The 57671-nt window shown below is 42.4% G+C and carries 60 protein-coding genes, 4 tRNA genes and 1 riboswitch (2 of these 65 cut by a window edge); of the genes, 17 read left to right on the top strand and 47 right to left on the bottom strand.

Annotated elements, in window-relative coordinates:
- Nucleotides 1-1617 carry the 5' portion of a flavin monoamine oxidase family protein gene (locus ACW689_RS10330; protein WP_476290984.1) on the bottom strand. Its footprint begins 291 nt before the window's first position, so the window shows 1617 of its 1908 coding nt (coding positions 1-1617); its start codon is at nt 1615-1617; the stop codon falls past the left edge of the window.
- Nucleotides 1618-1763: 146 nt separating this feature from the next.
- Nucleotides 1764-2804 (bottom strand): S66 family peptidase, encoded by a 1041-nt coding sequence (locus ACW689_RS10325; RefSeq protein WP_476290982.1) that lies wholly within the window; start codon nt 2802-2804, stop codon nt 1764-1766.
- A 357-nt stretch (nt 2805-3161) separates the two neighbouring features.
- Between ACW689_RS10325 and ACW689_RS10320 the strand changes: the two genes are divergently transcribed.
- Complete coding sequence (locus ACW689_RS10320) at nt 3162-3932, top strand: leucine-rich repeat domain-containing protein (protein ID WP_476290980.1); 771 nt, start codon at nt 3162-3164, stop codon at nt 3930-3932.
- Nucleotides 3933-4329: 397 nt separating this feature from the next.
- Here the strand turns inward: ACW689_RS10320 and ACW689_RS10315 are convergent, their stop codons facing one another.
- From ACW689_RS10315 to ACW689_RS10300, 4 genes are all read right to left on the bottom strand, one after another.
- Complete coding sequence (locus tag ACW689_RS10315) at nt 4330-5121, bottom strand: toll/interleukin-1 receptor domain-containing protein (RefSeq protein ID WP_476290978.1); 792 nt, start codon at nt 5119-5121, stop codon at nt 4330-4332.
- 361 nt (nt 5122-5482) lie between these two features.
- Entirely contained in the window at nt 5483-7129 is a 1647-nt protein-coding gene (gene groL, locus ACW689_RS10310) for a chaperonin GroEL (protein ID WP_476290976.1), read from the bottom strand.
- Nucleotides 7130-7178: 49 nt separating this feature from the next.
- Nucleotides 7179-7466 carry a co-chaperone GroES gene (locus ACW689_RS10305; RefSeq protein ID WP_476290974.1) on the bottom strand — a complete coding sequence of 96 codons (288 nt, stop codon included), beginning with the start codon at nt 7464-7466 and terminating at the stop codon, nt 7179-7181.
- 114 nt (nt 7467-7580) lie between these two features.
- Entirely contained in the window at nt 7581-8084 is a 504-nt protein-coding gene (locus ACW689_RS10300) for an FxsA family protein (protein ID WP_476290972.1), read from the bottom strand.
- A gap of 172 nt (nt 8085-8256) precedes the next feature.
- Here ACW689_RS10300 and cutA point away from each other — a divergent pair, with 172 nt between their 5' ends.
- The 6 genes from cutA (at nt 8257) to ACW689_RS10270 (ending at nt 13177) form a co-directional block, all read left to right on the top strand.
- Nucleotides 8257-8577, top strand: coding sequence for a divalent-cation tolerance protein CutA (gene cutA, locus ACW689_RS10295; protein WP_476290970.1), 321 nt, complete (start codon nt 8257-8259; stop codon nt 8575-8577).
- Nucleotides 8577-10361: a protein-disulfide reductase DsbD gene (locus ACW689_RS10290; RefSeq protein ID WP_476290968.1), complete on the top strand. Its 1785-nt coding sequence runs from the start codon at nt 8577-8579 to the stop codon at nt 10359-10361. The genes cutA and ACW689_RS10290 overlap by 1 nt, the downstream gene beginning before the upstream one ends.
- Before the next feature lie 203 nt (nt 10362-10564).
- The gene (gene aroQ, locus ACW689_RS10285; RefSeq protein WP_476290966.1) at nt 10565-11017 is read left to right on the top strand and encodes a type II 3-dehydroquinate dehydratase; all 453 of its coding nucleotides are present in this window, start codon (nt 10565-10567) and stop codon (nt 11015-11017) included.
- A gap of 29 nt (nt 11018-11046) precedes the next feature.
- Nucleotides 11047-11502, top strand: a complete 456-nt coding sequence (gene accB / locus ACW689_RS10280) for an acetyl-CoA carboxylase biotin carboxyl carrier protein (protein WP_476290964.1) — start codon at nt 11047-11049, stop codon at nt 11500-11502.
- A 23-nt stretch (nt 11503-11525) separates the two neighbouring features.
- Entirely contained in the window at nt 11526-12866 is a 1341-nt protein-coding gene (accC, locus tag ACW689_RS10275) for an acetyl-CoA carboxylase biotin carboxylase subunit (RefSeq protein WP_476290962.1), read from the top strand.
- A gap of 234 nt (nt 12867-13100) precedes the next feature.
- Nucleotides 13101-13177 (top strand) — tRNA-Ile (locus tag ACW689_RS10270).
- Nucleotides 13178-13631: 454 nt separating this feature from the next.
- Here the strand turns inward: ACW689_RS10270 and ACW689_RS10265 are convergent.
- Nucleotides 13632-14693 carry a DUF6765 family protein gene (locus ACW689_RS10265; RefSeq protein WP_476290960.1) on the bottom strand — a complete coding sequence of 354 codons (1062 nt, stop codon included), beginning with the start codon at nt 14691-14693 and terminating at the stop codon, nt 13632-13634.
- Between the two features lie 248 nt (nt 14694-14941).
- On the opposite strand from ACW689_RS10265, the gene ACW689_RS10260 reads away from it, so the two are divergent.
- The 3 genes from ACW689_RS10260 (at nt 14942) to ACW689_RS10250 (ending at nt 18467) form a co-directional block, all read left to right on the top strand.
- Nucleotides 14942-17380, top strand: coding sequence for an EAL domain-containing protein (locus ACW689_RS10260; protein WP_476290958.1), 2439 nt, complete (start codon nt 14942-14944; stop codon nt 17378-17380).
- 113 nt (nt 17381-17493) lie between these two features.
- Entirely contained in the window at nt 17494-17928 is a 435-nt protein-coding gene (gene zur / locus ACW689_RS10255) for a zinc uptake transcriptional repressor Zur (protein WP_476290956.1), read from the top strand.
- Nucleotides 17929-17999: 71 nt separating this feature from the next.
- On the top strand, nt 18000-18467 hold the full coding sequence (locus tag ACW689_RS10250; RefSeq protein ID WP_476290954.1) for a chemotaxis protein CheX: 468 nt from the start codon (nt 18000-18002) through the stop codon (nt 18465-18467).
- Between the two features lie 33 nt (nt 18468-18500).
- Here ACW689_RS10250 and ACW689_RS10245 read toward each other — a convergent pair whose 3' ends face one another.
- From ACW689_RS10245 to ACW689_RS10220, 6 genes are all read right to left on the bottom strand, one after another.
- Nucleotides 18501-18926: a secondary thiamine-phosphate synthase enzyme YjbQ gene (locus tag ACW689_RS10245; RefSeq protein WP_476290952.1), complete on the bottom strand. Its 426-nt coding sequence runs from the start codon at nt 18924-18926 to the stop codon at nt 18501-18503.
- Between the two features lie 32 nt (nt 18927-18958).
- Nucleotides 18959-20047, bottom strand: a complete 1089-nt coding sequence (gene alr, locus ACW689_RS10240; RefSeq protein ID WP_476290950.1) for an alanine racemase — start codon at nt 20045-20047, stop codon at nt 18959-18961.
- An 11-nt stretch (nt 20048-20058) separates the two neighbouring features.
- Nucleotides 20059-21438: a replicative DNA helicase gene (dnaB, locus tag ACW689_RS10235; protein WP_476290948.1), complete on the bottom strand. Its 1380-nt coding sequence runs from the start codon at nt 21436-21438 to the stop codon at nt 20059-20061.
- Nucleotides 21439-21568: 130 nt separating this feature from the next.
- Nucleotides 21569-22510 (bottom strand): DUF4097 family beta strand repeat-containing protein, encoded by a 942-nt coding sequence (locus ACW689_RS10230; protein WP_476290946.1) that lies wholly within the window; start codon nt 22508-22510, stop codon nt 21569-21571.
- Nucleotides 22511-22519: 9 nt separating this feature from the next.
- A complete protein-coding gene (locus ACW689_RS10225) occupies nt 22520-22990 on the bottom strand; it encodes a hypothetical protein (RefSeq protein ID WP_476291044.1) in 471 nt (156 codons plus the stop codon).
- A complete protein-coding gene (locus ACW689_RS10220; protein ID WP_476290944.1) occupies nt 22983-23543 on the bottom strand; it encodes an RNA polymerase sigma factor in 561 nt (186 codons plus the stop codon). Before ACW689_RS10220 ends, ACW689_RS10225 begins: the two co-directional genes overlap by 8 nt.
- A gap of 348 nt (nt 23544-23891) precedes the next feature.
- Between ACW689_RS10220 and ACW689_RS10215 the strand changes: the two genes are divergently transcribed.
- Together ACW689_RS10215 and ACW689_RS10210 are read left to right on the top strand one after the other, a co-directional pair.
- Nucleotides 23892-25241 carry an HTTM domain-containing protein gene (locus tag ACW689_RS10215; RefSeq protein WP_476290942.1) on the top strand — a complete coding sequence of 450 codons (1350 nt, stop codon included), beginning with the start codon at nt 23892-23894 and terminating at the stop codon, nt 25239-25241.
- Nucleotides 25242-25248: 7 nt separating this feature from the next.
- On the top strand, nt 25249-25674 hold the full coding sequence (locus ACW689_RS10210; protein ID WP_476290940.1) for a DCC1-like thiol-disulfide oxidoreductase family protein: 426 nt from the start codon (nt 25249-25251) through the stop codon (nt 25672-25674).
- Between the two features lie 164 nt (nt 25675-25838).
- On the opposite strand, the gene ACW689_RS10205 is transcribed toward ACW689_RS10210, so the two are convergent.
- From ACW689_RS10205 to orn, 13 genes are all read right to left on the bottom strand, one after another.
- Entirely contained in the window at nt 25839-27866 is a 2028-nt protein-coding gene (locus ACW689_RS10205; RefSeq protein WP_476290938.1) for a DUF7305 domain-containing protein, read from the bottom strand.
- Entirely contained in the window at nt 27867-28385 is a 519-nt protein-coding gene (locus ACW689_RS10200; RefSeq protein WP_476290936.1) for a PilW family protein, read from the bottom strand. It abuts the gene before it with no gap.
- An 8-nt stretch (nt 28386-28393) separates the two neighbouring features.
- Nucleotides 28394-28870: a prepilin-type N-terminal cleavage/methylation domain-containing protein gene (locus tag ACW689_RS10195; RefSeq protein WP_476290935.1), complete on the bottom strand. Its 477-nt coding sequence runs from the start codon at nt 28868-28870 to the stop codon at nt 28394-28396.
- Nucleotides 28864-29325 carry a pilus assembly FimT family protein gene (locus ACW689_RS10190; protein ID WP_476290933.1) on the bottom strand — a complete coding sequence of 154 codons (462 nt, stop codon included), beginning with the start codon at nt 29323-29325 and terminating at the stop codon, nt 28864-28866. The genes ACW689_RS10195 and ACW689_RS10190 overlap by 7 nt, the downstream gene beginning before the upstream one ends.
- On the bottom strand, nt 29312-29707 hold the full coding sequence (locus ACW689_RS10185; protein WP_476290931.1) for a type IV pilin protein: 396 nt from the start codon (nt 29705-29707) through the stop codon (nt 29312-29314). The genes ACW689_RS10190 and ACW689_RS10185 overlap by 14 nt, the downstream gene beginning before the upstream one ends.
- 323 nt (nt 29708-30030) lie before the next feature.
- Nucleotides 30031-30483 (bottom strand): 50S ribosomal protein L9, encoded by a 453-nt coding sequence (gene rplI / locus ACW689_RS10180; protein WP_476290929.1) that lies wholly within the window; start codon nt 30481-30483, stop codon nt 30031-30033.
- Nucleotides 30484-30518: 35 nt separating this feature from the next.
- Entirely contained in the window at nt 30519-30746 is a 228-nt protein-coding gene (gene rpsR / locus ACW689_RS10175; RefSeq protein ID WP_002962753.1) for a 30S ribosomal protein S18, read from the bottom strand.
- 11 nt (nt 30747-30757) lie between these two features.
- Nucleotides 30758-31084, bottom strand: coding sequence for a primosomal replication protein N (priB, locus tag ACW689_RS10170; protein ID WP_476290927.1), 327 nt, complete (start codon nt 31082-31084; stop codon nt 30758-30760).
- A 33-nt stretch (nt 31085-31117) separates the two neighbouring features.
- The gene (gene rpsF / locus ACW689_RS10165) at nt 31118-31459 is read right to left on the bottom strand and encodes a 30S ribosomal protein S6 (RefSeq protein WP_070986357.1); all 342 of its coding nucleotides are present in this window, start codon (nt 31457-31459) and stop codon (nt 31118-31120) included.
- A 263-nt stretch (nt 31460-31722) separates the two neighbouring features.
- A tRNA-Gly gene (locus ACW689_RS10160) sits at nt 31723-31798 on the bottom strand.
- 69 nt (nt 31799-31867) lie between these two features.
- Nucleotides 31868-31943: transfer RNA gene (locus ACW689_RS10155), tRNA-Gly, on the bottom strand.
- A 69-nt stretch (nt 31944-32012) separates the two neighbouring features.
- Nucleotides 32013-32088: transfer RNA gene (locus ACW689_RS10150), tRNA-Gly, on the bottom strand.
- Nucleotides 32089-32187: 99 nt separating this feature from the next.
- The gene (gene orn / locus ACW689_RS10145) at nt 32188-32733 is read right to left on the bottom strand and encodes an oligoribonuclease (protein WP_476290925.1); all 546 of its coding nucleotides are present in this window, start codon (nt 32731-32733) and stop codon (nt 32188-32190) included.
- A 204-nt stretch (nt 32734-32937) separates the two neighbouring features.
- Here orn and rsgA point away from each other — a divergent pair, with 204 nt between their 5' ends.
- Both rsgA and asd read left to right on the top strand, forming a co-directional pair.
- On the top strand, nt 32938-33996 hold the full coding sequence (gene rsgA / locus ACW689_RS10140; protein ID WP_476290923.1) for a small ribosomal subunit biogenesis GTPase RsgA: 1059 nt from the start codon (nt 32938-32940) through the stop codon (nt 33994-33996).
- A gap of 42 nt (nt 33997-34038) precedes the next feature.
- Nucleotides 34039-34905, top strand: a complete 867-nt coding sequence (gene asd, locus ACW689_RS10135; RefSeq protein ID WP_476290921.1) for an archaetidylserine decarboxylase — start codon at nt 34039-34041, stop codon at nt 34903-34905.
- A gap of 44 nt (nt 34906-34949) precedes the next feature.
- Here the strand turns inward: asd and ACW689_RS10130 are convergent, their stop codons facing one another.
- From ACW689_RS10130 to ACW689_RS10095, 8 genes are all read right to left on the bottom strand, one after another.
- Nucleotides 34950-35699: a HesA/MoeB/ThiF family protein gene (locus ACW689_RS10130; RefSeq protein ID WP_476290919.1), complete on the bottom strand. Its 750-nt coding sequence runs from the start codon at nt 35697-35699 to the stop codon at nt 34950-34952.
- A gap of 3 nt (nt 35700-35702) precedes the next feature.
- The gene (gene thiE / locus ACW689_RS10125) at nt 35703-37223 is read right to left on the bottom strand and encodes a thiamine phosphate synthase (RefSeq protein ID WP_476290917.1); all 1521 of its coding nucleotides are present in this window, start codon (nt 37221-37223) and stop codon (nt 35703-35705) included.
- A gap of 20 nt (nt 37224-37243) precedes the next feature.
- Entirely contained in the window at nt 37244-38035 is a 792-nt protein-coding gene (locus tag ACW689_RS10120) for a thiazole synthase (RefSeq protein ID WP_476290915.1), read from the bottom strand.
- Between the two features lie 3 nt (nt 38036-38038).
- Nucleotides 38039-38233 carry a sulfur carrier protein ThiS gene (gene thiS, locus ACW689_RS10115; RefSeq protein ID WP_476290913.1) on the bottom strand — a complete coding sequence of 65 codons (195 nt, stop codon included), beginning with the start codon at nt 38231-38233 and terminating at the stop codon, nt 38039-38041.
- Nucleotides 38230-39255, bottom strand: a complete 1026-nt coding sequence (locus tag ACW689_RS10110; protein ID WP_476290911.1) for an FAD-dependent oxidoreductase — start codon at nt 39253-39255, stop codon at nt 38230-38232. Before ACW689_RS10110 ends, thiS begins: the two co-directional genes overlap by 4 nt.
- A 101-nt stretch (nt 39256-39356) precedes the next feature.
- Entirely contained in the window at nt 39357-41309 is a 1953-nt protein-coding gene (thiC, locus tag ACW689_RS10105) for a phosphomethylpyrimidine synthase ThiC (protein WP_476290909.1), read from the bottom strand.
- 123 nt (nt 41310-41432) lie between these two features.
- Nucleotides 41433-41533, bottom strand: a riboswitch (TPP riboswitch).
- 29 nt (nt 41534-41562) lie between these two features.
- On the bottom strand, nt 41563-41961 hold the full coding sequence (locus ACW689_RS10100) for an META domain-containing protein (protein ID WP_476290907.1): 399 nt from the start codon (nt 41959-41961) through the stop codon (nt 41563-41565).
- A 105-nt stretch (nt 41962-42066) separates the two neighbouring features.
- Nucleotides 42067-42456 carry an acyl-CoA thioesterase gene (locus ACW689_RS10095; protein WP_476290905.1) on the bottom strand — a complete coding sequence of 130 codons (390 nt, stop codon included), beginning with the start codon at nt 42454-42456 and terminating at the stop codon, nt 42067-42069.
- 124 nt (nt 42457-42580) lie between these two features.
- Between ACW689_RS10095 and ACW689_RS10090 the strand changes: the two genes are divergently transcribed.
- Nucleotides 42581-44641, top strand: coding sequence for a TonB-dependent receptor (locus tag ACW689_RS10090; protein ID WP_476290903.1), 2061 nt, complete (start codon nt 42581-42583; stop codon nt 44639-44641).
- Between the two features lie 62 nt (nt 44642-44703).
- Here the strand turns inward: ACW689_RS10090 and speD are convergent, their stop codons facing one another.
- From speD to rpe, 11 genes are all read right to left on the bottom strand, one after another.
- Nucleotides 44704-45513, bottom strand: a complete 810-nt coding sequence (speD, locus tag ACW689_RS10085) for an adenosylmethionine decarboxylase (protein WP_476290901.1) — start codon at nt 45511-45513, stop codon at nt 44704-44706.
- 91 nt (nt 45514-45604) lie between these two features.
- Nucleotides 45605-46012, bottom strand: coding sequence for an OsmC family protein (locus tag ACW689_RS10080; RefSeq protein ID WP_476290899.1), 408 nt, complete (start codon nt 46010-46012; stop codon nt 45605-45607).
- Nucleotides 46013-46088: 76 nt separating this feature from the next.
- On the bottom strand, nt 46089-46424 hold the full coding sequence (locus ACW689_RS10075; RefSeq protein WP_105166728.1) for a DUF3802 family protein: 336 nt from the start codon (nt 46422-46424) through the stop codon (nt 46089-46091).
- A 177-nt stretch (nt 46425-46601) separates the two neighbouring features.
- On the bottom strand, nt 46602-48074 hold the full coding sequence (gene astD / locus ACW689_RS10070; protein ID WP_476290897.1) for a succinylglutamate-semialdehyde dehydrogenase: 1473 nt from the start codon (nt 48072-48074) through the stop codon (nt 46602-46604).
- A gap of 17 nt (nt 48075-48091) precedes the next feature.
- Entirely contained in the window at nt 48092-49108 is a 1017-nt protein-coding gene (gene astA, locus ACW689_RS10065; protein WP_476290895.1) for an arginine N-succinyltransferase, read from the bottom strand.
- A gap of 73 nt (nt 49109-49181) precedes the next feature.
- Nucleotides 49182-50393, bottom strand: coding sequence for an aspartate aminotransferase family protein (locus ACW689_RS10060; RefSeq protein WP_476290893.1), 1212 nt, complete (start codon nt 50391-50393; stop codon nt 49182-49184).
- 309 nt (nt 50394-50702) lie between these two features.
- Nucleotides 50703-51878: an HDOD domain-containing protein gene (locus tag ACW689_RS10055; RefSeq protein WP_476290891.1), complete on the bottom strand. Its 1176-nt coding sequence runs from the start codon at nt 51876-51878 to the stop codon at nt 50703-50705.
- A 41-nt stretch (nt 51879-51919) separates the two neighbouring features.
- Nucleotides 51920-52501, bottom strand: coding sequence for an anthranilate synthase component II (locus ACW689_RS10050; protein ID WP_476290889.1), 582 nt, complete (start codon nt 52499-52501; stop codon nt 51920-51922).
- A gap of 54 nt (nt 52502-52555) precedes the next feature.
- Nucleotides 52556-53560: a tryptophan--tRNA ligase gene (gene trpS, locus ACW689_RS10045; RefSeq protein WP_476290887.1), complete on the bottom strand. Its 1005-nt coding sequence runs from the start codon at nt 53558-53560 to the stop codon at nt 52556-52558.
- A 23-nt stretch (nt 53561-53583) separates the two neighbouring features.
- Nucleotides 53584-54249 carry an HAD family hydrolase gene (locus ACW689_RS10040; protein WP_476290885.1) on the bottom strand — a complete coding sequence of 222 codons (666 nt, stop codon included), beginning with the start codon at nt 54247-54249 and terminating at the stop codon, nt 53584-53586.
- Nucleotides 54249-54929 carry a ribulose-phosphate 3-epimerase gene (gene rpe / locus ACW689_RS10035; protein WP_476290883.1) on the bottom strand — a complete coding sequence of 227 codons (681 nt, stop codon included), beginning with the start codon at nt 54927-54929 and terminating at the stop codon, nt 54249-54251. The genes ACW689_RS10040 and rpe overlap by 1 nt, the downstream gene beginning before the upstream one ends.
- A gap of 199 nt (nt 54930-55128) precedes the next feature.
- Here rpe and ACW689_RS10030 point away from each other — a divergent pair, with 199 nt between their 5' ends.
- Together ACW689_RS10030 and ACW689_RS10025 are read left to right on the top strand one after the other, a co-directional pair.
- Complete coding sequence (locus ACW689_RS10030; protein WP_476290881.1) at nt 55129-55419, top strand: hypothetical protein; 291 nt, start codon at nt 55129-55131, stop codon at nt 55417-55419.
- 6 nt (nt 55420-55425) lie between these two features.
- Nucleotides 55426-55605 carry a DUF2970 domain-containing protein gene (locus ACW689_RS10025; protein WP_476290879.1) on the top strand — a complete coding sequence of 60 codons (180 nt, stop codon included), beginning with the start codon at nt 55426-55428 and terminating at the stop codon, nt 55603-55605.
- Here the strand turns inward: ACW689_RS10025 and ACW689_RS10020 are convergent.
- Both ACW689_RS10020 and ACW689_RS10015 read right to left on the bottom strand, forming a co-directional pair.
- On the bottom strand, nt 55574-56440 hold the full coding sequence (locus ACW689_RS10020; protein ID WP_476290877.1) for a Dam family site-specific DNA-(adenine-N6)-methyltransferase: 867 nt from the start codon (nt 56438-56440) through the stop codon (nt 55574-55576). The genes ACW689_RS10025 and ACW689_RS10020 overlap by 32 nt on opposite strands.
- Before the next feature lie 52 nt (nt 56441-56492).
- A protein-coding gene (locus tag ACW689_RS10015; protein WP_476290875.1) for an AAA family ATPase crosses the window boundary here: on the bottom strand, nt 56493-57671 show its 3' portion. The gene runs 333 nt beyond the window's last position; the window shows 1179 of its 1512 coding nt (coding positions 334-1512); the start codon falls outside the window, past its right edge — the gene reads right to left on this strand; the stop codon is at nt 56493-56495.

Here is a 57671-nt window from a genome sequence, read left to right as displayed (position 1 = left end):
CATGTTTTGCCAGGCAATGGCCACGCCTTGCTCTAACCCTTCACCAAAGGCATTACCAAACTTCTTAGCACCAGCACGTGCTTTGTCGAGGCGCTCATCCACAGACAACTTACCCCACTCATAGGCCACTTTAGAGAAGTTATAAGCACCGGTGAGTACCCCTTTTTGGTCATGATAAGCACAAGATGGATACCAAATCTGCACAATGTCATCATCAGTCCAAGAAATCCCGCCAAAAATGGGGACCACCCCTACCTCAGAATCAGGCACCGTGAGTAATGGATCAGCGCATTGTGCGGTATTGCGCACTTTAACTTGACTGCCTTGCCATAAATAGCGGTCCGCTTGCCAACCCACCTTAGTTGTACAGGCTAAAAATTTATCTTGGTGCTCACCACCATCATCAAAAAACTGTGCACTATATACCGCTTGTAGCGACGCTTTGAACTTAGCGTCAAGTCCTGTACTACTGTTTGGATCTTGTAGTGACTCATCCAAAATTTCTTTTAAGAATGGGATGGCCATATTGATAAAACAGTAATCGGCATAATGTATATCAACCTCCGTGGTGCCCAGTTTGCTTACCGAAATCGCAAATTGTGCGCGGGATTCATCCCAGCGTATGTTTTTCACCGGGCTGTTCAAGTGCACTGTACCGCCGAGCGCCGCAACTTGCCGTGCAAAAGCATGTTGTACTTGGTCCATGCCTCCCACAGGCTGGAATAACGTTGCTTGCCATAGGAAATCAACAGGCTGGTAAAAACGCGTTTTATCCCAAAATTGCGATTCTAACAGACTATTAAAACTGAGCGGCTCCGCGGTCACCCCCGCTTGTACACCCGGTAATTCGGTATATCCTGCACGGGTTTTGCCATTTTCCATCCCCGCTTGCCCAGCACTGGTGACATACTTTCCATTGTCATCCAATTCACCAAAGCTGATCATCAGCTCTTTGAGCTGCGCCGCGCGTGTTGTTACATCACACTCTGCCACTTGGCATTCAGTGCTACGCACCAGCTGCTCAGCATTGTCAAACACCAGCTGTGCCAACCAACCCCGCGTGTTGTGATCCAAACGACGATAAACCAACGGCATACCATTAAAGCTGTCTTTCATTTGTACTAGGTTGGATTCGCTATTCATTACGTATACTTCAACATCAACGCCAAACTCTTTTAAATAAGACAGCAAACGCTTATGGCTTGATGGAATACGACCAGGGCCTGCATTCAGGTATGGCTGACTGTCACCTAAAGGCTGTTGAAAACGGACCACTTGTGTTTGACCCGGCTTGGAGTTGAACAGTTGACTATCTTGGTCTTCTGTCAAGGTATCACCCGTTCGAAGGCTTAAACAACGCCCGCCAGTGCGGTTTTGCGCTTCAAGTAAAGTGACCTCCATACCTGTTTTTTGCTGCAATAATTCATATGCTGCAGTTAATCCAGATACACCCGCGCCAACAATAATGGCTTTTTTTCCTGTAAATTTACCAGTGGTTAGTTTCACAGGGCCCGGTGTGACTTGAAGTTGCTGGTTAGTCGCGTTATCCAGTGCCGCGTGTGCTTTTGCTTTGGGGTGAGCATTTAAAAACTTTGCCCGAGATTGGTGGTTATCCATGATATTCCTCCTAGAAATGTAGGCCGGACAGTTCCGACATACAATCGCGCGCATTGCGATCCATCTAAAACTAGCTGAGTAATTCCAAAATGCGAATTACACCATCTTACTTTAGCTGGCAGCTTTTCTAGGAAGGTTGAGGATTGTTATCTTAATATCTGCCGTATTTTCCCTGCGCCCTCATAAAACTCTACTTGCGCATATGCACCGTTAAATAACGTCAGATTGGGTGGTAAATGACCAATATCAACATCATAAATTACGGGAATTGGCAGCTCAGCTATAACATCTAATAGCGCTTGTTCGCCGCTAAGCCCTTGTGCACTGGCCTCACTCACTGCATTGCGCCCAATCAGCAAGCCATTTACTTGTGACAGCACACCTTTTAGCTTCAAGCTCAGCAAAGCACGCTTTAACGCCGTAGGGAGTAACTCTGCATTTTCTAAATACAAAATAATACCGTCATCAATGTAGCGTTGCTTCAGCGCTTCCCAATCAAAGTACGGTGTGCCTATCAAATACTGCAAAGTATCTAAACACCCTCCTATCAAGCGCCCAGCCATTTGTATATTGCTTTGTTTTGCTACGGCTTTCCATTGCGTCGCTTCTGTCAGGTTTAGGGTTGTATTTGGGTTTTGTGCGAACGACTCTCCGTGTAATTGATAATGTTCAGACGAATGTTGCACAAAGTCATAACCAAACTGAGCGCGCTGTAGATGCTGCGATGTTTGCTGTGTCAGTGGCTCTGATTCACGTGAGTGTAATTGCATTAAATTAGCACAGTGGGCCGTTGACCAACCCAGTCGGTTCGTTAAGCACGTCGCGAGCGTACTGACATCAGAAAAGCCAAATAACCACTTGGGTTTTGCTGTTTTCAGACGCTCAAAATCTAATAAAGGCAAAAGTTCCATAGTAAAATCACCACCCCATGGTGGTGCAATGGCATCAATGCTGTCGTCACATAAAAATGCCATCAACTCTGTTGCTCGCTCTTCTTTGCTGGCACTTACATGTAAGGTATTTTCACGCAGGCATTGGCCTTCAATTACTTCAAAACCCTGATTGTGTAGGCTTGTCAGCACACCCTCCAATCTAGAATGGCATGACGCATCAACACCAGCTGAAAATGCAGTAACGGCGATTTTACTACCTGGTTGTAACTTCGTGGGGTAAACAATTTGCTTCACAGAGAGTATGGTTCCTTAATAATTTGGGCAATGTCATTCTTTTTGAGGCGTAGCTTTGTCATTCTTCTTGTTTAAAATTCAATAAGCCTCATACATAACCTTATAACAATACATCCTCGCCCCCTACAGAAAATAACACTTTTATACAAAATACGATTACCCTTTCCAGAAAAAGATTAAAGCAATTGATATTAAAGAACTTTATGGAGTAGGTGAGTCTTACACGATGTAGAGTTAAAAACTGTAAGTAATACATTGGTTAAGATTTAATTCATTTTTACAGCAGTACTGTTTGTACGCACTCAGATGTAAACACTCGACTAGAGCGCGAAACAAAAACTTTAAAAGGAATTTCTTATGAAATTAAATATATATAAATCAATCTTTGTCACGATCGGTGCCGTTGCCTCATTTTTCTCGCAAGCACAAACCAACTTACAAGACATACAATTCAAAGACGATGAATTTAAGGCCTGTGTTTTAGATCAGGCGTACTGGAAAAAATACCAAACAACTGATGATGTGACTTCGCTACGCTGCGCACATAATTCAATAAGCAACGCCGATGAAATCACGCTATTTCCTAATTTGCAAAACTTAACGCTACAACAAGGTAGCCTAACCAACATCGACCTGAGTCAATCACGAAAACTGGAAACGCTCAGTCTATCCAATATGCCTATAGATAGCTTAGACCTTCAGCATAACCCTAAGCTCAATATGTTACGCGTTATAGGCACAAATGTGAGCGAGCTAGATACCTCTCATAACCCTGAGTTAGAATATTTACAGGTTCATCACAATAACCTTTCATACTTAGACATCAGCCACTTAAGTCAACTCAAGAGCTTGTCTGCGAGTTATAATCAGCTTACTCATTTGTCGCTAGGCACGCACCCAAAGTTGACCACCGTCTATCTCAATCATAATGCGTTAAGCTACTTAACTATGTACAAGTTGCCTCATGTTGAATACTTAAATATCAGTAACAATAACTTTGCCACACTAGAAGTTTTGCACAACAAGCAACTTCATATTCTCCATGTTGAGCAAAACCCGTTAACACCAAACGCAAAGCAACACTTAAGCACGATGAGCCAACTAAGAAACTTCTATCTATTTGATTAAAAAAGACTCATGCCCAGTGTTAGTAAAGCACAATAGCATTGGGCTAACGCCATTTTTTGTTCAAGCTTTGCTTATTTGTTCTTAATATTATTTTATACCCTAAAATGATGACGCTTTAGCAAATTACAGACACAAAAAAAACCCTAACATCAAACTGTTAGGGTTTTTCTATAAAGCGTTTAGTGCTTAGGAGGTGATGTTTATCACATCATGCCGCCCATATAGCACTTAAGTTTTTGTTTTATTTAAATTATTCATATGGGGAAAAGTGACGATATCCCACTTTATACCCCCAGGGTGAAATAAAGGATAAATTTTTATTTTTCATTTAGTTACCTATATCAATAAAGCGCCAGCCGAGCTTTTTGCATGCTTTCACAATTAAATTATTATGTTTTCATTTTACCGCTGAAAGAATATCATCCAAACCCGAGTTATAATCGTGCGAGAAATTCGCGTACTTCTTCATTTTTAGAAGAGGTGGAATATTGCAATCTTCTAATAACAATGGAAGAACTTGAATGCGCCCACTTTCTATTTCATCCCAATATTTAGTATGCCATTCTCGCTCAACCCACTCAGACTTAACCGAGTTTTCAGACAATACGACAACTATGAAATCAGCGTCATCAAGACCTGATTCAATCCTTTGTGGTATTGAGTCCCCAACTTTTATTTCCCACTCATCTAACCATGGTGAATGACCAAAGTGAGTTAAATCCGCACAAAATTTTCTTACAAACTCTTTATCCTTTGATGAGTGTGAAACAAAAATATTCCTACCCTCATCATTCACTCTATAGCGAGCATCCATCATTCTCTCGTAAAGTTCATTTTCAACCCAAAGAAGTTCTGTAAATTCATATACATCAGGTAAGTCTTTGTTTTGAAGGCCCCAACCATGCAATTTATCCCTTAGCTCCAATCTTCTCCTTCTCAAATCTTCAGTTGTAGCAGGAGCTAAGTACCTATGAGGAATCTCTATGTACCCCCTACATTCCGAAAGTGAACCGAAGTATACAATCGCATATTCATCACAAGAAATATCATCTGAACCTTCATCCCATTCACAATTATTTTCAGACTCAAAACCGTCATCATCATAATTACCAATTCGCCCTTTGTGGGGGCCAGCAATAATCAACACTGTACCAAACAATAATTCACTCATCATTTCCTTTGAAAACATAACGGCTTACTCTTTACCAAAATAGTGTTTAAACACGCCAAAACAGCCATATTTTTTACCTTACATAATGCCGATATACAAACAAATTGTAAATAAAGGGTTACTCACCACAGAGGTAAAGGGTCAAAAGGATGCTCGAACGCCTCGACGGAGCTTAGAACAAATCCACTATCCTGAAGGTACATTACAAAGCAGTCGCTCTCTTTTGCGCTCTAAAAACAACACATGGGCGTAAAATCGATACCCCACTTTATACCCCTAAAATGATGCGCTTTAGCAAATTTCAGACACAAAAAAACCCTAACATCAAACTGTTAGGGTTTTTTCTAAAAAGCGTTTAGTGCTTAGGAGGTGATGTTTATCACATCATGCCGCCCATACCACCCATGCCGCCCATGCCGCCCATATCAGGTGCAGCTGGCTCATCTTTAGGTAGTTCAGCAACCATTGCTTCTGTTGTGATCATCAAACCAGCAACCGATGCTGCATACTGCAGTGCAGAACGCGTTACTTTAGTTGGGTCAAGAATACCCATTTCGATCATGTCGTTGTACTCACCGTTTGCCGCGTTGTAACCATAGTTACCTTCGCCTGCTTTAACGTTGTTAACAACTACAGATGCTTCGTCACCCGCGTTTGATACGATTTGGCGAAGTGGTGCTTCCATGGCGCGAAGTGCAACTTTAATACCGTGGTTTTGGTCTTCGTTATCACCTAGTAGCTCAACAAGTTTGTTCGCTACACGTACAAGTGCAACACCACCGCCCGGTACTACGCCTTCTTCAACCGCTGCGCGAGTTGCGTGTAGTGCATCTTCTACGCGGTCTTTTTTCTCTTTCATTTCAACTTCAGTAGCTGCGCCTACTTTGATTACTGCAACACCGCCAGCAAGTTTTGCCATACGCTCTTGTAGTTTTTCTTTATCGTAGTCTGACGTTGCTTCTTCGATTTGTGCTTTGATCTGTGCAACACGGCCATCAATACCTGCTTGCTCGCCAGCACCATCAATGATGGTTGTATCGTCTTTAGTGATCACAACGCGCTTAGCTGTACCTAGGTCTTCTAATGTTGCTTTTTCAAGCTCTAGGCCAATCTCTTCAGAGATCACAGTACCGCCAGTTAGGATAGCGATGTCTTGTAGCATTGCTTTACGACGGTCGCCAAAACCAGGGGCTTTAACCGCAGCCACTTTAACAATACCGCGCATGTTGTTTACAACAAGCGTTGCCAGTGCTTCACCTTCAAGGTCTTCAGCAATGATAAGTAATGGCTTGCTAGTTTTAGCAACGGCTTCTAACGTAGGTAGCAATTCACGGATGTTTGAGACTTTTTTATCTACAAGTAGGATATGTGGGTTATCTAGTTCAACCGCACCTTTTTCAGCGTTGTTGATGAAATAAGGTGATAGGTAACCACGGTCAAACTGCATACCTTCAACAACATCAAGTTCGTTCTCTAGTGATTGACCTTCCTCAACAGTAATAACGCCTGACTCACGGCCTACTTTTTCCATTGCGTTTGCAATGATGTCACCAATTTCGCTGTCAGAGTTAGCTGAGATAGTACCAACCTGTGCAATTGCTTTAGTGTCAGCACAAGGTACTGATAGCTCTTTTAGTTCAGCTACCGCTGCTGCAACGGCTTTATCAATACCACGCTTAAGGTCCATTGGGTTCATACCCGCTGCAACCGCTTTTAAGCCTTCGTTTACGATAGATTGTGCAAGTACTGTCGCCGTTGTAGTACCGTCACCCGCAGCGTCATTTGCTTTAGACGCTACTTCTTTAACCATTTGTGCGCCCATGTTTTCAAACTTGTCTTCAAGCTCGATTTCTTTAGCGACAGAAACACCATCTTTAGTGATCACAGGTGCGCCAAACGACTTGTCTAAAACAACGTTGCGGCCTTTAGGGCCCAATGTTACGCGTACTGCGTTTGCTAAAATGTTTACGCCCGCTAGCATTTTTGTACGAGCATCGTTTGCAAATAAAACTTCTTTTGCTGCCATGATAAAAATTCCTATTAAATTTGGTTAGTTTGAAAAATGAAAAGTAGGATTAGCCTACAATGCCCAAAATGTTATCTTCACGCATGATCAGGTACTCTTGACCTTCGATCTTTTCAGTTTTTTCAACGTAAGAGCCAAATAGCACGGTGTCGCCTGCTTTTACTTCAAGCGCTATTACTTCACCATTGTCTAGCACGCGGCCATTACCTACAGCGATAACTTCACCACGAGTTGACTTTTCTGCGGCAGAGCCAGTTAATACAATACCGCCAGCAGATTTTGTTTCTTCTTCAAGACGCTTGATGATTACGCGATCATGTAAAGGACGAATGTTCATTAGTTATGTTCTCCTAACAGTTTCTGAACAACTACAGAAAAATACTTATAAATTCAGTTGCCTTCATTTATGGGGATGGCACTTTAAAAACCCAAGTAAAAAAGTGAAAATTTTTTAATCTTTTCGCTCAAATTCACCTTCAATGGTGCTAGATGATGTAGGTCGGCTATTTTCACGCGAAGTACCCTGCTGTTCAAATTGTTCAAACGTGTGATGTGAGCTTTTAAACGTGGTGTGTTGCTGGTGCATATTCGATTGCATTTTTACCGCCACTTGACTGATAAGCAGCTTTGCTAGACGCCCTCGAATGGCGGGTGTGAGCAACATAAAACCAATTGCATCAGTCATGATCCCTGGCGTCATCAACATCACGCCTGCAATAATCACACAAAGCCCTGAAAACAATTCACTTGCAGGCATTTGCCCTTGTGCCATTTGCCCTTGTACATTGGTATACGCACTCAACCCCTGTTGTTTCACTAATTTTGCACCGAGCACTGCGGTTAACACGACCAATGCGATGGTTGCAAACCCACCAATAATATCGCTGACTTGAATAAGCAGTGCGATCTCAATAATGGGCACCACAATGAATAGTACAAATAAAATTCGAAACATAATTTCTCCTAATTTAATGAAACTTAAGTATGGGTTACTCGGTCTCATTTCAAGCCTTGTATTACTTAGCCCAATTTGACCCTTAGTTTTTCTTTAATCTATAGACACTTGGGCTCTAAGAAGGTTTGAGCTACTATGGCAAAAGTTTATTTATTCGATAATGGACATAAGCATGACACCCCAATATAAGTTGGTCATGAGCACCTGTGAGACAAAAGAAGAGGCGCAAACGCTAGCACACCACTTAATCAAGTTAAAACTTGCAGCATGTATCAATATTTTACCGGGCGTAGAGTCAGTTTATATGTGGCAAGGTGAGGTTGTGCAACAAACTGAATTTAAATTACTGATTAAAACAAAGTCAGACAAAATTAACGGAGTGATCCAAGAGATAAAGGAAGTACATAGTTACGATGTACCTGAAATTCAGGTCGTTGATATCTCTGGCGGCAACTTGGCTTACTTTAACTGGATGGACGAGGTACTTAATTAATGCGCACGCTGCTGTTTATTTTTTCATTACTCTGGTTATTACCAGCTCATGCAAACAACGACATTCTTGACAGCCTACTTGAACCAAAACAAAGTACATTCTTGCCTGTAAATGAAGCGTTTAAGTTCGACTTTGACCAACAGGGCAATATTTTATTTACTGGTTGGGATATTAAGCCAGGCTACTACTTATATAAGAAGAAACTCGAGATCATCGCCAAAAATGCCGACATCAAAGTGCCTGAATACGCTAAAGGCAAAATGATTGAAGATGAGTTTTTTGGTCAAACAGAGGTGTACTTTAAGTCATTTTCTGTGGTGTCTAAACTCAGCAATATCGGCGAAGATGCCGTTGTGAAGATACGCTATCAAGGTTGTGCCGAAGCAGGCTTATGTTATCCACCAGAAGTGATAACGCTCCCTTTAAGCCCTTTAGCCATGGTCGATGACGCAAAAAGCACTCCTATAACCGCAAGCCAAGAGTCATCTGCCAAAGTAGACGAACCAAGCGCTTCACTTTCGTTTACAGAGCAACTTGCTCAACAAAGTTTACTGACCAACTTAGCCATTTTCTTTATGGTCGGGGTGGGGCTAGCATTTACGCCCTGTGTATTCCCAATGTTTCCCATTCTATCTAGCTTGATCGCAGGTCAGCAAGGTTTGTCTACCAAAAAAGCGTTTAGTTTGTCGTTTGTATATGTGCAAGGAATGGCTGTTACTTACGCGCTATTGGGCTTAGTTGTGGCCGCTTTAGGTGGACAAGTACAAGGTTATATTCAGCACCCAGCCGTGCTTATCAGCTTTAGTTTATTATTCGTATTACTCGCTATGTCGATGTTTGGCTGGTACGAAATTAAATTACCCAGTGGACTGATGAACCGCTTAACCGCCATGAGCAATCAGCAAAAAGGCGGTAATTATGCTGGTGTATTTGCGATGGGCGTACTGTCAGGTCTAATTGCATCACCTTGTACTACCGCACCACTATCGGCCGCATTACTCTACGTCGCACAAACTGGTGATTACTTTATTGGTGGCATTACTTTATACGCTTTGAGCTTGGGTATGGGATTACCACTTCTACTACTTGGTACATCTGGTGGTAAGTTACTACCAAAAGCAGGGCCTTGGATGGAACAAGTTAAAACGCTCTTTGGTTTTATCATGCTCGTGGTGCCGCTTATTTTACTTGAGCGAATTGTCGATTTTGATACTATTTTATGGCTAAGCTGTGCCCTAATGCTTGCTACTGCCCTGTATATGCATCATTGGCAAAGCCAACAAGCTGCTAGTAAATTTAAAACACTCCTTTGGGCTGCATCGAGTATTTTACTGGTCAGTTCATTAATGTTAGGTAAGCAGCTCATTTGGCCAAGTAAAACAATCAACATCTCTTCACAAGCGCAAGGGGAGAAAAAGTTCCAACTCGTTGATGACCTTGATGAGTTAGAGGCCGCCATCGAAAAAGCGAATGATAATGGCCAAATTCCGATCGTCGACTTATATGCCGATTGGTGCGTTGCGTGTAAAGAGTTTGAAAAATACACATTTTTTGAGCCATCTGTACAGAAACAGTTTCAGAATTTCTCGTTGTTAAAGTTAGATTTGACGCAAAATGACGAGAAAAGTATAGAAATCATGAAAAAATTCAACGTTTTTGGCTTACCTACTATGTTGTTCTTTGGTAAACAAGGAGAAGAACTTGCTGAACTCAGGATTACTGGGTTTATGGGCCCTAAAGCCTTCACTGAGCACTTAGAGAAAGTGCAAAAAGCAGTACAATAACGTCATTTTTAACCATTCCGGCCCAATGTGGCCGGAACTTTTCTTCTGATTAGACCAGTATTTTGCTGCTATTTTCCCCGAAATATCTATAATACTCAGCTAAAGTGAGAAAAAGTTGCTATTTCAGCTTTAACAGCTTAAGTTAGAGTCATCTACTACCAAACATACTGTTTGTTTTCTTATTTAAGGGAATTTCACGGATTATGAGCGCAAAGTTAAAGATTTTAGTCTTAAATGGTCCAAACCTTAATATGCTTGGTTGCCGTGAACCAGAAACGTATGGAACACAAACATTGGCAGACTTAATCGACTTGTTAAATGAGCAAGCGAAACAGTTAGGTGTCTCTCTCTCACATTTACAAAGCAATAGCGAAGCAGAGCTTATTGGCGCAATCCATGATGCTTGGCAACACATTGATGCCATCATCATCAACCCTGCGGCATTTACACATACCAGTGTGGCTCTAAGAGATGCTTTGCTAAGCGTGAATATACCTTTTTATGAAGTGCATATAAGTAATGTGTATGCACGAGAGCCATTTCGCCAAAAGTCGTATTTTTCAGACGTGGCGCAAGGCGTGATATGCGGATTAGGGGCAATGGGCTATCAAGCAGCACTCAACGCTGCGGTCAGTCGATTGCACAATAGAAAATAAAACAAATTTAAACTAACAGGCGGGTCATTATGGATATTCGCAAGATTAAAAAACTTATCGAATTAGTAGAAGAATCTGGTATTGCTGAACTAGAAATCACCGAAGGTGAAGAATCAGTACGTATCAATCGTTATAGCAATGCACCAGTAGTTGCACAGCCTCAGCAGTTTGCAGCGGCTCCAGCACCTGCGGCAGCGCCGGCTCCTGCGGCACCAGCGGCTGAAACAGCAGCAGCTCCGGCAGCACCAACAGGTCATCAAGTACTTTCTCCAATGGTTGGTACATTCTACGCAGCAGCGTCTCCTGAGGCACCAGCTTATGTTGAAGTGGGTAAATCTGTGCAGGTAGGCGATGTACTGTGTATCGTTGAAGCAATGAAAATGATGAACCAAATTGAAGCGGATAAAGCAGGTGTTATCAAAGCTATCTTAGTTGAGAATGGTGAGCCAGTAGAGTTCGACCAACCGCTATTCATTATTGAATAATTACGCAATAGAAGGCAAATGCTATGTTAGACAAAGTAGTCATTGCGAACCGAGGTGAAATTGCACTTCGCGTATTGCGTGCCTGTAAGGAGCTTGGCATTAAGACTGTTGCGGTTCATTCGACCGCAGACCGTGATCTTAAGCACGTATTACTTGCAGACGAAACAATTTGTATCGGTAAGCCACCAGCTTCAGAAAGTTACTTAGATATTCCACGTATTATCGCAGCAGCAGAGGTAACCGATGCAGTTGCTATTCACCCAGGATACGGTTTTTTATCTGAAAACGCAGACTTTGCTGATCAAGTTGAGCAAAGTGGCTTTATCTTCATTGGCCCTAAGGGCGATACTATTCGCTTAATGGGTGATAAAGTTTCAGCAATCGAAGCGATGCGTAAAGCTGGCGTGCCTTGTGTACCAGGTTCAGATGGTCCACTGACAGACGATAACGAGCGTAATGTTCAAATCGCAAAGCGTATCGGTTACCCAGTGATCATTAAAGCTGCCGGTGGCGGTGGTGGTCGTGGTATGCGCGTTGTGCGCAGTGAAGCTGAGCTTGTTGATTCAATCGCCCTTACGCAACAAGAAGCAAAACAGTTCTTTGGTAATGGCATGGTTTACATGGAAAAATTCCTAGAAAACCCACGCCATATTGAAGTGCAAGTACTTGCTGACGGCCAAGGTAATGCAATCCATTTAGGTGAACGTGACTGTTCAATGCAACGTCGCCACCAAAAAGTGGTAGAAGAAGCGCCGGCTCCAGGTATTACCGCCGAAATGCGTAAATTCATCGGTGATCGTTGTACGCGCGCATGTATCGAAATTGGTTACCGTGGTGCTGGTACGTTTGAGTTCTTATATGAAAACGGTGAATTCTACTTTATTGAAATGAATACCCGTATTCAGGTAGAGCACCCTGTGACAGAAATGGTTACTGGTGTTGATCTAATCAAAGAACAATTAAAAATTGCAGCAGGCCAACCATTGTCTATTACACAAGATGATGTTGTGATCCGTGGCCACGCAATTGAGTGTCGTATCAATGCTGAAGACCCAGATACTTTCATTCCATCACCGGGTAAAATCACACGATTCCACCCTGCTGGCGGTTTAGGTATTCGCTGGGATAGTCACATTTATGCGGACTACTCTGTACCACCGCATTATGACTCCATGATAGGTAAACTAATCACCTATGGTGAAAACCGTGATGTGGCGATTGCCCGCGCACGCAATGCGCTCAATGAATTGGTGATAGATGGCATCAAAACAAACACGCCACTACACAAAAAGATTTTAGCGGATGAAAATTTCCAAAATGGAGGCACGAACATCCACTATTTAGAGAAAAAGTTAGGTTTATAACCATTCTCTTAAGAAAGCCGACAGTTGTCGGCTTTCTTTATTCCTATAACAAAAACATCATAATGTGTTATGGATATGGAATGTAATTGACGCAAAATTAACCATTTGATTTACAGATAGTTAAATTTATAGATTTTGCTAGTGACAAGGCTTTTAAAAGTTTTTATACTGCTTCCCGCTTACTGACACAAAGTAAGTAAACACTTAACACTCACATCCGTGAGAGTTATAAATGGCCCCTTAGCTCAGTTGGTTAGAGCACACGACTCATAATCGTTAGGTCCCCAGTTCAAGTCTGGGAGGGGCCACCATTTTTCCCCTTTGAAACAACCAAGATTCAGTAACTTATAAAGCATCGGTTATTTGAAATCGTATTTCGATTATTAGTGTCAAAGCAGTGCCAAAAAAGTGCCAAAAAAGTGCCAAAAAAGTGCCAAAGCAGCCATAAAAAAACCGCGATAAACGCGGCTTTTACAAATGCTCTTCTATCAAGCTGTACTGGCAACTTTATATTCTTTAGCCTCTCTTACCAGGAAAAGTATAGAAAATAGCTGTAACGCTAAAACAAAGCGCTTCATTGTTGAAAAGTTGTGCCAGCATTTTTTAAGTATTTCCTACCCTATAGCAATTATGTAACTCGTGTTATAGATACTTTTTCAACCAATTAACCAGCTCTTTATTGGCTTCTTATTTGTGTTTTGTCAGCCCGTAGTTGTCGTTGGGATATAGCACCAGTTTACGTGGGGCATTATGTTTTCTTTCATTTTACGCCACACAAATGCCATAGCGCGGTAAAACAACATCAATGATGCTCAAACGATGCTGCTTAGCTGCATCATGAAAAAGCTTCCAATCAGATGATAAAAACGAGTGAGAAAATTCGTATTCATCTTCATCGCAATCATGAAGTTCCGTGCCCAGTGCTGCGTGTTTCCAAGAACCTTTACCTTTGGCAATATATGTTAGCTGATAACCACCTACATCAAACTCATCTCTTGCGATGGCTTCTAACCATAGTGCGAGACGCTCTTCTGCGCAGTCCATATCAAAGTTTCTGAAACAAGTACTGAATTTTTCTTTGAGGCCATTGCTCAGGCCTAGTTGAGGCTTATCGAGATAGCGTTGATACACTTTGCATAGCTCGTTCGCTGCTTCCAAAAAATCGATGGGGTTGTTGCGTTCAATGTGCACCCCAAGCCCATTAATATAACTCCAATGTTGATGCGGTAAGTCTGGGTTAGACAAAGCTTGACCATGCCCTAAGCTTGGCAACTCATCTTGCACTATATTTTTAAAGTAATTGGCCACTTTTTCAGTCCAATGAACGTCAATTTGACCATTGTGATCTTTAATATCTCTAACATTGTTGATTTCATGCTGCACCCCCGCAAACCCTTGATGGCCCCAAGTATCAATAAAAACGTGTGATGTGATACCGAGGCGATGCAGTGCATAAGGCCTATGTTTGTCTGCAATACATTCACTGACCATATCTTTGGCTACAAATGAGTTGGGTTTACACACTAATTTATGAATAAATCGGCCCGATGCGTGACTGCCTGCGGGTAAACCAGCGTTACCAGGTAGAAAATGAAACGGCACCCAAACTTGTCGATTTTTGAGACTTTGTAAGTTCCTATAATCCAACATTTTGTGGGCCGTCGTGATGCGCTCGTAGGCTGCACCATTATCGAACCTGATTTGCCCTTCGTTGGTTGCATCATCAACATATTGAGAAGCATGCGCAATGACTTGTGCTTGTTCGTTACTGAATCCTGCGGCTTTAGCAACAACCCAAGTCATTGCAAAGTGAAGATCTATTTGCATTAACAGTCCTTATTTAAACTTATGCTGCACTATCTTTTAAATAAATAGATAGTGTTGAATAACGGTATTATCCATGTGAATAGTTGACTTTAAAAGGACATTACTGAGAATTTATCCGCGCTTTTTAAACGCCCTACGTACAATTTACCATTCTGGACTAGACTTAGCAGAGCATAACTTCTCTTTTTACGGCGTTTGATTGTATAAGTGACAGTTGTATATCAACTCAGAGCAATGAGCCTTGCACTATGAAAGTTTTATACTCGATTAATATTAAGCTTTGGCTTAGCGTACTCGCTGCGATGGTGCTCGTGCTTTTTTCTGTCGGCATCACTTTGCATACTTATTACGCTCAGCTAGACACACTGCTAGCAAGCAGCAAGGCCATATTAAAGCGTGAGCTCCCCGCGTTAAAAGTAGAGATAGAGCAAGAAATACTATCCAACCGACTAGACAACATACAAGTAGCCATTAACACCAAAATGAACACTGACAGTTATCAAAATGTATCAGTCATCGCACCAAACGGTCATGTGATTGCAGACGCCTTTCCTGAACAAATTTCGCTTCACTATACACAGGTAGATAAGCATATTAGCGCAAGTACAATCCAACATATTTTGGCATCAAAACAAACATTCATTGATTATAACGATGTAACGCATAGCTATTATGCTTATGCTCCCTTACAAAATGATCAGAATAATTTAGGCGTACTATTTGCTAAATATAACGTCCACCCAGAAGTACAAAGCCTGATCGATACTACTTTGACCAGAAGCGCGATTGTTGCGCTATTGATCTTGCTACCACTCACTTGTATTGCACTATTTGCCTATATTTTTCTTCACAAGCCAATACAACAATTGATTTTTGTAGGGCAAAAGTTACAGAATTTGGAATTTGATCATAGGGTAAAGATTAAAGGCAGTGGCGAGCTTAAAATGCTCGCCGACAGCGTTAACAGCATGGCCGATAACCTCCAAGAAAAAGTTGCCGCACAAAAAGCGGCTGAGCAATATGCACTGACTAAGCACAATTTACTTGAAAGCATATTTGAAGCTTTACCCGATCTTTTTTTTGTTGTTGATGGCGAAGATAACATCATTGAGTTTCACAGTGGCAATCATGCGGACTTGTACGTGCGAGAAAGCCAGCTTATTGGTAATAATTTGCCTGGGCTATTGCCACGAGATATCGCAAAGCGATTTAAGTATGCCATTGCTGAAGCACGAAGAAATCAGTGCCTCTCTCATATAGAGTATCCACTACCAATCAATGGTCAGACCAAATTCTTTGAAGCTAGACTCTCAGTGATGCCTTTGTCTGAAAACATTGTCATTGTTGTCAGAGATATCACCCATAGAAAGCAACAAGAAGACATGATTTTTCACCATGCTTTTTTTGACGCACTAACCAATTTACCCAATCGATTCTTAGTTATGGAGCGCCTGACTCAGCACATAAAAGAAGCGACTCGCAACAACTCAAACATAGCGGTGATGTTTATCGATCTAGATGATTTTAAAAAAGTGAATGATTCTCTCGGGCATGATGCCGGTGATAAATTGCTGATTGCGTGCGCCAAAAGACTGCAAACACTTTTACGATTAGAGGACACGGTTGGTCGTTTAGGTGGCGATGAGTTTGTTGTGCTATTGGGCAATATCCATAATTTAGAAGATGTAGAACCGATTGCAGCCAACTTGGTAAAAAAGTTTCAAACTCCACTAAAAATAGATAATCGAGAATTTTGTATCTCTTTGAGTCTAGGCATTGCACTTTATCCGCTTGATGGCACCACACCTAGTGAATTATTACGTAAAGCTGATTCTGCAATGTATCACTCAAAACAACAAGGTCGTAATACCTACTCATTCTTTACAGAGCAGATGGGACAAGATCTATCTCGACGACTTGAATTAGAAGAGCACCTTAGAAAAGCATTACACCAAGATGAATTTGAAGTTTACTATCAACCTCAGTTTTGCTTGAAAACAAATGAGCTTATTGGCGCTGAAGCATTGCTGAGGTGGCACAATAGTGAGTTGGGGTTTGTGCCACCTGACGAATTTATTCCTCTCGCAGAAAGTACTGGTGAAATCATTGAGATAGGTAAATTTGTACTTCAAACAGCCACACAGCAAGCTAAAAAGTGGCATACACTATTAAACAAACCTTTCAAAATAGCAGTAAACCTGTCACCTAGGCAGTTCAAGGACCATAATCTCATTAAGGATATTGAAATATACCTCGAGCAATCAAATATTCCCGCATCATTATTGGAATTAGAAATTACAGAAGGCGTTTTACTCTCTGGTGACGAAGACGTAAAAGATGCCTTAAATAATTTGCATCAGCTCGGTTTAGTCATATCGATGGATGATTTTGGTACGGGCTACTCATCACTCAACTACTTACGACAGTACCCTTTTGATATTTTAAAAATCGATCAGAGTTTTGTGAATGATTTAATGATTAACGGCGAGGCCAGCGAATTGGTTAATTCAATCATTTCAATGTCTCACACACTCGGCATTAAGGTTGTTGCAGAAGGCATAGAAACATTATCACAGCTAAAGGTATTAGAGCGCTTTCGTTGCGATATAGGACAAGGCTATTTACTGGGTAAACCCATGCCATACCATGAGTTTGAAAGCTGGGTGGGCATGGCCAGCACAGGATAAATTTGGCGTAAAAAAGCAACCCACATAACGCATTTTTGGAATAACTTTTCTCTAATATAAGACTATTAAAAAGAATGTGTTAGTATTGCCTTGCAAGGGGAAGGGCAAGAACAATGAATATAGATCGATTGATTAACAAAGCAAAACTAGTGTGTGAAAACAGGGGCGCACGATTTACGCCTATCCGAGAGAAAGTATTTCGCTTGATGGCCACCAAAAAAGGTGGCGTGGGCGCGTATGATTTACTTGAAGAGTTAAAAGTCACCGAATCGGCTGCTAAACCGGCTACCATTTATCGAGCTTTGGATTTTTTATCCGAGCTTGGCTTTATTCATAAAATTGAAAGTACGAATTCTTTCATGCTGTGTCACCATTTTGACCATATTCATCCTGTTCAACTGCTGATCTGTGATAAATGTGGTAATGTCGACGAGTTGCACTCTGATGCTATTTCTCACGAATTAAATAACTTAGCCGCAGAAAAAGGCTTTACCGTCAGTGCGCAAACAGTAGAAGCGCATGGTCGATGTGAAAAATGCAAAGAGTAAGTGCATCTCATGCGAAAGCACACTACACTAAAATTCTGTCTCTAAATTAATATGGAGTTAAGGGAAGTCATATGAAAGTAGAGTTTATAAACCCCTTTTTGTCATCACTGATAAATGTATTGGCAACTATGGCACAAACGGAATTAACGCCAGGTAAACCTAAAATAAAGAAAGATGAAGTTGCTCAAGGGGATGTATCAGGCTTGATAGGTATGGTTGGGCCGCAAACAAAAGGCTCATTCTCTATTACTTTTGATGAAAGCCTAGCGCTTACCATAATGGAACGAATGCTGGGTGAAAGACCCGATTCAATTAATGAAGAGGTCACTGATATGGTTGGTGAAATTACCAACATGGTTACGGGTGGCGCAAAAAATTTATTGGGTGAAAAAGGTTATGAGTTTGAAATGGCTACACCCATTGTTGTGTCAGGAAAAAACCACACCATTACACATAAATGCGATGGTGCAAAAATCATCATGCCATTTACTTCAGATGATGGTAACGCCAACATAGAAGTCAGCTTTGATACCCTTTAAAGCTCTGTACGCCTGCCTCAATATAGCCATGAGTTACATGGCTTCACCTTGCAATGTCACTATCACGGTGCGATGTGATGCATAGTCACGATGTTCGCATAAATATAACCCTTGCCATGTCCCCCAGTTTAATCGGCCATCAGTAATTGGAATACTCTGGCTATTTCCGATCAAAGTGGATTTGATATGTGCAGGCATATCATCCGGCCCTTCATAAGTATGAACGTAATAGGGAGCATTTTCCGGTGCCAACACATTAAAGTGACTTTCCATATCCTGTCTGACTGAAGGGTCAGCATTTTCGTTAATAGCCAATGAAGCTGAAGTATGTTGAATGAAGATGTGTAGCAAACCGACCTTAACTTCTCTGAGCTCTGGTAGCTGTCCTAACAGCTCCTCCGTGATAAGATGAAACCCTCTTTGTCGCTTTTTAAGTATGATCTTTTTCTGTAGCCACATATTTTCGCGCAACCTTTAATTTGTGTTCAGCCCTAACTACTTGCATTGAGATACTCGTAACTCACCCTTGGCGTAACATTGCACAACAACTCATAAGGTATGGTATCTGCGTAGACCGCAATTTCTTCCACTGGTAAATTTGGCCCCCACATTTCAACTTCATCACCCACTTGAATACCGACGTTATTTTCACCGATATCGACCGTGATCATGTCCATGGAGACACTGCCAACAATACCAAAACGCTGCCCTCGGATCATCACAGGTGTTCCTTGCTTTGCATGACGGGGATAACCATCACCGTAACCCATTGCAACTACAGCTAATTTAGTTGGTTTATCACTTTGCCAACGACCTCCATAACCTACGGGTTCATGCGCTGGCAAATTCCGTATCGCGATTACTCGCGTTGTTAAGCGCATCACAGCTTGTAAACCATGCTCTTGACCCGTTGCATTTTGCATCGGTGATACACCATAGAGCATTAAGCCGGGGCGGATCCAGTCATAGTGGCTTTGTGGCCACCCAATAATGCCCGCCGAATTAGCTAAGCACAGTGACTCTGACTTATCTTGAACTAGTGCCCTAAACTTATCAATTTGACTCTGTGTTTTGTCATTATCAGTGTTATCAGCACAGGAAAAGTGCGTCATTAAGTTCACATTGCCTTTGACATTATGTGATGCTTTTAGGCGGGTATAGAAATTCTCCAATTGTTCAGGTTCAATCCCTAAGCGGTGCATCCCCGTATCTATCTTAAGCCACGCTGCTATTGGCGCGTCCAAGTTCGCACTCTCCAACGCTGTTAATTGATATTCATTATGAATAACCGTTTGGAAGTTATTCGCGAGTAGAATTGGAATATCACTCGCATCAAAAAATCCCTCTAACAACACTATCGGCTTAGTCAGTCCACCAGCTCTCAATGCGAGCGCCTCATCAATACGAGCAACAGCAAACGCATCCACGTTTTTGAGATGCTGCGCAATAGTCACAAGCCCATGACCATATGCATTCGCTTTCAAGACCGCCATGATCTGCGCATTGGGTGCCAAAGTTTTAATATGTTCTACGTTATGCGCTAATGCACAAAGGTTAATTTCTGCCGCCGCCAACTTCATGTGCGACTCTCCTAGTATTCGTCGTCTACCGCAGGACCTGCGTAATTATCAAATCGAGAGTATTGCCCTTGGAAGGTTAACCTAACCTTACCAATCGGACCATTACGCTGTTTACCGATGATAATTTCTGCGACGCCTTTTTCGGGGCTGTCTTCGTTATATACCTCGTCACGGTAGATAAACATGATTAAGTCGGCATCCTGCTCAATTGAACCAGATTCACGTAAGTCGGAGTTTACTGGGCGTTTGTCGGCACGTTGCTCTAGCGTACGGTTAAGCTGTGATAATGCAATAACAGGACATTGTAGCTCTTTGGCCAACGCTTTTAAGGAACGTGAGATCTCTGCGATCTCCAAAGTACGATTGTCAGATAAACTTGGCACTCGCATCAGCTGTAAGTAATCCACCATGATCATACTGATCCCACCATGATCACGCGCAATACGACGTGCTCTTGAACGTACATCTGTTGGCGTCAAACCCGAGGCATCGTCAATATACATTTTACCTTTGTCCATGAGTAACCCCATGGTAGATGATAACCTGGCCCAATCATCATCATCTAACTGACCCGTACGCACTTTGGTTTGGTTAATGCGTCCTAGTGACGCCAGCATCCTCATCATGATTTGCTCTGAGGGCATCTCCAACGAGTAAATTAAAACAGGCTTATCTTGTGTCATAGCCGCATGCTCAGCCAAGTTCATGGCAAACGTTGTCTTACCCATTGATGGACGAGCCGCGACAATGATCAGATCTGATGGCTGTAAACCAGCGGTCATTTTATCCAGATCCGCATACCCTGAACTCACGCCAGTCACGCCGTCTTGCGGAGACTGATATAATTCTTCAATTTTATCGACCGTTTTTTCTAAAATGCTGTGAATGCTTTGCGGACCTTCCGTGCTCTTTGTGCGTTGCTCAGCAATTTTAAAAACTTTACTTTCTGCTAAATCAAGCAATTCATGACTGTCACGCCCTTCTGGATTAAAACCTGCTTCAGCAATTTCATTCGCCACACCAATCATTTCACGCACAACGGCACGTTCGCGTACAATATTCGCGTAAGCGTCAATATTGGCAGCACTAGGGGTATTTTTGGCAATCTCAGCCAAGTACGCAAAGCCACCTACGTTTGCCAATTGATTATTCTTTTCTAAGTTTTCTGAGATGGTGATCAAATCAATGGGATTACCCATCTCAACTAACTTTTCCATTGCTTCAAAAATAAGCTTATGCGTGCGAGTATAAAAATCTTGCGCAACAACCAGCTCTGCCACTCTATCGAATGCTTGATTATCGAGCATCAAACCACCCAGTACGGATTGTTCAGCTTCTATGGAATGGGGAGGAACTTTTAGGGTATCTACTTGAAGATCTGATTTGGCCATAACACTGCATAATTTGAAAGTCAGAGGACTATTTTATCTGCTTGACCAATAAGTGCAATGCAATATGGGGGTTGATGGGGCAAATGCTTTAGCATACGACTTTATACTGTAAAGTCGTATGCTATCTTGATTAGTGCTTTTTAAGCTCAATATGACCACTGACCGTATCGATTTCTATATCCGCATTGCCATCCTTTAACACAAACTCAAGTGCTCGTGATGGGCCATATTTGGCTTTTTTTACCTTATCGTCACTCAGTTTATTAACAACGTTACCACCTGCGTGCATATCTATATCGAATCTCGCTGAAATATCTTCAGGGAAATACAACATCACATCACCACTCACCGTATTCATATTAATATTTGCTTTATCGTTTAAGCCATTAATATATATTTCAATCTCACCATTGACGGTGTTTAAACGAAGATCTGAAAGCTTATCCATGCGCAAGTCAACTTCACCATTGACATTTTCTAAGCGTATATCTTGCGCCTTTGTGTCGCTTTTAATATCGCCATTAACAGCGTTGAATCTTAGCTTACCCCCTGAATTTCTGTCACTAATTCCGCCATTGACGGTTTCATAGTGAATAGCACCATTCAGTCGCGACCCTTCAATGTCACCGTTGATTGTTTGTAGAGAAACCTTACCTTCTAAATCAGAGACTTGAATGTCACCCTTAACGGTTTTAATACGGGTACCTGCATGCAGTTTACTGGCTGTAACATCCACACTTACTCCTTCCAAGTCCAACTCACTGGTTTTGGGCATGAAAATAGTCAACTTTGAACCATCATGAGAGTTTTTCCACCCTCGATATTGGTTTGGCATTTTAACTATAAATTCAGTGACCGAACCTTCCGTTTTAAGCGTGTAGCCTTTTGCTTTTTCATCCAGGGTTCCCGTTACTTTGAAACTGTCTTCATCCCAAGTTTTGATATCAATATATCCGCGCTGGTTTTCTATTAAGATTTTTCCTTGCTTTGGCACAGAAATCTTCTCATCAATCTTTTCAGACGCAACGGTTACAAGTGGCAGTAACGCGAGTCCTACAAATAATGCTCTCATTTTATTCTCCTAAATTTGTTGCCAACTAGGCTCATGTACCTTGTTAATTAAATCCAATTGTTGCTGATATACCTGAGCGAGCATTTTCAATAATGCCGCGTTATCTGGGTCATTTTTTAGCGCCGATTTTATTGCCTGCTCTGCATCTTCTAGCTCTTGCAATTGCACTTGCCAGTCGGCAGTCACGGCCGGCTGAGCTTCATATTGAACCAATAAGCTTTGCTTTTGCTGTTCAAAAAAAGCACTCATATTAGCCATGTTATTGGTCTGAGGTTGCTTAATCACGACTTGCCAAGCAAGTAGTCCAGCCACTATACAGGCTGCTACTCCTGTTACTTTTGGCCAATAACTTAGCTGCTGTTCACTGTTATTTTGTGCAATAGCACGCTCTATACCCAGCCATAGTTCTCTATTTGGAGCCAGCTCTTTAGGTTGCTCTAATGACTCTTTCAAAAAAGTCTCAAAATCAGCCTTACTCATTTTCATACCACTCCTGCAAAAGCTGCCGTGCGCGATGATATTGCGACTTACTAGACCCCACTGCCATATTCAACATTTTGCCAATTTCTTCGTGTCGATACCCTTCCACCGCATGTAATACAAAAACCAAACGGGCTCGCTCTGGTAGCCTAACAATTAATTTATCCAATCCATTTAATCCAGGACACATGGCTGCACACTGTTCATTCATGCCACTTTGCTCAAAGCTGACCACTTTTTGTAACCAGTTTTTGTGCTTACGTAGATAGCTAATCGCTATATTACTGGTCACACTGTGCAACCAAGTTGAAAACTGAGATTGCCCCTGAAATTGTCCAATCTTGGTCCACAACTGTACAAACACTTCTTGAGTGACATCTTCGGCGTACTCATGAGACGCAAGCAGCCGCAAGCAAAGTCCGTAAACTCTTTTTTCATGTGCCACATACAATTGCTTGAATGCACCTTGATCACCCGCTCTGACTCGACTGATCAATTCCTCAATTGGCTGTGGTCCTGTTTGTGGCAATGCCTGTTTGGCATCTACTAACATCGTTATGTTCCCTTTCTCTTGGTCGAGCTAGCTTGATATAAATGTCGCTTGCTTTCAAGTTACTAGGTTAGACGTAGCGAAAAGATGAAAAGGTTTAAAGAGAGTTGAAAAAACTTAAAAAGACAAAATTAAATCGTAACTACTTTAAGTTTCTATGCGTGTATGTTCGTTAGTCTAATTAGCTCACAAAGATCACTTCGCATTGATGTAATTGCCTACAGGCTGCTCTATACTGCTTCTTATGTATACAGCTGCACTGACATGTAATTACATATAAGTCAGAGGTTCCCCCATAGATCTGATATTGTGAATGTAGGGGAGTTTTTTTGACATGCGGGACCCATAAAAATGCCTTTAACAAATCGTTGGTTTCAGCCCGTACACGCGAGTGCACTGGCCTTATTTCGGATTGGCTTCGGGCTTATTTTATTGCTGGATATGATCCGTTATGGCTTCTTTCTCGATATTGAACGCTATTATCAACAGCCAGATTTTTTGTTCTATTATTGGAACTTAGACTTCATTCAACCTATGTCTTCTTCTGGCATGCAATCTTTATTTGCCATTTTAGCCATTGCATCTGCTTTCGTTGCACTTGGGCTATTCTACCGCGTAAGTTTGTTAGTGTTTATATGTGGATTCTCTTACATGTTTTTATTGGATGAGTCTCGCTATCTCAACCACTTCTATATGGTTTGGTTGTTTGCTGTACTTATGTTGTTTATGCCAGCACACCGATTTTGGTCCGTAGCACATTGGCGCAAACCATTGAGCGATCCACAAGTACCATATTGGTGTTACTGGCTGCTAATTTTTCAGCTAGAAGTTATTTTGATTTATGCTGGCCTTGTAAAGGTTAATGCTGATTGGTTAGCACTTGAGCCGCTGCGCATGTGGCTTGCTCATCGCTCAGATATGCCAGTTTTAGGTCAGTTTTTCGTTCAAGATTGGTCTATCGCCTTAGCCGCTTATGGTGTTATTGCCTTGCACTTGGTCGGTGCGCCACTGTTGTTATGGAAGCCAGCACGAATATGGGTCATCTTAGTTTATGCCTGCTTCCATATTCTCAACCATTTTGTATTCACCATTGGCATTTTCCCGTGGATGACGTTATTCACAAGTTTGTTGGTATTTGGTCCTGATTGGCCGTTACGAGCATGGGCGAAGCTTAGAGGCCTTGCTTATAAATCTATCGTGCCTAATATTCCTAGCAATAATGATTCTATACACTCCAAAAGCAAAGTAGTGGTAGTAGGAATAGTATTTTGGATTTGCTTTCAAATTATGGTTCCTCTGCGTCATTTGGCATACCCAGGTAATGTTGCTTGGACAGAGGAGGGTCATCGTTTTGCTTGGCGAATGAAGCTACGCAGCAAAAAAGGGTTAATTGATTACGTAGTCCACTATGCAGATGGTAGCGAAAAAAACATCAATATCAGAAGCCACCTAAATAAACGCCAGCTTCGACGGTTACCTTGTCAGCCAGATATGATTTGGAAATTAGCTAAATTTTTAAAAGATCACTATCATGTTGATGGTAATCCCATTAAAGCTATCTACGTCGATGCGTTGTGCTCTCTAAATGGTCGCCCTTATCAGCATATTATCTCCCCTAATACTAACTTACTTGCGGTAGATTATAATATAACACCCACAGAGTGGATTTTGCCTCTAACAACCCCATTACAAAGGAAGTAGCGTAACTTTGACACATCTAGAAAAAAATATTGATTGTACAAAAAATGACGTTAATGTATCGCAAGGCATCACTATAGTATACGACGGTGAATGCCCTGTTTGTCACCATTTTGTAACGGGTATACGACTACGTAAATTAAGCGGTCAGTTACATCTGATCAGTGCTAGAGAGCAAAATAATATCTATGTCAAATCACTAAGAAATTTAGGAATAAATTTAAACGATAACATGGTTGTGATGTATGGAGATCAGGTGATAGAAGGCGCAGCGGCAATAACATGGCTAGCAGCAATATCTAGCCCATCCCACTTTCTAAACCGAGTGCTATTCTTTTGTTTTAGCTCTCCAAAACTAGGCGCTGCGCTCTATCCATTACTGAGAGTAGCCCGCTTAACCATATTGTTTATTTTGGGTCGCTCCCCCATAAAATAACTTTACTATTTCCAAAAGCTATTAGCTCATAATCTTTGTTTGAGACTCGAATGACTATTAAGCAAACGCAATAAATATTTTCTCATCTAAACACCACCAGAAATTTAAGTAATGCCAGCCAATTTACAAGTTGACCAGCATTACTCAAGTAGGTGTTTTAACGTTTATTCCGAAGGTGTGGATTGAATACTCTCTGGTAATCTATAAAACCAACGATCAAAGGTTAGAGTTGCCTTGTTAGTCGTACCACTCCCTCCAGAAGAACCGCTATTTCCTGATGTTGTCCCATTAGAGAACATTTTTAATGCTTCATCAAAGTGAAAGTCTGCGCTTCCACTACCATCGATGTAAGAGCCAAGAATGCTGCCATATATCGCACCACTTCCTTTCACTTCTACCGTTGCACGCGGCGCATAAACTAAACCATACATATCACTGCTGCCGCTAACTTTCACCGCCTTACCATCATTACTCGTATATATGCTAAATGCTGGGTGCCCACTCGTCGTCAAGCCATGTTTTTCAACTTTAATATCGGCACTCCCCCCGAGGCTTACATTCCCAGTTACTATTAATGTCAACGAGCTATCCTCTTTAATAGTGAACGATGAGCCGCCGCCAATAGAGAAATCACCATCGATTAGAAAGATCACATCTCCTCCTTCGATGGTTACCGTACCATTACTTCCTAGAGAAAAGTCTTTCATACCAAACACATACTCAAGCTCTTCATCTGGACCTACATCTTGGTATGCCTGACCAGTCTCATCGAACAAGTATACGTCCTTTTGGATTGCACTTAAGATATTAGAGCTATTGTTGTCATCGCAGTTTTTATTTTTATTTTTATTTTTATTTTTATTTTTACCATCATCGTCATCATCATCGTCATCATCATCGTCATCATCATCATCATCATCGTCATCATCGTCATCGTCATCGTCATCGTCATCATCATCGCCATCTAAACTGTCATAGCCGTCATAGCTGTCATCGTCGTCATCATCGTTATCGTCATCATCGTTATCGTTATCGTCGTCGTCGTCGTCGTCGTCATCATCGTCGTCGTCATCATCGTCGTCGTCATCACGACGGCAGTCGAAATACATCCACTTTGGTGAAAAGACGCTATTTTCATTTGACCCTACATCAATAGAAGCAAACGCATCACTATCTCCAATCACATTTTCTATGCTTGCGACAATTGAAATGGGATCACACTCTTGAGAATCTGCTGCGTACTTATTCAAAGGTGTAATATTAGGATTGACATTAAAGTGACTTGCTGAGTAGTGAATGCCATTTTGTGTAAAGTCACTGCCATTAGGAAACGTACCTGAACCGCCATATTGGATATCAAATTCATCACCAGCATTATTACCTATTGATGCTCCCCACTTCATCGTTGCATTGCCATTGGCACGCACATAGCCAGTGATCTCTCCACCTTTGTGAATAATATTACTGACAGTCAATACATTACCATCAACTCGAACTCCCCCCCCGGAGGAGATTTCTACATTGTCATTAGCTTTAACATCACCATAAATAGGCGAAGAACCCGTAAGAAAAACTCCTCCAGCTGAACTTACGTCTCCTTTAATAATAGAATGCCCTTTTAAATTAACATCGGCATTGTTACCACCGGTACGAATCAACGCGTTACTGCCTTTGGTTTCTTCATAAGTGCCAAGAGATGAGTCATAGCTGTCGATTAAGCCACTGCCTTTTAGGGTTACCCCAGTACAACCGGCAATTAAACTATCATTAATAGGAGACTTACTAGCAGGCGTAAATTTGTAATAGGCAATGATCTTATCATTTGAGTCACCACTATAACGCTCACCCGAACTGATGATGATGATAATGTCATCATAGTCAGGATGAACATGTGCACTCACGTCATACTTTAAATCGTCCCCAATTTCTCCACCGCCGGTAAATGGATCTTGGGCCGCGACGAGCTCATCTCTAGATAAGAATGGGCTCGCTTCAAGCTTTTCTCTAAGCTTAGCAGCCATTTCATAAATCCCCTTTTCCGATAAGAATCGAGCATTCATGCTTTTTTGAAAATTACCAGATAAACGCTCCTGTACGAGCGTTTCTTTCATTGCACCAAATACGATAACGCCTGCCATCGTACTGAGCAGCAAAACCTTGACAAGGGTAAACCCTTTTTGCCTATTCATCATTCACCTCACCATTATTACTCGAGTGGCAGCAAGGCTAATCACGATACCGCCTGCAAATTGTGTTGGTACATTTTCTGGGAGAACGGTTACATCGACCAACAAACCGCTGGCACTGCTACTAAATGTCAATGCCTCTAATCCCTTTAATAAATTAGCAACGCCCAAACTGGCCGCTGTACTACTGTCTTTAATCTCACAAGTAAGATAGCCATTAGTTAAAGTATAGACCTCATCGTACGTAATGGTAGGTACAGTCCCTTGGCACGAAGGGCTAAATGGGTCTTGCTGCACCGTAATAGTCAAACTGTCTACGGAAATGCTCGGCGCACTTGGCGTTTGCTTAATACTTCTAGACATAATCTGTTGCGTATAACGGATCACTTCTTGTGCATTGGCAAGCTCTTGCGCTGAAGTCACAGTCCCTTTTATGGCTGAATAAGACATCGCGATACCAATCAGTAACACTGAACCAACAGCCAGTGCAACCATTAACTCAACTAAAGAATACCCTTTGTTCATATCAATACTCACAATATTGCTGTTGGGGTACAAGTACTTGGCAGATCGACGAAAGTTGCATTAATTGTGACTTTATCGGTATTATTGCCAGCCTCAGTACTCATCTGTGCATCGGGGTTGCTATCCAAATAGGTATTGACACGCGCATCGAACCAAGTAACAGAAATTGCCATACTATTGTTTGCTGGATAGTTCTCTGCGACATCGACCGTGAATGAGCTTCTTAAGTCTTGTGGTGCTAACAGTGCACTTTGAAAACCGGCATCATTGTAATAACTTGGATTTGCATGCTGTATGGTACACAGTTGTGACCATATACGCTCCATCGCGTTTTGACTCAATATCAAAGAAACGGTGTAATCAAAACTATTCGTTGCAAATTGCAGCGATCTTAACTGGGTTGCAGCCAAGCCCAACAACGCAATGCTGGCGATCAACATAGACACTAATATTTCTACTAACGTAAAGCCTTTATTTTTTAACAAGTGTTTGTCGCCTCTTCTATCCAACTTTGCCCACTTTGTAATACACAAAAACGATAGTCTTCCGTGCTGCTATCATTATCAGTAATTAGAATATCTATCGCTTGATCTAGTTCCCCTGTAGAGCTAATCGTTCTATCAACATAGCTGATCTGAATAGAGCTGTTCGACACTGAAAATTGATCTAATGTTTCCAATGTGCCCGTACCATCATCGGCTTGCAATAGCCAAGCATCGCTCGTTGTGACCAATTGCACGCTTTTAGACTGTTTGACAGCCTCACTGCGAGAGTATTTGTAAAATGCACTCAACAAATTCGTGTTATTTGTGAGCCGATCCTGCTTAATTTGTTGCATAAATGATGGCATGGCCAATGTTGATAAAATACCCAAAATTAACAACGTAATAAGCAGTTCCATAAGGGTAAACCCAGTGCTTTTTCCCCTACCAACAATCATCTATTGCAGCTCCTTGCGTGCCAATTTGATTAAGCGTTAACGCACTACATGGGTCTTGAGATTGTACGCCGTCTTTTGGCGTTGCAGTCAATACATATGATCGAAGCTCGGTTTGGCCTGTCAGGGCACTCGGGTCATAACTGAAGGTGTAATACTCTAATGTTGGTAAGCCGTTAAAATCATTTTTTGCTGGGTAAACCCCATTTCGAGAGTAAAATCGCTCAAGTACCACAGCTGTTTTTAATAATTCCTGCTGTGCTTCTGAACGCCGCCCATCGATGAGTGCTTCAATATAAGTCGGATATGCAACCATCCCCAAAATTGACACAATTGCCGCAGCAACCAGTAACTCAGTCATTGAAAAACCTTGAAAATTCTTCATTAAGCCTCCAGATAACTCCCCAAATAAAGGACAGCGCTGTCAATTAATACGGTTAAAATTATAACAATAATTATAGCAGTACTTAATTACTATTAATTGTGTTTATAAGTTAACACTGGTTATCAAAAATTGATATTTGAACCTACCATTAGATGACAAAATTTATATGCCTATTCCGTTATTACTAATAATTGGTGCTCTGTAACATTAATAATGTGCACGAAATAACAAGATAAGTACTGAAATTAGAGTTGTTTTTGTATATTCAGATAGGAAAATAAAAAACCGTGCACTGGCGTGCACGGTTTTGCTTAATTTATAAATTAAGCTTCAGCGATAACGATTACTTTGATAGTAGCTGTTACGTCTGAGTGTACTGCGATTGCTACGTCAAATTCACCAGTCTCACGGATAGTACCTAGAGGTAGACGAACTTCTGATTTAGCAACTTCAACACCAACAGCTGAGATAGCGTCAGCGATGTCACGAGTACCGATAGAACCGAATAGCTTACCTTCGTCACCAGCTTTAGAAACTAATGTAACTTCTGCTAATGCTTCAAGTTTCTCAGCGCGTGCTTGTGCAGCAGCTAATTCTTCAGCGATTTTCGCTTCTAAATCAGCACGACGTGCTTCGAAAGTTTCGATGTTTGCTTTAGTCGCAGGAACTGCTTTACCTTTAGGGAATAAGAAGTTACGTGCGAAGCCAGATTTAACAACAACCTGGTCACCTAGGCTACCTAGGTTAGCGATCTTGTCTAGTAGAATAACTTGCATGTCTCTACACCTTTTAAAAACTGTTAGTCAGCTGCTTACTTGTGTAAGTCAGTGTATGGAAGAAGGGCTAAGTAGCGAGCACGCTTGATAGCAGTTGCTAGCTGGCGCTGGTATTTAGCGCTAGTACCTGTGATACGGCTAGGTACGATTTTGCCACTTTCTGTTACATAGTTTCTAAGAGTAGCTAGATCTTTGTAATCGATTTGTTGTACGCCTTCCGCTTTAAAACGGCAGAACTTACGACGTCTGAAATAACGTGCCATGAGTAATTTCCTCAATTAATTCTTTCAATATGTTGTGCGTGTAATACCAGTTGACTCAAGCCATTTCGGCTTTCGTGGCGGTTTAAAAAACCTCGAACTTGTATTGCTTGCCCAACGTATAAATGCTGAGTTTGATCCTGGAATTGCTGCCCACTGGCGACCACCTGAAGTCGAACATAACTGTTACGGTTAAGATCGGCTTCTACTTGCATTGATTTATGCTCAAGCACAAATATACAGTGTGGAATGCCTGCTGGGCTTTGATTAAATTTGGGTGTTTTACAAATCACGCCCGAAAGCACATATTGATTTGTATACAGGTCAGCCTGTTGTTGCACCGCAAACCCTCAAATGTCCAGAGTCAATAACGATTAAGCAGTAGCTGCTTCTTTTTTCTCTTCTCTTACAAGAGGAGATGCTTCAGTTACAGCAGTTTTAGTACGCATAACTAGGTTACGTAGTACTGCATCGTTGTAGCGGAAAGAAGTCTCAAGCTCGTTGATTACTTCAGTTGGTGCTTCAACGTTCATAAGAACATAGTGTGCTTTATGAAGCTTTTCGATTGGGTATGCCAATTGACGACGACCCCAGTCTTCTAAACGGTGGATAGTACCGCCAGCTTCAGTGATAGAACCAGTATAACGCTCGATCATACCAGGTACTTGCTCACTTTGATCTGGGTGAACCATGAATACGATTTCGTAATGACGCATGGATATTCCTTACGGTTAATATAGCCTTATCCCGTTTCGGCCAGTCGGGTGAAGGCAAGGAACTAAATGTGATAGCCGAAAGAGCGCGTATTTTACGCGTAGTCGGATTATTAAGCAATATAAACTTTTATTAGGAACTGTTTTTTTGAAATATCGAAGGTAATCAAAAGGTTGAAATGATATGCAAGACCGCGCTAAACAACTAGATTCAATAGTAATTATATGAGGAAGAATAATTTTGATTAAGTGGGATATCAAAAGATTGGAGCGGCACACGAGGTTCGAACTCGTGACCTCGACCTTGGCAAGGTCGCGCTCTACCAGCTGAGCTAGTGCCGCTTCATAGGTGCTCATAATTTTTGACTGATGAGGTGCTTATAAACAGTCATAGAGCATATTAAGAAAATTTGGAGCGGCACACGAGGTTCGAACTCGTGACCTCAACCTTGGCAAGGTTGCGCTCTACCAGCTGAGCTAGTGCCGCTTCATAGTTACTCATAATTTTTGACTGATGAGGTGATTCTAAACAGTCATAGAGCATATTAAGAAAATTTGGAGCGGCACACGAGGTTCGAACTCGTGACCTCGACCTTGGCAAGGTCGCGCTCTACCAGCTGAGCTAGTGCCGCATACAATTTTTCTTTACTTTAGATTAAAAACCCCGCAAGGCTTCTCGTCTTAAGCGGGGCAGGATTCTACAACATAAAAAATGCTTTGCAAGTATTTTTTTAAATATTGAAGAACTTTTCTTGGTAGATTTTTAATTCCATAATGGAATCTTTGATATCGTCGAGTGCTAAGTGTGAACTTTTCTTTTTCACTTCACCTAATAACTCAGGCTTCCAGCGACGAGCTAGCTCTTTTACGGTACTTACATCTAGATTTCGATAGTGGAAATACGCTTCAAGCTCAGGCATATATTTATTTAAAAAACGACGGTCTTGGCCAATTGAATTACCACACATCGGTGATTTAGCTGGCGGTACCCAGCCTTTAAGAAAATCGAGCGTTTGTTTAATGGCGTCTTCTTCCGTTAACTTGCTGGCTTTACAGCGTGCAGTTAAGCCAGAGCGGCCGTGTTGGTTAGTGCACCACTCGTCCATACCATCGAGCAGTTCATCACTTTGATGAATCGCAATAACAGGGCCTTCCGCCAATATGTTTAGGTCGCAATCGGTGATCACGGTGGCAATTTCGAGGATTTTATCTGTTTTAGGTTCTAGACCCGTCATTTCGAGGTCAAGCCAGATCAAGTTAGATTCATTAAACGACATAGACTACCTTAGCGGTACTTTCCTTTAGATCCAATGCAATTAGATATATCATATTAGCTTCACCAGTTGACCTAAAGCTTTTTTTTAAAAAGCGGGGCATTTAATTGAGTTATAGACCAATTACATGCAGCTCACAAAACAAACAGTACAGGAATAGGCAAATTTAAACAAATTATCTTATTTCTGGCGGTAGACCAAATTAACATGGCAAAAAAGAAAAAACTTAGTAAAGGCCAATCCAGACGGATCAGCGCCAACCATCAAAAGCGTTTGCACAAAGCGAAACAGCTGGATGCAAGCCAACTAGAGACCACATGGCAAACAGATAACCTAGGTCCAATTGAACCTGCCGTAGTGATCAGCCGCTTTGGCCAACATGCCGATATTGAAACAGCGCAAGGAGACATACTACGCTGCAATATCAGACGAACGATAAAGAGCCTTGTTTGTGGTGATGAAGTATTCTTCCGCCGCGCTAAGGTGAGCGATGGTGACTTAGCTGGTGTAATTGAAACCACAGAAGAACGCCGTTCGCAACTGACTCGTCCCGACTTTTACGACGGAGTGAAAGTGGTCGCAGCGAATATCGACCAAATACTCATGGTGTCTGCAGTGCTGCCCGAGTTCACACCGCATATTATCGATCGTTACTTAGTTGCCTGTGAAGATATGGGTATTGAGCCTATTCTTCTGCTCAACAAAGTAGATTTACTGGATGATGAAAGCCGCCAATATATCGAAGAGGTTTTAGATATATATCGAGAGCTCGGTTATCAAGTCTTGTTAGTGAGCAATAAAACCGGTGAAGGTATCGACGAGTTAAAGCAACAACTTGCGGGAAAAAACAATATTTTTGTTGGCCAATCTGGTGTCGGTAAATCAACTTTGGTTAATACAGTATTGCCCAATGCAGATATTTTAACTCAAGAAGTATCTGAAAACAGTGGTTTAGGACAACACACCACAACAGTATCACGTTTACATCACCTTCCTAGTGGCGGTAATCTAATTGACTCACCAGGCATTCGTGAATTTGGCCTTTGGCACTTGGAAGTAGAACGCGTGACTTGGTGCTTTAAAGAATTTAGAGAATTTATCGGGGGTTGTCGTTTTCGTGACTGCAAGCATTTAAATGATCCTGGTTGCTTACTCGTTGAAGCCGTCAACGAAGGTAAAATAAGCGAGTTACGCTTTGACAGCTATCATCGTATTTTAGAATCGATGGCCGATGGTCGCGCAGGTGCTCGCGCACCGCGTGTTTAAATCTATGCTACTATCAGCAAAATTTTTACAGGAAATAACAACGTGAACTTGGATAAATTTAAAATTGCTATGCAGTACGCACTGCCAAAGCACGCGTTATCACGCATAGTCGGTAAACTTGCTGCCGCAGAGGCGGGTGCACTGACCACGCAATTAATTAAGTTATTTATCAAACAGTACAAAATTGATATGAGTGAGGCGCTACATGAAGACCCTGCTCATTATAAAACATTCAATGAGTTTTTTACTCGGCCTCTAAAGCTTGGTATTCGTCCACTGGCACAAGAAAGCAATATCATTGCTCACCCAGTGGATGGCGCGATTAGCCAGCTGGGTGACGTCGTTGATGGACAAATCATTCAGGCCAAAGGACACGATTACAGTTTGCAAACTCTACTCGGTGGAAAAGAAGACGACTTTTTACCTTTTAATGGCGGTAAGTTCGCGACTATTTACTTGGCTCCCAAAGATTATCACCGTATTCACATGCCAATTGATGGCACGCTGAAGCGTATGATTTACGTACCGGGTGATTTATTCTCAGTCAATCCGTTAACCGCGCAGAATGTACCTAACCTGTTTGCGCGTAACGAACGTGTGGTTGCCATCTTTGACACCGAAATTGGCCCGCTTGCCATGGTGCTAGTAGGGGCAACCATCGTTGCCAGCATCGAAACCATTTGGGCAGGCACGGTAACGCCACCGGCGGGCAAAGATGTATTCAGTTGGGATTACCCAGCAACTGGTAGTAATGCTGTGTCGTTGAAAAAAGGCGAGGAAATGGGTCGCTTTAAACTTGGCTCAACTGTGATTTTAGCCTGGGGCGCAAATCAAGCTAACTTTTTAGACAGTGAACTACCGGAAACAGTTACACGGATGGGTACGCCGTTCGCAACCATCACAAAGTAGCAACTTTACTCCTAAGGCCAATCGACGTATTGGCCTTAATACTTTTACACTTTAGTACTACATGCACCACAATCTGGGTCTTTGATAATTTGCCAAGCGCTCTGCTTAAGCGTCATACCATCTACACTCGCAAAATAACTCCCTCTGTGATGGCCTAAAACGGTGTTCACAGCTAACAACGCTTGCTGAGCACCAATTACACCAAGCAACGGACTCAATACGCCAAAATTGTCGCAGTTGGTATTATCTACACTATCACTTTTTGGAAATACACAGGCATAACAAGGTCCGTTCTCTCGAAAATCAAAACACATGACTTGCCCTGAAGTCGCGATGGCCGCACCTGAGATCAAGACTTTTTTGTGTTCTAAACAATAACTGTTTAGCAAATAGCGGGTTTCGAAGTTGTCACTACAATCAAGTACAATATCTGCTTGCGCCAGCAAAGCATGAACATTATCACTTGTGACTTGAGCATGGGTGGGGTTAAGCACAATTTTGTTGTTTAAGCTCGCTAATACCTTGCTCGCAGCCTGACTTTTTGCTTGGCCTATATGACTGACTTTATACAAGATCTGGCGCTGTAAGTTAGACAGTTCTACTTCATCGTCATCTATAAAAGTGAGCGTACCGACACCACTTGCCGCCAAATAAAACAGCGCGGGACTGCCCAAACCGCCACAACCCACAACAACAATATGAGCACTTTTGAGCGCAATTTGACCTTGCTCCCCGATCTCTTTTAGCAACAAATGACGGCTATATCTCAGTCGCTCTTTATCATCGAGCGCCATTGCTTAGTGTTGCTCCAAAGAAGCTTGAAGTTGCTCGATTGCTTTAGCGTAGTCGTCAGATTCAGTAATCGCTCTGACCACGGCAATGCTGCCGACTCCAGTTTTGACAACATCAGGTGCTACCGATAGATCAATTCCGCCTATGGCGACCGTTGGATAATGTTCAGCCATCAAGGGCACGAAGTGAGATAGCTTTTCCAACCCTTGAATTAGTCCCGTCATGTCTTTGGTCGTGGTCGGGTAAATTGCCCCAAAAGCCAGATAACTGGGACGATAATTATGTGCTCTGAGCATTTCATAAAAGCCATGCGTGGACAGCCCCAATCGTAACCCAGCTTGCTGAATGGCTTGCAAGTTCGCGTCACTGAGGTCTTCTTGTCCCAAGTGCACACCGTAAGCACCATGCTTAATAGCCAATTGCCAGTGATCGTTAATAAACACCCGTGCCTGATATTTTTGGCCTAAAGTGACTGCGGTCTGGATGTCGTTTTCGAGGGTATCGAGGTCAGCATTTTTAACCCTCAGCTGTACAGTAGGTACACCAGCCGATAAACACTTCTCCACCCAATCAATGCTATCTACGACAGCATACAACCCCAAATCACCATCCGTATCGGCAAAACCTGCTGCAAAATTAAATGGATTCGGTTGCTCAAACTCCAACTCATCAGCAAGCCAACTGCCCGCTTCGATCACCTGTGGGTAGTACTCTAACGCTTCAGGAAAGCCAGTATGAGCAACCGGGCCAATTCCCTCTCCATATCGCTGCGCTTGTGCTAAGCCTTTATTGATATAAGCCTTGGCCAAAATAAAAGCATCCTTTAACGGGTAGCCTTTAGCTAAGCAAGCCGCGATGGCTGAGGATAAACTACACCCAGTGCCATGAGTATGCGGTGTATTCACCGCTTCATTGCCCAGCCAATATTCTTGCTCTTCTGATATACAGTAATCGACACAATAACCTTGCGGATAATCCCAATGTCCGCCCTTAATCACGACTGAACCAACACCCAAGCGCTGCAGCTTTTGTGCGGCTTCACGTACCGCGCTTGGGCCAATTAGATAAACGCCCGTGAGTAACTGCGTTTCTTGCGTATTAGGCGTGATCACATCTACCAGCGGTAACAAATGCGTTTTTAGCGCATCAATAGTGTCTTCTTCAGTGAGCTGATCGCCACTGCTAGCAATGGCGACAGGGTCATAGACTACCAGAGGTGGCTCTGCCCATTTCGTTTTGAAGTAATTTATGTGCTCTGCAACAAGCTGTATTTGCTGCACATTAGCAAGCATGCCTATTTTAATAACACGGGCAGGCAGGTCGGTTGCTAAAGCTTGCAATTGAGATTCTATCACTTCAGTTGAGGTTGAGTTCAAGGCCTCAACTCCCATGCTATTTTGTGCTGTAAGCGCTGTGACAACGGTGCAGCCATGCACACCAAAGCTGTGCATGGCTTTAATATCCGCTTGAATGCCTGCACCACCGCCAGAGTCCGAACCCGCAATACTCCAAACTACTTGTGCCATTTCAGACTCCTATTTATTCATTAATTTTGATGCCAAAACGGCATTCCCATGGTGGGGGTGGATGGCGCGGCAACGTCTTTTTCTGGCATAGCCTGCGCAACATAAGCTGCTCGACCCGCCTGCACCGCAAAGTTAAATGCTGAGGCCATTGTAACTGGGCACCCTGCTCCTGCAATTGCCGAGTTAAGCAATACGGCATCATACCCCATTTCCAGCGCTTGGCAGGCATGGGACGGTAGGCCCAACCCTGCGTCAACAATCAAAGTCATGTCAGGTAAACGTTGTCTGATCATGGCAAGGTTATATGGATTTAATAGGCCCTTTCCTGTACCAATGGGCGCCCCCCAAGGCATCAACACTTCGCAACCAAGCGCAGCCAAACGCTGGCATAATACTAAATCATCCGTGCAGTAAGGTAATACTTTGAAGCCATCTTGCAGTAAGGTTTCTGTTGCTTCCAACAAAGCAACCGGATCGGGTTGCAAGTTATATTCATCGCCAATCAGTTCTAGCTTGATCCAATCCGTGGCAAACACTTCTCTGCACATTTGCGCAAGTGTCACAGCTTCTTTGACACTGTGGCAACCGGCGGTGTTTGGCAACACAGTCAAGCCTGTTTCTTTAATAAGTTGCCAGAAATCTTCCCCTGCTGAAACTGAGTTTTGACGGCGCAGTGAAACAGTGACAATTTGTGACCGTGACGCCTTAATTGATTTTTGCATGACCTGTGGCGATGGATACAAGGCTGAGCCTATTAACAAACGGCTTTCGAACGTTTGCCCGTAAATAGTGAACGGTTTATCTTCTCTCATCACTTACCCACCTTGAATAGGCGATAACAGTTCAATACTGTCACCGTCATTCAGCATCGTTGATTGGCATTGACTACGTGGCATAAACTGGCCATTTAGCGCCACTGCATAAGGCTCTTTAGCCTCTGTACTGTTGATAAATGCTTGCAGGCTTTGTTCGCTTGATTCCATCGTCTGACCATTAAATATTATTTTCACAATAACTCCTTACTCAATGCTTGCTGTACGACGGCTGGTGCAAGCAAATAACCATGACGATATAGGCCATTGATACTAATTACATTGCCCTCGGTAGTAATGTGTGGGCGATTATCGCTAAAAGCCGGTCTTAGCCCTGCACTTATCGCCATAACACGCGCCTCAGCAAAACCACTATGAATTGTATAAGCCGCGGAAAGTAGCTCAAGGGTTGAGCGTACCGTAATAGGTCCATCATCCTGTGATTCGATTTCGGTTGCGCCAATAACAAACTCATTATTCGGTTTCGGGGCGACATATATAGGATAGCGTGGATGCATTAGCCGCACGGGTCTAGTAAAGGTCACCTCTGGTGCATAGATACGTGCAACCTCTCCTCGCACGCCGCGCAAACCATCTCGCTGTGATTTAGCACCAATACCACGACAATCAATAACCCAATCAAACGATTCGCCATTTACTTGTGCAACACCCTGTTTATTGCGCTCAAGCATGACCCGTTTGCCAAAGTAGAACTGGCATTCGGTATTTTGCAGCTGCGCAAAGCTTGCTTTGTAAAAAGCCAAGTTATCTAGCTGCCCTTCACTAGGTAAATAAATACCTTGGTGAAAACGCCCTGCCAATTCAGGCTCTAGTTTTGAAATATCATGACTTGTAACATGCAAGGCCTGATGCCCAGCTAACGGTTTTAAACGTTGTTCAAAGCTACGTAAATCGCCCATATCTTGCTGATGTGCAACGATTAGCGTTCCAGCTTGTTGATACATCACAGGCAAAGGCAACGAGTCCAATAGTTTGGGCCATAATGCCATAGACTCAACACCCATCAGTGCAAGATCCGCCTCACAGATCACCGATTCAGCCATCGGGGCAAGCATTGCTGCAGCAAGCGCACCAGCACCATTGTTGTCTGGCGTGTCGGCCGCTTCAAAAATACTCAGCTGATACCGCTCTTGTAGCATTAAAGCCGCAACTCGACCAACCAAACCAAACCCTAATATCGCTACCTTTGGTTTTTTCATACTTTATGTCTGCCATCTGCAATTTTGTTTTCAAAGGTGATGCTGCTCTGTGCATGCATCACCGATTTCACGCTCGCGCATAAAGCGCTATACAGATGAACTTAAATTGCTTTGTGGTACAGTTCAGAACCCGTTTGTTTAAACTCTTCTGACTTCGCTTGCATTTCAGCTTCGATATCAACCATTTTGATCTCAATCGCATCACCCACGTTATTTGGGTCTATGCCTTTTGATTCCAAATCTTTGGCATAATCACGCACTTCTTGGGTGATCTTCATTGAGCAAAACTTAGGACCGCACATAGAACAAAAATGTGCCACCTTACCCGATTCTTGCGGCAGTGTTTCATCGTGATACTCACGTGCACGCTCGGGATCTAAGCCTAAGTTGAATTGATCGTGCCAACGAAATTCAAAGCGTGCTTTTGACAAGGCGTTATCTCGCACTTGTGCACCTGGATGACCTTTAGCTAAGTCTGCTGCGTGTGCGGCTATTTTGTAGGTGATCAAACCTTCTTTAACATCTTCTTTATTAGGTAAACCTAAGTGCTCTTTTGGTGTTACATAACACAACATAGCACACCCATACCAAGCAATTTGTGCTGCTCCAATACCTGAAGTGAAATGGTCATAGCCCGGTGCAATATCCGTTGTTAGTGGACCAAGAGTATAAAATGGTGCTTCGTGACAATGCTCAAGCTGTTCTTTCATATTTTGCTCAATCATGTGCATTGGCACGTGTCCTGGGCCTTCAATGAACACTTGCACATCATGCTTCCAAGCAAGTCTGGTTAACTCGCCCAATGTACGTAACTCAGAAAATTGAGCCTCATCGTTAGCATCTGCAATGGAGCCTGGACGTAAGCCATCCCCTAACGAGAAACACACATCGTACTGCTTCATGATCTCGCAAATATCTTCAAAATGGGTATATAGAAAATTTTCTTTGTGGTGCGCCAAACACCACTTCGCCATGATAGAACCACCACGAGACACAATCCCTGTAACACGTTTAGCCGTCATTGGTACATAACGTAAAAGTACACCAGCATGGATCGTGAAGTAATCTACGCCCTGCTCCGCCTGCTCAATTAACGTATCACGAAAAATTTCCCATGTAAGATCTTCTGCGACGCCATTTACTTTTTCGAGTGCTTGATAGATTGGCACAGTACCAATTGGCACAGGAGAATTACGGACCACCCACTCACGAGTTTCATGAATATAGCGACCTGTTGATAAGTCCATCACTGTGTCCGCGCCCCAACGGGTCGACCAAACCAGTTTTTCAACTTCTTCTTCAATAGACGAAGTCACCGATGAATTACCTATGTTGGCGTTAACCTTGACTAAGAAGTTACGGCCCACAATCATGGGTTCAGATTCTGGGTGATTGATGTTATTTGGTAAAATGGCGCGCCCACGCGCTATTTCATCTCGCACAAACTCAGGCGTAATAAATTCAGGTATTGACGCACCAAAAGATTGGCCTTTATGCTGCTGAGCTAATAACTCTTCGCGTATTTTTGCGCGGCCCATATTTTCGCGAATGGCAACGTATTCCATTTCTGGTGTTACGATCCCCTGACGCGCATAGTGCATTTGCGTTACGTTTTTACCCGCCTTGGCACGACGAATTTTCGGCAAATGTTCAAAACGAATGTGATCTAGCCCCTCATCAGCCATACGCTGTTGAGAAAACTTAGATGTCACAGAGTCTAACCACTCAGTATCATCGCGTGCATCAATCCACTCTTTACGCAGTTTAGGTAAACCTTCACGCACATTCAGTTTAAAATCAGGGTCTGTATATGGGCCTGAAGTATCGTAAACACGTACAGGCTCATTTTTCTCGTAAACCGGATTGTCTTCGGTGCCACCAACAAAGCTATCGGAAAGGGTAATTTCACGCATACCTACACGCACACCCGCTCGTTCCCCTTCAACATATACTTTGTGTGAGCTAGGAAAAGGTTGTCCCGTAAGGTTATAAATAAATTCAGATGCCGCGGCACGACTTTCACGACGAGATGGTTTGCTACTATTGTTTGACATGACTTGCCTCATTGATATTTAAGGTGTCTTGTCAGATCTCCAAAATGGAGCGAGATGAGGTTGCCCTCAGATGATCAGATTTTATGCGTGCATAAAATCTTGCAGCCAACAAACAGATGTTTGCACTACAGGCAGCTTGTTCCCTACGCAGGTTTTAACCTGATCAGGTTCACGGATCCCGCATAAATGCGATCTCAGCCCTATGGGCACTCCGACAAGTAACGAATTGACAATGAGTGTACTGAAGAAGTGTTCAGCCTGCAACTTGAAACCGTAATTCTGGCTGCCCTTTAAAAATAAGCACGCCATTGACCATAGTGATAGGTACGCCTTTTTCCAACATTTTTAGCAATACCTGTTCTGTTGTATTGGTGTTGGCATCGCATAGTTTACGCGTCATACCTAACTGACTAACTTGCAAACGACTTTCTGACAAAAGCCCTTGACCAAAAAAGCGATTACACCCCGCGTTTCCTGCTACCTGCATTGCTTCAATAAATTCGATAGATATCGGGCTATTTTTAATAGCTTTACCCGCCATGTGCGTTAATTGCCAATGAGTGTATTTAAGGTGTGTTTCTTCTACAATCCCTGTAGATGCACAACCAAATAACAGCGCACTCAACACGCATGATTGTATAAATGCTTTCATGGTTAATCGATCACTTCTAAGTTAATGTAATTATACATACTTAATCTATTCTCACGGTAAAAAGTGCCTCTTTAACGATGAAAAACGCAAGTTTTAACGATTTTATCAAACATAAAGCCTTTCAATTTCCTTACACAGGAACGGTCGACCTCGTTCATTGACCGAAGTGCCTGTTACGATGGCATCTAACATCAACTTATCGTCCGTTTTTCTCACAACCTTTTGATGAAAAGCAAACTTTAATTTTGAAGCTCTATCCACTTCCACTTCAACATAAAATTCATCACCAGGTTTAAGCGAATCCTTAAAGTTCATTTCACTACGAATCACCACAAGATTAATTTTTTGCTCTGCCAATGCTGCAAAATCAACTTGCTTAGATAATAGGAATTCATGACGCGCATGTTCGAGGTAATTAAAGTAAACACCATTGTTGACAATCCCTTGCAAATCACACTCATAATCACGTACTTTAAAGTCCACACGAAATACCACACTGACTCCTTGAAAAGTTACCTAGAAAAATGTGTCGACGTTATAACACATTTATACGTAATTTAGGTTTTAACCCACTCGTCATTTGTTAAAATATGCGCAACTCAATGAACAGCAAAGAACTATGACCGCAAAATACTCTCTAATTAGCGCTACAATTATTGCACTTTTATCATCTGGTGCAGCCGCAGAAGAAACCCCGATGGAAACCATCGAAGTCACGGGCGATTTTAAACGCGAAAGCCTGCAGACTCTAAGCGCAAGCGCCACTATCATGGGCGATGACTTGATCACAACCCGAGGTGCAAACTATTTAGATCAAATATTAAATAGTGCCGCCAATGTTAACTTTACAGCAGGCGCGTCACGCGGTCGCTTTGTACAAATTCGTGGCGTCGGACTGCGCTCTCAATTTGTTGATCCAATTCATCCAAGTGTTGGCATGTTGGTTGATAGCATCGATTACTCAGGCCTAGGTGGTAGTGCGCTATTATTTGATACCGAACAAGTGGCCATTTACCGTGGTCCACAAGGCACACGGTTTGGGGCTGATGCGATGGCTGGCATGGTAGATATACAAACCCGTGCAGCAACGATTGAACCCTCTCTCAACCTGAAGCTAGGCATTGGCAACTACGGCAGCCATGAAGCGGGGTTAGCAGGTGGTACCGGGATTACCGACAGTACTGCAATCCGTGCAAGTTACTACCAACAAGAATCGGATGGCTATACAGATAACTTGTACTTGGGCGATAAAACCCAGAGCCAAGATGAGCAGGTGGCACGTATTAAGTTACACACGCGCTGGAATGATACGCTAAGTACTCAGCTAGTGGCACATCACATCGATATTGATAATGGCTATGATGGCTTCTCGCTCAATAACGACAGAAAAAGCAGCTCAGACGAACCGGGACAAGATAACCAAAAGAGCAATGCCATTGCGCTTAGCACAAATTACAGCGGAGCCGAGTTATTCGACTTAACTATTTTAGTGAGCCAACTCAACGGCAATACACTGTATAGTTACGATGAAGATTGGACATGTAACGATGCAAGCCAAGCAAATATATGCGCTGCCGGCCTGCACCCATATGGATATAGCTCAACCGACCGCTACCTGCGAGAACATGACAGAGGGACCTTAGAGTTAACGCTCTCAGATAAGGCGCAAAACTGGGTAACAGGTCTATCAGCCAAACGTAAACAAGTACAGCTAACTCGAAAACAAGCGTTCACCTCAAACTATGATGTTAGCCACATAGCGTTGTTTGGCCAGAAGATCACACCATTGTCGGAAAAAACAGACCTCATCACAGGCTTACGCGCAGAGCATTACAACACCGACTATTTTGACTCCAATACCATCACGGGTGATACCGACGATTGGATGTGGGGTGCCAAGGTGGCACTTGAGTACCAAGTTGTGCCAAGAACTATGATTTACACCAGCCTGACCAGAGGCTATAAAATTGGTGGTATTAATGGCCAAGCCCTTGCTCAAGCGAAAGATGAAGGCATACACATCACGCAAAGCAATGAAAGCTTTGCACCTGAGTATATGTGGAATGCGGAGTTTGGCGTTAAAGGGAGCTCAGAAGACAACCGCCATACGGTTCGCATCAGCGCTTTTTATATGCACAGAGATGATATGCAACTGAAGCGTTCATTCGAAATTCAAAAGAAATTTATTGAATATATTGATAATGCGACTGAAGGACGGAACTACGGATTAGAAATTGAAGGTAACTTACAATATACCGACAGCCTAAGTTTTGCTTACAGTCTAGGTTATTTAGATAGCAAAGTAGAAGGTAGCTTTGCTGATATTAACCTTGATGGTAGAGAACAAGCTCAAGCGCCAAAATATCAATATGCTTTCTCGGCCAGCTATTCGCTCACTGAAAATTTAATCACTGAAATATCAATAGAAGGAAAGGACGATTATTATCATTCTATCAACCATGCAGCAGAAGCTAATAGCACCAATATACTGAATGCCAGCGTTAGCTATCAAAGGAACCACTGGTCACTTACCGCATGGGGGCGTAACTTAGCGGACACAGACACACAGGTACGCGGCTTTAGTTTCCCAAATAACCCGTTGAATGACTATCTCACCGAAACCTACGTGCAATACGGTGAGCCTCGCTTAGTCGGCTTGACATTTAAGTATGAAATATAGGTAAGAAGAGTCAATCGACATAAAAAAAGCGCTCAATGAGCGCTTTTTTTATCGATATAACATCAATCCACTTCAGGAAGGTTACGCCCGTAGAAGACTTCTTGGATCTCACGATCTAGACGGGCACGGATCTCCGCTTCTTCTTCATCACTTAAGTCATCTGTAGTGATACCAAACAGGTAAGTATTCAAATCTGTTTCTTTGAGCATCATTTTAGTGTGAAACAAGTTTTCTTGATACACATTGACATCCAACATCTGATACGCTTCTTTCGTGTCTTCTGTCATATAGTTTTGGATCGAGTGGATAGCATGATCGATATAGTGTTTAACACCAGTCACATCACGCGTAAAGCCACGAACACGGTAATCAATGGTTACCACATCTGATTCCAATGAGTGGATCAAGAAGTTTAATGCCTTCAGTGGGGAAATAACACCACACGTAGATACCTCAATATCTGCACGGAAAGTACAAATACCATCATTCGGGTGGGCTTCAGGATAAGTATGTACACAAATATGACTCTTATCCAAATGCGCAACAACAGACTCAGGCAAAGGCCCTGGTGTTTCATTGCTATCAAATGTCTGTTGTTCAACAGGCTCTTCCGATACCAAAATTGTTACACTTGCCCCTTGCGGCTCGTAATCTTGACGCGCAATGTTTAATACGTTTGCACCAATAATATCAACTACGTCTCTAAGAATATCTGTAAGACGGTCAGCGCTATACTGCTCGTCAATGTACTCTAAATATTCCTTACGTTGTTGCTCTGTTTTGGCGTAACAAATATCGTATATGCTAAAGCTTAAACTCTTAGTTAAGTTGTTAAAGCCATGGAGTTTAATTTTATCAAAGGGCTTGTTCACAATAGACCAACCTTCAAACTGTAAATCTGCTTAGCAGAACCAAAAGTTTGCGGATTTTATACGAAAATCACGCTATGAAAAAGCGTTATTTTTACTCGCTTTCAACAACCTCGTGGCTGTGTGTAATTTCCACTGCTTTATCAAGCATTAACGCGACAGAGCAATACTTTTCAGCCGATAATTGAACAGCTCTTGCCAAGTGTTTTTCTGACACGCTACGGCCAGTAACCACAAAGTGTAAGTTAATCTTCTTAAACACTCTAGGCGCAGATTCAGCACGTTCGCTCGTTAGTTGCACTTCAACGTTGTCAAAATCTTGTTTCGCTTTTTTTAATATGCTTACAACATCAACAGATGAACAACACCCTGCTGACATTAAAACCATTTCCATTGGAGATGGAGCCGCACCTTCTGCACCCGCATCAAATACCACATTGTGACCCGATTCAGAGCGCCCTAAAAAGGTATCACCTTCAACCCACTTCACTCTTGCTTGCATAACATACCCTATATAAAAGCAATAACACCGCCAAAAGGCGGTGTATATTTTTAGTTATTCTAATTACAGTAAAATTTTAAACGGCAGAGTCGAACATATTTTTGACCAACCCTGCGAATTCCTCAATGAACTCTCTTTGTTCCACGGTGACACGTTGCTCAGTAACGCTAGACAGCACCTCTTGAAGATCATACACAATGCCGTCAACCTCACGCACTATCAAGCTACGTTGCTCTGTAGTAAGCTCTGAGTGTTGCTCACAGATCCGTATGACATTCTCTGCTATAACGTCTTCGATGAGCTCCATGACCTTAGGGGCACCGGGCTTAATTTCACCAGGCTTCTCAAACAAGGCTAAATTTTGCGTCAGATACATGACTAATTCGTCATAACCTTGCTTATCTAAAACCATCTCTACACCACCTAAGATTTTATTGTCATCTGTTATAGATTTAAGCAGAAACTGACGCCTAATGCTACTTTTGTAGAACAGTGGAAATTAAAAAAAGCAGCCTAAGCTGCTTTTTTTAATAGCAAAGTATTAGCATTCTATCGAAACTCATGAATGCTGTACAATCATGCTAATCACTTAGTCGATGTTTAAGCCAGGGCTTAAAGTACCTGGTAGCGTTACTTTCTCAAGTTCAACAGATGCCACCGGGAAAGCACAGTAGTCAGCCGCATAATAAGCGCTAGCTCTGTGGTTACCTGATGCACCGATGCCACCAAATGGCGCTGCACTTGATGCACCTGTAATTGGTCGGTTCCAGTTCACGATACCAGCACGGATGCGACGCAAAAAGTGATCGTAATCGGCTTCATTATCACCAAGTAAACCCGCCGAAAGACCAAAACTCGTGTCATTGGCTTTTTCGATTGCAGCATCGAAATCGCTATAACGGAATACCTTTAACAACGGACCAAAGTGCTCCTCATCAGGGAAATCTGCCACATTAGTACATTCAATAATGCCTGGTGTTACAAAGCCTGTATTCGGTGTATGCGTCAGCTCCAGCAGTGACTCTCCACCGAGCGCTTGCAATTGTGCTTGTGCTTTTACCATGCCAGCTGCCGCCGCTTCTGAAATCATTGATCCCATAAATGGCTGATCAGCATCATCAAAGTTACCTACTTTTATCGCTTTAGTCGCGCGAAGTAAGTGCTCAAGAATGGCATCACCTTGTGCACCCGTTGGCAAAAATAGTTTACGCGCACAGGTACAACGTTGACCACTTGAGATAAATGCAGACTGAATAATATCGTGTACTACCGCTTTAGTGTCTGATGCATCTTTTACAATCAGCGGGTTATTACCACCCATTTCAAGCGCCAAAATTTTACCTGGCTGACCTGCATACTGCTCATGCAACAAGTGGCCTGTGCGTGAAGAACCAGTAAAGAACAAACCATCAATGCCCTTGTGAGACGCTAATGCTTTACCTGTTTCAACTTCCCCTTGCACAAGGTTAATAACCCCTGCTGGCAAGCCAGCTTGTTGCCATAGCTTTAACGTTAACTCTGCAACATAAGGCGTTAATTCAGAAGGCTTGAAAATAACGGTATTACCAGCCAATAAAGCTGGCACAATGTGACCGTTTGGTAAGTGGCCAGGGAAATTATAAGGACCGAATACAGCAACTACACCGTGTGCCTTGTGGCGAATAATAGCTCGGCCAACTGGCATTGGGTTTTCCACTGTGCCAGTTCTTTCGTGATACGCTTTCTCGGAAATAGCGATTTTACCAACCATAGCACCGGCCTCGGTGCGAGTTTCCCAAAGCGGTTTACCCGTTTCTTTTGCGATCGCAATCGCTAGCTCTTCACTATTTTCTTTGAGAACTTCAGCAAAACGTTTAACGATATCCAAACGCGCAGAGAAATCTAAATCACTCCAAGTGAAAAATGCCTGACGCGCAGCTTTTACAGCTTCATCAACTTGCTCAGCTGTGGCTGAGTTTGCTTGCCAGATCACGTCGTTATTTGCCGGGTTCACAGAGCTAAATGCGCTGCCTAAACCTGCTTTCCATTCACCATTAATCAGTTGGGCAGGATGTGTTGTCATAATAATTACCTACAAATTTAAAGAGTTGCGATGCTGACAGTATCACCGTCAACAATATTCAATGCCTTGGCTACATCCGCAGGAATAAGCACTTCATCACTGTCTGGAGTAATATGAAGTTCTGCCACTGTAGCGCGGTATCCAGCTAGTTTATCATTGGCAACCATAACAGGGGAACCACCCTTATTTTGGCCAATGCGCACTTGCTTATTTTGCACTGAGCGTACGGTACGAATATTATCCACTTTTGCTTCAACAGTAGGACCTGCATCAAAGATATCTACATAACCGTTAAAAGTGAAACCTTCGCTTTTAAGTAACTCAATAGCCGGTCGCGTATTATCATGCACTTCACCTATCACTGCCTGCGCATCTTTGCTCAGCAAGTTCACATAGATTGGGTACTTAGGCATCAATTCTGCAATAAATACCTTCTGACCTATACCAGTTAGGTAATCCGCTGTTGGAAAGTCCATTGAAAAGAAGTGCTCTTCCAGCCATTGCCAGAATGGGCTTTTACCATTGTCATCAGACACACCGCGCATTTCTGCTATAACTGTATCGGCAAATCGGTGTTGGTGCTGTTTGATAAACATAAAGCGAGACTTAGACAGTAGCTTGCCATTTAAGCCTTTACGGTAACCATCTTTTAAAAACAGTGTACATAACTCAGTGGCGCCCGTGTAGTCATTACACAGCGTTAAAATATCAACCGCTTTATAGACATTTAAAGTACGAGATGAGTGAATGACCTTACTCAAGTGGTAATGATAAAACGCATCATCTAATCCCACGGCAGCTTCAATGGCACTGGTACCAACTACTTCGCCAGTGTCAGTATCTTCAAGTACAAACAAATATCCTTCATCAAATGGAATATCGGTTTCTTTTTTGAAAGACTCTTCAGAGCGATCGATTTTACTATGCAAAAGCTCTTCGTTCACTGGTAATGAAGTAAAACCATGACCCGACTCATGGGCTATGTTTAAAAGCGCTGGATAATCGCTTTTTTGGATTGGGCGAAGGATCATCATGAGCCCGCTTACTCCTCAAGTTATAACACTAAACGGTAGATTAGGGCCGCGAAATGAACACAGCCCACCAAGACTAGGCGTTACTTGCGACAACACTCGCAACTGCTTTTTCGAAACGCGCCATACCTTCACGAATATCCGCTTCAGGGATCACTAATGAAGGAGTGAAACGTACAACATCAGCACCAGCGACTAAAGACATAACACCCTCTTTAATGCCAGCTACTAAGAAATCTTTCGCGCGACCTTTGTATTGCTCAGCAACAACACCACCTAATAATAGGCCCTTGCCTCGCAATTCGCTAAATACATGGTATTTATCGTTGATGGCCATCAGCAATTCACGGAACAGTGCTTCTTTCGCTTTAACACCGTCTAATACTTCAGAGGTGTTAACTGTATCAAACGCCGCTTCAGCTACCGCACATGCTAATGGATTACCGCCATAGGTAGAGCCGTGAGTACCCACTTTAAGGTGCTTAGCAATTTCTGCTATCGTGATCATCGCACCGATAGGGAAGCCACCACCTAATGCTTTTGCTGTTGTTAAGATATCAGGTGTTACACCTAAACCTTGATAAGCATAAAGTTCACCTGTACGGCCAACACCTGTTTGTACTTCATCAAAAATAAGCAATGCATTATGTTTAGTACATAACTCGCGAACACCTTTCACAAAGTCAGCATCCGGAGAAACAATACCACCTTCCCCTTGGAGAGGTTCCATCATTACTGCACAGGTATTATCTGAAATTAGCGCTTCGAATGCAGCCAAATCATTATAATCACAATGAACGATATCACCCGGCTTAGGACCAAAGCCATCTGAGTAAGCGGCTTGACCACCAACCGTTACAGTGAAGAAAGTACGACCGTGGAAACCTTTATTGAAAGAAATAATTTGTGATTTCTGCTCACCGAAATTATCCAGCGCAAAACGACGTGCTAACTTTAGCGCCGCTTCGTTTGCTTCCGCACCAGAATTGGCGAAATAGACTTTGTCAGCAAAAGTGGCATCAACCAACTTTTTAGCTAAACGCAGTGCAGGCTCATTGGTCATGACGTTAGACAAGTGCCAAATTTTCTCACCTTGTTCTTTCAGTGCAGATACTAATGCAGGGTGACAATGACCTAAGCAGTTTACGGCAATACCGCCAGCGAAGTCGATATACTCTCGACCTTCTTGGTCCCAAACGCGTGACCCTTCACCTTTTACTGGGATTACCGCCGATGGTGCATAGTTAGGCACCATAACATCATCGAATAATTCACGATTAATAGTCATTTTAACTCCTCATTTTGTTGAGTACTGCACCATTGATAGTGGTTATTTCACATTCAATTATTACGTATTTTGCAGTAATAATTGCAAATTGGCGCAAAATTCATTCACCCATTATTTCAGAAAAAATGCTTAAAGTCTCATAGAAAACTTTCATAGAGCCCTTGATATTCAAGGGATTGAGATAATTTTTCAGTGCCAGTGAATAACTATTTGCGTAAATTTAGGTAAGGTAGTAAGTCTGTAAGCTTCTTAGACTCATTTGCTAAAAAGCATACTGAATGAATAGTCGTAAAAAAAATTAGATAAATATTATGAAATCGTCAATTGCATGCCATGGAATGTGCAAGTTGAGAGCACTTTTTGCTCTGCTTTTGTCAAGCCTAAGTAATTAAACCAGATCTCTACTTCATCATCTTCAATAAAATGGTTGTCCTTAAGCATAAGGTACAATGCATAGCCGTGCGCCTTTTTAAGAATCAACGTTAACGGCAGTGGATCTGACAACTTTTTATCCGAATTTGGTAGATAAATAGCTGCAAGCTCTTCCATTGGTGCTGCAAAAGGTAAATAACGAAATGCCATTTTCTCTATCAATTGATGCGTGACACTTGCCGAATGCTCGAGCAACAGGTTACGCAAAAATAACGGATCGGGCCCCAGCTCAAGCAAAGCAGTATGTAAATCTTTATGGCCTTTATCCCGCGCCTTCTTCACTCTGTCTTGCCAGATATTTTCAAACGTTCGCAAATATAACCGAGTTAACGCCGCTTTACCTACATCAAGCATCATACCCAATGTATATGCGTGTTGCTCCTTAACTCCGCAAATGATTGCCAATTCTTTTGCAGCCACGGCAGTAGACATACTCAATTCACGCAATTTGCGCTTCATCAATGGAAATGGTTCTGTTGAGTGAGGTAACCAATGGCGCATCGCATAGGTTGGTAAAACCCACTGTAAATTTTCAAGGCCTAAATAACGCAATGCAAGCGCTGGCGTATCCACCTTGACGGACATCCCAGTAGAGCTTTTCTTTCGATATTGAGGCATATTGACCAATGAGACGAGCTCCCGTCCTAACCAAGAAAGGTCATTGACTAAAGGCTCTAAACGACCAACCGATGCAGAGCGTACAGCTAAAAGATCAAAAATAGCAGGTACACCATCTTCAATCCCCATAACTTCATAGTACAAACAGCCAATATCATCGCGTTGCTTGTTGATTGACTCTTCAATCGCTTTGTGGATATGTGCACTAGCCTTGGCAATATATTTATGATGGCTTGTACTACTTTCTTTGCGCTTAGCTGCTGCTGCAATTTCCACTTCTAGCATAGTGCGCTGCGGCACTTTTGCACCTAAATCCATTTCTAGTGTATGGATATAACCGAGTTGCTGTTGAGCGAAGCTATGGCTAATCAATAAGTCGTGAGCGCGCTCTGTCAAAGCTTGCGCCATCCTTAAATGCTTGTTCTCTTCATTCATAGGATACTCATCAGCCCTAAATTATTCATATAGTTACAAGATTAGAAGCGACGAATAAAGTTATCAAGTAAGCTCAAACCATGCTCCGTCAAAATAGCTTCTGGATGAAATTGCACACCTTCAAGTGCTAAGTCATTATGGCACAGGCCCATGACCTCATCCACTTCACCTACTGCATTTTGTGTCCAAGCCGTCACTTGTATGTCATTCGGTAAGGTTGCTTTATCTACAACTAGTGAGTGATATCGACATACCGTAAACGGATCAGGCAAGCCCGTAAACACCCCTTGATTGTTGTGTCTAATCGAAGATGTTTTACCATGCATAACAATGTTGGCTCTGATGATTTTCGCACCTAACACTTGAGCAATTGATTGGTGCCCTAAACAAATTCCCAAAATTGGGATCTTTCCTTTAAACTGTTCGATCGCAGCTAACGATATGCCTGCTTCATTTGGTGTGCAAGGACCAGGCGACACAACAATGTATTTTGGATTCAAGGACCGAATGTCAGACAAACTCAACGCATCATTGCGCTTAACTAGCACTTCTTGATCTAAACGTTGGAAATACTGCACTAAGTTATAAGTAAATGAATCATAGTTATCGATCATTAATAACATAGAAATTTCCATAAAAAAGCCAGGCGAAAGCCTGGCTATAATCAAACTTTCATTTTATGGACGCGGGATAAAGCCCACAGCGTCATAGACTGCTTTTAGTGTTTTCTCAGCTCTCGCGCCTGCTTTCTCTGCACCGCTTTTCATGATTTGATCAAGCAAGTTTTTATCTTCACGAATCGCTTTAAAGCGCTCTTGGATAGGCTCAATCATTGCGACTACGGCATCCGCAGTGTCTTTTTTAAGGTGACCATACATTTTATCTTCGTATTCTGGCACTAACTCCTCAATTGAACGTTTTGTTGCAACTGATAACAATGTCAATAAGTTAGATACGCCTGGCTTTTCAGTACGATCGAAATAAATGCGCGCTTGTTCGTCAGAATCTGTTACCGCTTTTTTAAGCTTTTTCTCAATTTTTTTCGGTTCATCAAGCAGCATGATGTAGGCATTTGGATTGTCGTCCGACTTGGACATCTTTTTTAGAGGATCTTGTAAGCTCATTACACGCGCCCCCAACTCTGGGATATAAGGTTCTGGCACCTTAAATACATCACCATAAAGATTGTTAAAACGTGTTGCGATATCACGCGTTAATTCAAGGTGCTGCTTTTGATCTTCTCCTACTGGCACATGGTCAGCTTGATACAATAAGATATCTGCCGCTTGTAGCACCGGATATGCAAATAAACCCACATTCACATTATTCGAATGCTTTGCTGATTTATCCTTGAACTGAGTCATACGGTTAAGCTCGCCCATTTGCGCATAACAGTTTAACACCCAGCCTAACTGAGCGTGTTCTGGCACTTGTGATTGCACAAATAGTGCCGCTTTTTCAGGGTCGATGCCACACGCAGCATACAACGCAACGCCATCTAAAACACGTTGACGTAACATTTCTGGCTCTTGGCGAATCGTGATGGCGTGCAAATCAACAAGCATAAAGAAACTTTCATGATCTTCTTGTAAGTTAAGCCACTGGTTAATGGCACCTACGTAATTGCCTATTGTCATACCACCGGTTGGCTGAATGCCACTTAACACTACTGGTTTAGTCATGATGTTCCTTTATAAAAATTCAATTATCGCTGAGTTAAAATGGGGATTATATCCAAGAACCCATCACATAGGTACTGTGGATTAAGATCTTGTAGATCGACCCCTTGATTGTATCCATAGGTCATTGCAACGACATCCATATTGGCATTTTGCGCGGCTTCAATATCGCTTTTAGAATCTCCGACCATGATCACATCGCTAGCTGTTAGTGCTAACTTTGAACACGCTTTAAGTAAAGGCTCTGCCGATGGTTTTTTCTGTCCATCATCTCCGCATATGATCACATCAAAGTGCGAACTCATATGCAGCTTGTCAAGCAAGCTCATAGTAAAAACACGATCTTTATTAGTGATCAGCGCCTTTTTAAAGCCAGATAAAGCCGCTAAACCCGTTTCAACATGTGGGTAAAGCGTCACATACTCACCTACGAGCTCTGCATAATGACGTTTGAAAGTGCAAATAGCAAGGTCAATTAATGTCTCGGATAACTCAGGATTAAGCGTCATTGACCCACTTAATCCCCGCTTTACCAGCATATCAATACCATTGCCTACCCACCCAGATACTTGAGCATAACTGACTATGGGAAACGCGACTTCGGTCAAAGTCAAGTTAAGCGCCATATACATATCTTGGGCGCTATCAACCAATGTACCATCCAAATCAAATAAAACGCCTTGATAACGCATTAGCCAACCTGCTCTAATTGCTCACGCATTTGTGAAATCACAGCCTGATAATCTGGCTGATTGAAAATTGCCGACCCAGCGACAAACATATCTGCACCAGCCTGCGCCACTTCTGCGATATTATCAGCTTTAATGCCGCCATCTACTTCTAAGCGAATATCCCTGCCAGTTGCATCAATCAGTGAACGAACCTGACGCAACTTTTCTAGCGTTTGCGGAATAAAGCTTTGCCCTCCAAATCCTGGATTCACAGACATCAGTAATATCACGTCCAGTTTATCCATCACATAATCTAAGTAATGCAATGGCGTTGCAGGATTGAACACTAACCCAGCCTGACAGCCATGTTCCTTTATCAAACCAATAGTTCGGTCAATATGTTCACTTGCTTCTGGGTGGAATGTGATGATACTTGCGCCTGCTTTTGCAAATTGTGGGATCAGAGAATCGACAGGTTTAACCATCAAATGCACATCGATTGGCGCTGTAATGCCATAATCTCGCAAAGCTTTACATACCATCGGGCCAAAAGTTAAGTTAGGTACATAATGATTATCCATAACATCAAAGTGCACAACATCTGCACCAGCACGAAGGACTTTTTCTACATCCTCCCCCAAACGCGCTAAATCTGCGGATAAAATAGATGGCGCAATAAGATATTTTGAAGATACTGACACGGTAAAGCCTCTCTAATTCCTCGGTATTCTGCCCGTTACTTTACCCTATTTTACCGTATCCACCCAGAATAATAAGCACTTAGCGGATCCCTCGTGCATTTCAATAAAAATACAGTCTTAAGAGTCACTATTTTTAGTTTGTTTAATGACCAACTATTGTGTATTATTTGAGAATTGCTGGAAGTTGGAGAACTTACTTATGTTGGGTCGGCTTAAAACACGGATGCTAGTGCTGGGCACCATATTGGTGTTATCAGGCGGGGTAGCTTCGCAAGACAAAAGCGTTATCGCACTTGCGGGGTATAACACATGTACATGTCAAACAGCACAACAAAACAATACACAAGCTTGTAAACAGCAAGCTCACGTTAACTGGTATTCTTGGTTAATGGGTGAGAGTAGTAACGCGCAATTTCATTACCTCGACCTACTAGAACTGCTATTAGGTTCTAGCGATGACGAGGAAGTTAGCTTTAAACCTAGGTTTTAATTCCTGATGCGCTTTATTGCGGTAGTTCAAAGTGTACTTGCAGCACTGTTTGGTGTACAAAGCGAGCAAAAATACCAAGATGACTTTCACAAACCGTCTGCGGTCCCTTATATTGTTGTTGGGATAGTTTTGGTGACATTGTTTGTGATCTTACTCAGCGCTTTTGTGAATCAAATCGCTTCTTAAACTTTTCACCCGTATACAGTGCCATCAACTCATTTACCTTATTGCGACCATTACCTTTGGGACTTATCGTGCGCTTCACTTGGATCACATCTAATTTAGCTTGACTGTATATTTTACGTGTCCAAACCGTATCGTGATTTGAAATGAGTACTGGTGTTTGTTGTGAAAATGCCGCCGTCTCAGCCAAATTTGCCAAGTTGGCCTGATCATCTAAGTCAAAACCCCCTTTAGCATAAGAAGTGAATGACGCTGTTTTGCTCAACGGCACATAAGGAGGATCGCAGTACACGACCGCATTTTGTGGCAAGCGCTTAAAAACATCCGTATAACTTTTACAAGTAAACGTCGCACGCTGTGCCTTGCAAGCGAATGCATAAAGCTCTTTTTCTGGGAAATATGGACGCTTATACTTGCCAAATGGAACGTTGAATATTCCTTTTAGGTTATATCTACATAAACCGTTATAACCATGACGATTCATATATAGGAATAAAACAGCTCGCTCGTAAATATCGACACTTTCATTAAACTGCAAACGGTAAGCATAGTAGGCGTCGGGATGATTGTTGAGTTCAACAAATAGTTTTTTAGCATCGCTGACAAACTCGTCAGGCTGGCGCTTCAACTCATTGTATAAGTTAATCAAATCCGCATTGATATCATTTAAATGATAATGTTTAAAATCTGTATTCAAAAACACAGATCCCGCACCAACAAATGGTTCAACCAATGTATCTGCTTCTTGGCTTGCCAACTGCAGACGCCGAGCGATATCTTCAACCAAACTGTATTTTCCACCAGCCCATTTGAGGAAGGCCCGAGTCTTTTGTTGCATACTGATTCTAGTTATAAAAAATGTGGAGCGATCTTACACTAAAAGTCGATAATTACCGAGTAGGTAAGCTTATTTCCTGTTTAATTTTGTCAACTTTCTTAAAAAATGGTTGGCCATTCAATACTGCTTGTGGCAATTTTGATCGCGCAGCTTGAGCTGCCTCCAAAGTCGCATAAGGTCCTTGAACAACTATCCACCACTCACTATCAAAACGTATTGCTCGATAAATTTTTACATCTCTTAAATTGTATTCGTTTGCAAACTCACGAGCCACGTTAAACTCCTTCACAGCCGAAAGCTGTACAACCCATTCATCATCACCCAAGGTCATCAATAAAGGACCATCACCGACCATAACATTTTCTTCATTTGAGGTCTCAGGGAGGCTTTGTGTCTGTACTTCAGCTGTGGCAGAGCCTTGTTGTTTAGACGTCTGAGTTTGCTCATCAGTGGATGGCTGTTGTTGTGTCTTTGCTGCTGTGCTTTGAGGTTCAACTGCTTCCGGTTGTTCACTTGTTGAAGACTTAGCTTGAGTGATTTCCCTCTTGAATTGTTCTACCTCATTAGAAGCTGTGATGGCCTGTTCACTCGCTTCATTCGAACTATTGACCGCCAAAGCCGAAACAATCGCAGCAACATCCTGAGATGAAGGATTTGGATTTGACTCAGTCTCAATTTGTGGTGAGGAGTTTTGTACATTCTCAGCGGCCTGAGGTGGCTGCTCATTCAACCCTTGTTCATTCGGGCTGTTTTGGTGTTCATCCGCTAAGTTTTCAGTAAGTACTTGCTCACTTTGCAATACCGTCTCTGTTTGCTGTTTACTTTGAGATTGTGGCAAAAACGATACAAGTTCTTTTTGATAAATAAAAGCCACCATCAACATCGCTAATAGCACGGCAAAAAGAATAAGATGCCATGACGCCTTTTTCTTAGTGGGTTTTGCAGCTCTTAAATCAACTTGCAACTCAGGCTGCCATTGTAATAAAAGTGTTGGGTTACCAGCGCAAGAACGCAAAAACGTTTGAAAAATAGGATCTTCATCCATCGGAAGCTGTTTAAAGAACATCGCCATCAAACGTTTAGATTCAACTAACGATAAAGGTTCAATATGAATATCTAAAGCGTCCGGTAAGATACTTGGCGCTTGTGCAGTCAGTAAAATATACAGGGTGTCTGGGCTTTTTTTAGCTAACAGTTGGAGCTCTGCTATCATTTCATCGGATAAATGACG

The organism is Pseudoalteromonas sp. ABE4_541 (assembly GCF_056312285.1).
The sequence above is the reverse complement of the archived record's forward strand: the minus strand, read 5'-3'. Positions and strand labels throughout refer to the sequence as shown.

What these genes read in the sequence shown, in the direction of transcription:
- alr (WP_476290950.1), bottom strand. Translation starts at nt 20,047, where the DNA reads ATGAAGTTGGCGGCGGCAGAAATTAACCTTTGTGCATTAGCGCATAAC.
- groL (WP_476290976.1), bottom strand. Translation starts at nt 7,129, where the DNA reads ATGGCAGCAAAAGAAGTTTTATTTGCAAACGATGCTCGTACAAAAATG.
- rpsR (WP_002962753.1), bottom strand. Translation starts at nt 30,746, where the DNA reads ATGGCACGTTATTTCAGACGTCGTAAGTTCTGCCGTTTTAAAGCGGAA.
- ACW689_RS10020 (WP_476290877.1), bottom strand. Translation starts at nt 56,440, where the DNA reads ATGCAACAAAAGACTCGGGCCTTCCTCAAATGGGCTGGTGGAAAATAC.
- ACW689_RS10315 (WP_476290978.1), bottom strand. Translation starts at nt 5,121, where the DNA reads ATGTTTTCAAAGGAAATGATGAGTGAATTATTGTTTGGTACAGTGTTG.
- astA (WP_476290895.1), bottom strand. Translation starts at nt 49,108, where the DNA reads ATGATGATCCTTCGCCCAATCCAAAAAAGCGATTATCCAGCGCTTTTA.
- ACW689_RS10050 (WP_476290889.1), bottom strand. Translation starts at nt 52,501, where the DNA reads ATGTTATTAATGATCGATAACTATGATTCATTTACTTATAACTTAGTG.
- ACW689_RS10100 (WP_476290907.1), bottom strand. Translation starts at nt 41,961, where the DNA reads ATGAAAGCATTTATACAATCATGCGTGTTGAGTGCGCTGTTATTTGGT.
- rsgA (WP_476290923.1), top strand. Translation starts at nt 32,938, where the DNA reads ATGGCAAAAAAGAAAAAACTTAGTAAAGGCCAATCCAGACGGATCAGC.
- ACW689_RS10215 (WP_476290942.1), top strand. Translation starts at nt 23,892, where the DNA reads ATGCCTTTAACAAATCGTTGGTTTCAGCCCGTACACGCGAGTGCACTG.
- ACW689_RS10030 (WP_476290881.1), top strand. Translation starts at nt 55,129, where the DNA reads ATGTTGGGTCGGCTTAAAACACGGATGCTAGTGCTGGGCACCATATTG.
- ACW689_RS10320 (WP_476290980.1), top strand. Translation starts at nt 3,162, where the DNA reads ATGAAATTAAATATATATAAATCAATCTTTGTCACGATCGGTGCCGTT.
- ACW689_RS10080 (WP_476290899.1), bottom strand. Translation starts at nt 46,012, where the DNA reads ATGCAAGCAAGAGTGAAGTGGGTTGAAGGTGATACCTTTTTAGGGCGC.
- ACW689_RS10260 (WP_476290958.1), top strand. Translation starts at nt 14,942, where the DNA reads ATGAAAGTTTTATACTCGATTAATATTAAGCTTTGGCTTAGCGTACTC.
- accB (WP_476290964.1), top strand. Translation starts at nt 11,047, where the DNA reads ATGGATATTCGCAAGATTAAAAAACTTATCGAATTAGTAGAAGAATCT.
- ACW689_RS10185 (WP_476290931.1), bottom strand. Translation starts at nt 29,707, where the DNA reads ATGAAGAATTTTCAAGGTTTTTCAATGACTGAGTTACTGGTTGCTGCG.
- accC (WP_476290962.1), top strand. Translation starts at nt 11,526, where the DNA reads ATGTTAGACAAAGTAGTCATTGCGAACCGAGGTGAAATTGCACTTCGC.
- orn (WP_476290925.1), bottom strand. Translation starts at nt 32,733, where the DNA reads ATGTCGTTTAATGAATCTAACTTGATCTGGCTTGACCTCGAAATGACG.
- ACW689_RS10250 (WP_476290954.1), top strand. Translation starts at nt 18,000, where the DNA reads ATGAAAGTAGAGTTTATAAACCCCTTTTTGTCATCACTGATAAATGTA.
- rpsF (WP_070986357.1), bottom strand. Translation starts at nt 31,459, where the DNA reads ATGCGTCATTACGAAATCGTATTCATGGTTCACCCAGATCAAAGTGAG.
- ACW689_RS10190 (WP_476290933.1), bottom strand. Translation starts at nt 29,325, where the DNA reads ATGATTGTTGGTAGGGGAAAAAGCACTGGGTTTACCCTTATGGAACTG.
- ACW689_RS10040 (WP_476290885.1), bottom strand. Translation starts at nt 54,249, where the DNA reads ATGCGTTATCAAGGCGTTTTATTTGATTTGGATGGTACATTGGTTGAT.
- ACW689_RS10305 (WP_476290974.1), bottom strand. Translation starts at nt 7,466, where the DNA reads ATGAACATTCGTCCTTTACATGATCGCGTAATCATCAAGCGTCTTGAA.
- astD (WP_476290897.1), bottom strand. Translation starts at nt 48,074, where the DNA reads ATGACAACACATCCTGCCCAACTGATTAATGGTGAATGGAAAGCAGGT.
- ACW689_RS10230 (WP_476290946.1), bottom strand. Translation starts at nt 22,510, where the DNA reads ATGAGAGCATTATTTGTAGGACTCGCGTTACTGCCACTTGTAACCGTT.
- ACW689_RS10090 (WP_476290903.1), top strand. Translation starts at nt 42,581, where the DNA reads ATGACCGCAAAATACTCTCTAATTAGCGCTACAATTATTGCACTTTTA.
- trpS (WP_476290887.1), bottom strand. Translation starts at nt 53,560, where the DNA reads ATGACTAAACCAGTAGTGTTAAGTGGCATTCAGCCAACCGGTGGTATG.
- ACW689_RS10225 (WP_476291044.1), bottom strand. Translation starts at nt 22,990, where the DNA reads ATGAGTAAGGCTGATTTTGAGACTTTTTTGAAAGAGTCATTAGAGCAA.
- ACW689_RS10290 (WP_476290968.1), top strand. Translation starts at nt 8,577, where the DNA reads ATGCGCACGCTGCTGTTTATTTTTTCATTACTCTGGTTATTACCAGCT.
- ACW689_RS10220 (WP_476290944.1), bottom strand. Translation starts at nt 23,543, where the DNA reads ATGTTAGTAGATGCCAAACAGGCATTGCCACAAACAGGACCACAGCCA.
- ACW689_RS10075 (WP_105166728.1), bottom strand. Translation starts at nt 46,424, where the DNA reads ATGGTTTTAGATAAGCAAGGTTATGACGAATTAGTCATGTATCTGACG.
- rplI (WP_476290929.1), bottom strand. Translation starts at nt 30,483, where the DNA reads ATGCAAGTTATTCTACTAGACAAGATCGCTAACCTAGGTAGCCTAGGT.
- ACW689_RS10120 (WP_476290915.1), bottom strand. Translation starts at nt 38,035, where the DNA reads ATGAGAGAAGATAAACCGTTCACTATTTACGGGCAAACGTTCGAAAGC.
- ACW689_RS10025 (WP_476290879.1), top strand. Translation starts at nt 55,426, where the DNA reads ATGCGCTTTATTGCGGTAGTTCAAAGTGTACTTGCAGCACTGTTTGGT.
- ACW689_RS10205 (WP_476290938.1), bottom strand. Translation starts at nt 27,866, where the DNA reads ATGATGAATAGGCAAAAAGGGTTTACCCTTGTCAAGGTTTTGCTGCTC.
- thiE (WP_476290917.1), bottom strand. Translation starts at nt 37,223, where the DNA reads ATGGCACAAGTAGTTTGGAGTATTGCGGGTTCGGACTCTGGCGGTGGT.
- aroQ (WP_476290966.1), top strand. Translation starts at nt 10,565, where the DNA reads ATGAGCGCAAAGTTAAAGATTTTAGTCTTAAATGGTCCAAACCTTAAT.
- ACW689_RS10245 (WP_476290952.1), bottom strand. Translation starts at nt 18,926, where the DNA reads ATGTGGCTACAGAAAAAGATCATACTTAAAAAGCGACAAAGAGGGTTT.
- ACW689_RS10110 (WP_476290911.1), bottom strand. Translation starts at nt 39,255, where the DNA reads ATGAAAAAACCAAAGGTAGCGATATTAGGGTTTGGTTTGGTTGGTCGA.
- ACW689_RS10265 (WP_476290960.1), bottom strand. Translation starts at nt 14,693, where the DNA reads ATGCAAATAGATCTTCACTTTGCAATGACTTGGGTTGTTGCTAAAGCC.
- ACW689_RS10055 (WP_476290891.1), bottom strand. Translation starts at nt 51,878, where the DNA reads ATGAATGAAGAGAACAAGCATTTAAGGATGGCGCAAGCTTTGACAGAG.
- ACW689_RS10300 (WP_476290972.1), bottom strand. Translation starts at nt 8,084, where the DNA reads ATGTTTCGAATTTTATTTGTACTATTCATTGTGGTGCCCATTATTGAG.
- zur (WP_476290956.1), top strand. Translation starts at nt 17,494, where the DNA reads ATGAATATAGATCGATTGATTAACAAAGCAAAACTAGTGTGTGAAAAC.
- ACW689_RS10200 (WP_476290936.1), bottom strand. Translation starts at nt 28,385, where the DNA reads ATGAACAAAGGGTATTCTTTAGTTGAGTTAATGGTTGCACTGGCTGTT.
- ACW689_RS10060 (WP_476290893.1), bottom strand. Translation starts at nt 50,393, where the DNA reads ATGACTATTAATCGTGAATTATTCGATGATGTTATGGTGCCTAACTAT.
- dnaB (WP_476290948.1), bottom strand. Translation starts at nt 21,438, where the DNA reads ATGGCCAAATCAGATCTTCAAGTAGATACCCTAAAAGTTCCTCCCCAT.
- ACW689_RS10130 (WP_476290919.1), bottom strand. Translation starts at nt 35,699, where the DNA reads ATGGCGCTCGATGATAAAGAGCGACTGAGATATAGCCGTCATTTGTTG.
- cutA (WP_476290970.1), top strand. Translation starts at nt 8,257, where the DNA reads ATGACACCCCAATATAAGTTGGTCATGAGCACCTGTGAGACAAAAGAA.
- thiC (WP_476290909.1), bottom strand. Translation starts at nt 41,309, where the DNA reads ATGTCAAACAATAGTAGCAAACCATCTCGTCGTGAAAGTCGTGCCGCG.